A 56,901-nucleotide genomic window follows, 5' to 3' on the forward strand; every position below is an offset into this window, starting at 1 on the left:
TTGTATAAGGTGACCCAGGATTTGGTCGATTGCCTCAGGAATCATCCGCATTTCCCTTAGTTTTTCAACCACCTCTTTATGGCAACGCTCTTGGTAGGCACAATAGTTTTCCATCTTTTTGGTGGCTTCCGCAAGGGTATAACTTTTAGTGTGGTTCATATCCCAAATGTACATAAAACAAAAAAGCGACCCCATCTCTGGAGTCGCTTCTTATTAGGGTCTTATTGTTTTGCCTTCTTTGTCCTTAAAACGATATTCAAGGTACTTATAGGCATCCCTGGGTTGTATTTTAACCCATTTCTTATAGGTTTTAAACCATTTGGAACGAATGGAAGGAAATCCTTTGGTCAGGTATGCCGCAATAAATGGGTGTATATTTAATACAACTCCATTGTTTTTGCGTTCTGGTTTAAGGATTCGCTCTAAATCTGCTTGGATCTTGTCGATCAAAACAATGGGAGCTTCCACTTCGGCTCCCGAAACGTTCGGGTTTTCCTCACTGGTCTTGATATTCATTTCGGGACGTACGCGTTGTCGTGTAATTTGAACCAGGCCAAATTTACTTGGCGGCAAAATTTTGTGTTTTGCCCTGTCGTCCTTCATTTCATCCCTTAGGTGGTCAAACAACTTACGTCTGTGGTCACCTTTGGTCATATCAATAAAATCCACTACAATGATTCCTCCCATATCGCGCAGTCGTAATTGCCTTGCAATTTCCGTTGCTGCCAATAGGTTGACTTCGAGTGCGGTATCTTCTTGGTTTTTTGCCTTGTTGGAACGGTTACCACTGTTTACATCTATTACGTGTAAAGCTTCGGTATGTTCGATAACAAGGTAAGCCCCTCGGCTCATGGATGCTGTTCGGCCAAAAGAAGTCTTGATTTGACGTTCTATCCCAAATTTTTCAAAAATAGGGGCCGAACCGGTGTACAACTTTACAATGGATTCTTTTTGTGGTGCAATTTCATGCAAATAATCCTTGATTTGGTTGTAGAGTGTTTCTTCATCAACATGAATTCCGGTAAAGGAATCGTTGAATACATCCCTAAGGATGGATGATGCCCTGTTCAATTCCACCAATACTTTGGATGGATGGGGCGCTTTGTGCAATTTTTTGCACATGTTTGTCCATTTGGAAAACAAGTTCTGAAGATCTTTGTCCAGTTCTGCAACCTTTTTGCCTTCTGCTACGGTACGTATAATTACACCAAATCCTTTGGGCTTAATACTTTTTACAAGTCTGATAAGTCTGTCCTTTTCTTCTTTGCTCGCTATTTTTTGGGATACCGAGACTCTATCGGAAAAAGGTACCATGACCAAAAATCGCCCGGCTATTGAAAGTTCGGAGCTTATTCTGGGTCCCTTGGTTGATATAGGTTCTTTTACTATTTGTACCAGTAGTGACTGATTGGCCTTCAACACATCGTTGATGCTGCCATTCTTGTCAATGTCTTTTTCAAACGGAAAATTTCTAAGGGAATAATCTTTAAGCTTCCCTGTTCTAGCTTGTTTAATGAATTTCAACATGGAGGACAGTTGCGGGCCCAGGTCGTGATAGTGCAGGAACGCATCTTTTTCATAACCAACATTGACAAATGCTGCATTTAGGCCTGTAACGGGTTTTCTTATCTTGGCTAGGAAGATATCCCCTACGGAAAAGTTGTTATTGTCCTCTTCCTTGTGTAATTCTACTAATTTTCCATCTTTTAATAAGGCAAAATCGACTGCATCAGGAGTAGATCTTACGATTAATTCTCTATTCACCTGAATCGATTTTTATTTATCCCACATGAATTTTGGGATAAATGATTAAACAATATATAGTATCGGTTATTTTTCGAACCGATTGAAATTCGTTTCTTGAATCTCTATGTCAAAGAACGTGATAGGGTAAAACGAAAAAGTAGTTGAAACAACTACTTTTTCTTGTGTCGGTTAGCTCTTCTGCGCTTCTTACGCTTGTGCGTAGCTACCTTATGTCTTTTTCTTTTCTTTCCACTCGGCATATGCTCTTGCTTTAGTGTTGTTAATTATATTATTTTACTTGTACATTAGTCTTTACGCCTTCCACAAAAACTTTGGCTGGCTTGAATGCAGGAATATTGTGTGCAGGAATTTTAATGGTAGTGTTCTTAGAGATATTTCTACCGGTTTTTTCTGCTCTGGTCTTGATGATAAAGCTACCAAAACCTCTTAAATAAACATTATCACCATTCTCCAAGGATGATTTTACCTCTTCCATAAAGGATTCCACTGTCGCTTGCACATCTCCTTTTTCAATACCTAGTTTCTCCGAGATCCTAGTTACAATATCTGCTTTCGTCATTTTGTATTATTAATTTTCTAATTTTTTTCGGCTTGCAAATATAAACATTATAATTAATCTTTCCCTTTAACCCTTTAATTTTAAGTATATAAACTGATACATTTGAGCTTTATTACTTTCTTAGATGAGTTTTGCCCCTAAAATCCTGAATTGGTACTACGAACATCAGCGTAATCTCCCTTGGAGGGAAACACGTGATCCCTATAAAGTTTGGCTGTCGGAAATTATTCTGCAACAGACCCGTGTTGCCCAGGGAATGCCTTATTATTTAAGGTTTGTGGAAGCTTTTCCCACTGTTCATGATCTTGCCAACGCACCGGAGGAGCAAGTACTCAAGCTGTGGCAAGGACTGGGGTACTATTCTCGTGCACGTAATTTGCACACCACAGCCAAAATGGTGGTGACTGATTTTAAAGGTGAGTTCCCAAAGACATATAAAGAGCTAAAATCCTTAAAAGGAGTCGGCGATTATACCGCAAGCGCGATTGCATCCTTCTGTTTTGATGTGCCAGAACCTGTAGTGGACGGGAATGTGTACCGTGTTTTGTCCAGATATTTTGGCGTGGATATACCTATTAATAGTACTCAGGGTATAAAATATTTTAAAGAACTGGCCCGAGAGGTTATGGATGCTGAAAACATTAGGGATTACAATCAAGGAATAATGGAGTTCGGTGCCGTGCAATGTGCACCTAAAAAACCCTATTGTCTGTTGTGTCCGCTCCAAGAAAGTTGTGTGGCGCTCCAAAAGAACAAAGTGGACCAACTTCCTGTAAAGTTGAACAAGACCAAGGTGCGGAACCGATACTTTAATTATATGGTATTACTGGATGATGATGGCAATACCGTTTTGGAACAACGGAAAGGAAAGGGTATTTGGCAGAATCTGTACCAATTCCCATTGATTGAGTCGGGGAAAATGCTTCAGGCCGAAGAATTAATGCCCTTGATGCTTAAAAAGGATGCAATTCCGGAAACAGCTTCTTTATCCTTATATAATAAGGAACCGATTGTGCACAAACTATCTCATCAACATTTGCATACACAATTTTGGATTCTAAAAACTTCTGATATCTTGGAAGAAGGAATACCATGGGAGGGAATCCGAGATTTTCCCGTGCCAGTTTTGATAGCAGATTTTATCAAGACATTGAAAATTTAGTACTTTTGATTAATTAAGAGAGTTATGAGCGGAACATTGAACAAAGTAATGCTGATCGGGCATTTGGGAGACGAAGTGAAAATGCACTATTTTGAAGGCGGAAACTGTATAGGCAGATTCCCTTTGGCCACTAACGAAACCTATACCAATAGGCAAACTGGCGAAAGGGTGACCAATACGGATTGGCACAATATCGTGGTGCGCAATAAAGCCGCTGAAATCTGTGAAAAGTACCTAAGTAAAGGAGATAAGGTTTATGTGGAAGGCCGTTTAAAGAACAGGCAATGGCAAGGTGAGGACGGCAATATGAGATATACCACCGAGGTGCACGTGCATGACTTTACCTTTTTGTCCACCAAAAATGAAAGTATGGCCAATGCACAATCATCGGGAACATCGTCCTCCAGTTACCAAGAACCTCCCAAGGCGGAAAGTCCTGCGGCACCAATAGATGATACAGAAGAGGATGACGACCTACCATTCTAAAATAAAAGACTAAAAAGCAATATTAAATTGGATCCCGAGCCCTATTGTTTGGCATTTTATTTGACCACTTTTAGTGGAATATTCACTATAAAAATTATTGTGCTTGTACTGCTATTGGCAGGCTCAGCATTGATTTCTGCTGCAGAGGTCGCTCTTTTTGGTCTGTCCCAGACCGATGTGAACGAAATGAACGAGAACGACTCCTCGCGCAGTAAATTGATCGTGGAATTACTGGATAAGCCCCAAAAGCTGCTCGCGACCATTCTTATAACCAACAATGCCATTAATATTGGGATTGTACTTTTGTTCAGTTCCATTGGCAATACCATTTTTGAAGGAATCGACGGAACACTCAGGTTTATCTTGGAAGTAGTACTTGCAACCTTTTTGATTTTGATGTTCGGGGAAATTCTGCCAAAAATATATGCCAACCGTAATAGAGTGCAGTTCTCACATTTTATGGCCGTTCCTTTAAAAGGATTAAATTACCTGTTTTCACCGTTGAGTTCCCCAATGCGTGCTGTGACCTTGTTTATGGAGGACAAGTTGGCAAAGAAAAAATCCAATCTGAGCATCAATCACCTTTCGCAAGCACTTGAACTGGCCTCTGAAGGGGATACGACCAAGGAAGAGCAAAAAATATTGGAGGGAATTGTAACCTTTGGGAACACCGACACCAAACAGGTAATGCGCCCACGTATCGATATTTTTGCGGTGAACGAGAAAATGAAGTTCCCCGAGGTATTGGAAGAAATTAAAAAGAACGGTTATTCGAGAATTCCTGTTTTTTCCGAGAATATGGACAACGTTTTGGGCGTTCTCTATGTAAAGGACCTTTTGCCATATATAGATAGAAAGAATTTTAACTGGATGACACTTATCCGCGAACCTTATTTTGTTCCGGAAAACAAAAAGTTGGACGACCTACTGTTGGAATTTCAAGATATGAAGAACCACCTTGCCGTTGTCGTGGACGAATATGGTGGAACCTCTGGAATTGTAACCTTGGAGGACATCATCGAAGAGATTGTTGGTGATATTAGTGATGAATTCGACGATGAAGACCTGATTTTCTCAAAACTCGACGACCATAATTATGTTTTCGATGGGAAAACGGCTTTAAAGGATTTCTACAGAGTGGTTAAAATAGAAGAGGAAGATGAGTTCGAGGGACACAAGGGTGAATCCGAGACCATTGCAGGATTCGTGCTCGAAATTTCAGGGAGTTTTCCAAAAATAGGAGAGAAAGTATTGTTCAAGGATTACCAGTTTGTTGTGGAAAGCATGGACAAAAAAAGATTAAAACGCATAAAAGTAACATTGCCCCATGAAGTATAGGATATTATTTTTTGTGACTTTGGCAACGCTTTGTATTAGTTGTAAGGACGAAGTCTTGCCCAAGCCAAAGGCTATGTTGCGCTTGGATTACCCAACAGCCGAGTATATGGAAACCGGATCGGATTGTGTATATACTTTTGATAAGAACACGCTTTCTGAAATTAAGGAAAACAAGGAATGTTCCATGATCCTGGATTATCCCATGATGAACGGATCCATATACCTTACCTATAAACCGGTTCAAGGAAATTTGGATACACTGCTCATAGATGCCCAAAAGCTATCTTACGAACATGTGGTTAAGGCCGATAATATAGTGGAACAACCATTTATAAACCAAGAGGACGGCGTTTATGGAATGTTTTATGAAGTGAGTGGGAATGCCGCTTCGCAGTCACAATTTTATGTAACCGATAGTACGGATCATTTTGTAACTGGGTCTCTCTATTTTTATGCGAAACCCAATTACGACTCCATTCTTCCAGCAGCAATGTACCTGCAGAACGATATTAGAAGAATAATGGAAAGCCTGCGCTGGAATAAATAATTTATTGTACGCTGTCCTTGGCCAATAGCGCCTCAGCACGTGCAATGCTACCGTTGATTTTTTCCTTGACCACCTTCACTTTTTCTTCTTCTTCATTCAACCATTGTTGTTTCTCTTCGGAAAGTTCTTTGCCTTCCAAAATCTCATCGTGGTCGAACCTGTTTCCAAAATCTTTCATCCAGTCCATCATGGCAGTGTTGGCATCTTGAAGATCTTTCATGGCTGCTTCGTATTGCTGACCAACTTCTGTGGAATCTACCTTTGGTTTTAATTCCCCGACAAGTTTTCCAATAGTTCCCATTTTGGGCATTACCTCATCGTGAATCGCCATAACTTTTTCCATTTGGGAGTTTTCCTCCGATACTTTTTTCTCCTCTTTACAAGAGATGCCTAAAAGTAAAATGGAACAGATTAGGATAGAAAAGACTTTTTTCATGTTTATTGAAATTTTGAATTCAAATTTAACTATTTGCACAGGTAAAAATGGATGAAAATGACTAAATAATTGAAATATCACGAAAAGTGACTTTGGTCACAGAACAAAATTTCAGGTATCCTTAAATTTGGCGATTATCCCGATTAAGAAGGATTAGCGTATTGGATAAATCTTCGTATTCCATAACAAGGCAGGTTAGTTTTTCAGTGCTTTTCATTGTGTTGATAATGATAAGTAATCTGCGCTTTTCCTCTATGTACGTATACTATAGTTTGGACAGGGAAGGGTTTATAGAACAACTCTGTGAAAACAAGGATAAGCCCGAGCTTAATTGTAATGGTAAATGTATGTTGATGCAGATGCTCAGTGCGCAGGCAGAGGATGATGAGCCCATGCCCGTTATTGGTTGGGAGGAAGTACTGGTGTTTTTTATTGATATGCTAGCTTACAATCTACCTGTGGGCATGGAGGAAAACAAGGAGACCTTTCACTATGCCGAAGCGTACGATTACCGCTTTTGCGATACCCTGATAAAACCCCCGATGGTTTAAGATGTACCACCGACCGGCAATACCCATTGCCGAACACGTATAATCTTAAACATAATATCAAAATGAATAAAAGTGCAATGGCAAAACTTTGTGTTTTGCTTTTTGGGACTACGTTGTCCTATGCGCAGATTACCACTGTGCAAGATTCCCTAATAAAAAAACCGGTGCAATTGGATGAGGTATTGGTAGAAGGGAAAAAAATGTCCGATCCTGTTTTCTCTGCGTACAAAAGTGAACCGGAGAAAAAGGTTTTCCAATCCAAGAACGTGGCCGATCTTTTTAAGGGTATCAATGGATTTAATTTGATCAAACGGGGGAATTATGCCATAGACCCCTCTTTTCGTGCCTCTCAATATGAACAGCTGAACGTACAGTTCAACGGGGGAACCAAAGTAATGCATGCCTGTCCCAATAGAATGGACCCCATAACTACCCATGTTATCCCTGAAGAAATAGAACGTGTGGAAGTAGTTAAGGGTCCTTATACCTTTAGGTATGGCCCCACCTTTGGTGGAATCGTGAATTTGGTTACCCAGGAAGTTGAGAAACAGGACAAGGGATATCATGGTAAGGTAAACTTTGGAGGGGAGAACAATGGAAATGCCATAACCAGTTTTGCCAATGTAAAGTATGTCGGTGAACAGTTTGATGCCAACCTTAATTTTGGATTTCGTGATTTTGGCAATTATGAAGATGGGGACGGAAACGAGGTGCCATCTTCTTTCCGAAGTACCGATTATGGACTTCAAGTTGGGTATAATCCTACCGATGACCAACGCATTCAGTTAGGATTTAGACAATCTTTTGGAAGGGACGTACTGCATGCGGGTTTGCCCATGGATACCGAAATAGATGATAGTAATGTGCTTTCACTGGACTATAAATTGGACAATATTTCAGATGGGTTAAAAACGTTGAGCGCTAAGTTGTATCGTTCCAAAGTGGACCATGTGATGACCAACGAACTACGTCCCAGTTTTATGATGGTGGAGGCCGTTTCCGAAGTTGATGCCACTACCCTTGGCGGTAGGGTGGAGTTAGAATGGCGACCTGTAGACCAATTTAAATTGTATACCGGAATTGATGCCTTTTCTGTGGCAAGGACAGGGAATCGAAATCGTTTGGTAAAAAGAAATATGATGACAGGCGAGCCACTTCCCATGCCGATGGAATTCGAGGATGAGGTTTGGCAAGATTCCCAAATAGATGATTTTGGGGCATTTGTTGAAGGTAAATATCCTTTGAGCGATAAGTTTTTGTTGAATGTTGGTTTCAGGTATGATCTGGTAAGATCAACAATAAATGCTCCGGCAGATGATTTTGTGGCAGAATATCCAGAATTGGACTCAAGAACGGAAAACAATTTAAGTGCAACCGCATCTATAAAATATATGGTTTCTTCGAATCTTTTGCTGGAACTGGCTTATGGTAGAGGTGTTCGTTCCGCAAATATGATCGAGCGGTTCATCAACCATTTTACGGTAGGGCAGGACCCGTACGAGTATGTGGGCAATCCATTTTTGGATGCAGAGGTAAACAATCAGTTTGAGTTGGGTATTAAGGCCAATGCCAATTTTGAAGGGTATGCGATCAATCGTTTGGATTATGGTGCATCGGTATTTTACTCCTTGTACGACAACTATATTGTTGCGGTCATAGATCCTTCTTTGAACAAAAAATATATGCCAATGGTGGAGCCCACCGAGGTAAAAAGATTTATCAATCTTGATGAAGCTTATAAAACAGGGTTCGAACTTTACGGAGAGTTGGCATTTCTAAAAGATTTTGCCTTTAAAACGGAATTGTCCTATGTATACACAAAAAATCAAGATCTAGATGAATCGCTTCCGCTGACCCCTCCTTTGGTGACCAGATTCAACCTGAGCTTTGAGCAGGAAAAAATTTGGGCGAGGGCAACGTATACACTTACTTCGGAGCAGTCGGACATTGCTCCCTCTTTTGGTGAGCGGACTACGGATGGTTACGGGGTAATGGATTTAAGTTTTGGTGTTAGGCCATTTCAGCATTTAACAGTGGGTGTTGCGGCATCCAATATTTTTGACGAAACCTATAACAATCACCTTAATTTTTCCTTTGTGAACCAAGCAGATTATGGTAGGGTTCCGATCAATGATCCAGGAAGAAATCTTTCAGCTTTTATCCAATATAGCTTTTAAACAAATCAATAGCATTAAAAAAGGCGCTCATTTGAGCGCCTTTTTTTTATTCCAAGTGAAACAGGATTATTTGAAATCAGCTGCTTCCACTCCTTCGTTAACTTTAATTTCTTTTACAATGAACTCCATGTTCTGGGGTCCCATGCTCTGTATTAACTTAAACGGGAACTTAATACCGGAAACTTCCTGGTAATCACCATAACCTATGGTACTGGTGATTTGTTGCCCTTGAGCTTCCTGCGTAACAATTTCCTGCACTTTAAGTCCAGTTTCCATGTCATAGAAAGCGGTTTTGGCATCACTGATCTTTAATTTATATGCCTTTTTATCTCCTACCGGTTCAACACCTTCCAAGGTTACATCGCCTGCAGCTAAATAGTTCAGCTCTGGGAAGGCGGCGGATTCCTCTTTGATTTTGGCTATTTCTTCTGGAGAAAGGTCCTTGCGTTGCCCTTGCATTACCATATAGCCAGAATCACCATCCAATACTTGTTTTTGCATGGAATTTCCTTGGACCTTAATGTTCTGCATGAATTGGTCTTGGGTCGTTTTTTTCATCTCGAGCTCCAACTTCATTCCTTGCATTTCGGCTTCGGCCATCATAGAATAGGAATCCACGGCATCCAATTTGGACTTTCCACCGATTGCTTCAATATATTTTTCCAATACGGTGTTTGCATCCATTCCTTCCGGTACGGCTGCGTTGTAATCGGGCTTATCTGTTTTGTTGGCGTATTTGTCGTAAAAAAGAACGGGCACATCCTTGCCATTAAAGCTCACTTTTTCCAAGTTTCCTAAAACATCTGATCCCTTTCCTGTAACCACGACACGCGCATTCGAAGTTGAAAAATGCTTTTTTGCAGCATTCAAAACATCTTCCTTGGTAATGGCGTCAATTCGTTCCAAATAGGTTTCATAAAAATCTTTGGGAAGATCCTCTGTTTCAATGTTCAAGGCATACTCTGCAACTGTTTCTGGTTTTTCCAGAGCCATAACAAAACTTCCGGCGTATTTGGCCTTGGCATTCGCCAATTCCTCGTCCGATACCGGTTCTTTTGTCATTTTGTCTATCTCTTTGAGTATTTCGACCACGGAGCTATCGGTCACAGCGTTACGTACCTGGGCATAAGCGTTAAATCGCATGGGGCTAAATTTATTTGCCCTCAAACCTGAATAAGATCCGTAGGTGTACCCTTTATCTTCTCTAAGATTCTTGAACAAACGTGCTTGCGAACCTCCTCCAAGAATTCGGTTTGCCATAAGTGCATCCAAATAATCTTCGTCTTTCATTTTTAAGTGGGTAATGTTTTCCACTGCAACTTCGGATTGGACTGCATTTGGCACATCCACAAAATTAATCTGAGTGTATTGCACATCTTTTGGGTCGGAATAAGAGAATGATGGCGGTGCTGCTTTGGACCATGGGGTAAATGCTTCCGTCACTAACTCTTCAACGGTATCGAAATCTACATCACCTATAACTACCAAATATGCATTGGCGGGAACAAAATAGGAGCGGTAGAATTGTTCTACGTCTACAAGGGAGACATTGTTTACGGTCTCTTCGGTCATAAATTCACCATAAGGATGGTTTTTGCCATAAGCAAGTGCAGCCTGTACCCTATTGGAGATTGCAGAAACATCTTTTTCTTGTGATTTGATCCCGGTAATTATCTTTTCTTTTTCCTTTTCAAATTCCTCCTGAGTAAAATTGGGGTTAAGGGCGGCATCGGCCATTAATTCCAATACCCTAGGGAAATACTTGGACAGGGAACTTGCAAAAGCACTTTGTTCCCCGATATAGATATTCGCACCCAAGAAATCAACTTCCTCATAAAACTCATCTTTTGGGATGTTTTTAGATCCTTTGCCCAGCATGCTACCGGTAAGCGAGGAAACGCCTGCTTTGTCACCTTCCAAAATGGGAGGGTTGTCAATGGATAGTTGAACACGTACCCTAGGCAATTTATGGTTCTCCACCACGAGCACCTTTAAGCCATTTTTCAGTTCAAATCTTGCCGGTTCCTTTAAGTTGATTTTAGGAGCGGGGCCTGGCTCTGGTGGCGTACTTCTATCTACTTGTGCAAATGTGGCTGTCACAAATAAGGACAGCACAGCTAAAACTACATATTTTTTCATCTTAATTGGCATCTTTTTGTTCTGGCAAATACTCCAACTCCACTCGTTGGTTCACCTTCAAATATTTTTTGGCGACTTCCATGATCTCTTCTCGGGTAATAGAGCGGTAAATGTCTATTTCCGTGTTGATTAAATTGGTATCGTCTTTCAGCATGTAATTTTCGGCCAATGAATTGGCAATGCCCTCAACACTGCTGTTGGCGTTAACGAACTGGTTCTCGAACTTGTTCTGAAGTTTTTGATAATCCTTTTCGGAAATCAGTTCCATTTGGAGCTTCAATATTTCCTCGTCGATTTCCTTTTTAATGTCCTGAATGGAATTATCGCCAACGGGAAGCCCCCCTACGATATAGGAGCTGTAATCTTCGGCATCTATCGGAACAGAAAGTACTTGTAGTGCCATTTTCTTTTCATCGACCAATTTTTTGTAAAGTTTGGAGCTTTCCCCATCGCTCAAATAGGTCGATATCATATTGATCACATATGCATCTCGCTGACCTTGACCAGGCGTGCGGTATGCCAAAAGAATGGCAGGTATCTGTATGTTAGGGTCGTAATACTTAGCGAATTTGGTCTCGGTGATTGGAGCTTCCTTAATATTGGGTCTTTTGATTTCGGCACCTCTTGGAATAGGTCCAAAATAATCTTCGATCATTTTTTTGGTCTTGGCAGTATCAAAGTCGCCTGCCACAACCAAAACCCCATTGTTCGGCACATAATAGGTTTGATTGAATTTTTTGAAATCATCGAGGGTAGCACTTGCCAAATGCTCCAAGGACCCTATAACTCCCCATCGGTACGGATGTTCGGTGTACAGATTTTTAAGGATCTCGTTGAAAAATGCACCATAAGGTGAATTGTCCACACGGAGTCTCCTCTCCTCTTGTACCACTTCTTTTTGAGTGTCCACGCCGACCTGCCCAATGATCGGGTGCATCAACCTTTCGGATTCCAACCAAAGACCTACTTCCAAACTGTTGGAAGGGAAGACCTCGTAATAGTAAGTTCTGTCCAAAAAGGTGTTGGCATTGTTTCTACCGCCGTTGGCAGCGGTAATTTGATCCCATTCGCCACGTTCAATGTTTTTGGTTCCTTCGAACAACAAGTGTTCAAAGAAGTGGGCAAATCCAGTTTTGTTGGGATCTTCGTCCTTTGAGCCCACATGGTACATTACCGAAGTGGTAACTACTGGGGCGGCGTTGTCCTGATGCAGGATGACATGGAGCCCATTGTCCAGGTCGTACTCCTCAAAAACCACTTCCTGTGCGGAAATTGCGGAAATTGAGAATAGCATTGTTAATGCAGAAAACAAATGTTTTTTCATTTTAATAGTCAGTATTTAAAAATTGATGTTGCTAAGAGGTTGGTATCGATTTCTTGCTCGATGTTACGTTAAATATAGAATAATTTTCTGACGATCGAACGGCTTTATAAAAGACTTAAGATGTTAAATGTGGGATAATTCACAAACATTCAGTAAATTATACAATGAAACCAAAAAGCAATCACATGAAAAATTTAACGCTTCCCATACGGTTCGGTATAGTGACCAGCGCAGTATTGATCGCTTATTTTTTGATTTTGGCCTTAATGGGCAAGCATACTAATGTTTTCTATAGTTTGTTCAATGGGGTAATTACAGTTTTTGGGATTTACGAGACCATAAAATACACCAAGTTAAAGCAAGGCAAAGGTTTTAGCTATGGGAGTGGTTTTACCGCCGGTATCACTACAGGGTTCATAGCAACCTTGCTTTTCACCATTTTCTTTGCCCTTTATGCAACCGAACTGGACGGGGCTTTTCTGGATAAACTATCCCAAGCATGGTCCAGTGATTACAAGAATTTTCAGGGGATAGTGTTTTTTACCGTCGCCATTATGGGGTTTGCCACAACCTTGGTTTTAACATTATCTTTTATGCAACTCTTCAAAACCAGTAATAACTCAAAAAAAATAATGGGTTAAATCCATGAGGAATACTTGTGGATTAAGGATTTAGCAGTATATTTGCACCCGCTAATTTTAATAAAGCGCAATAATTTTAATCTAATTAACGAATTATGTACGCAATTGTAGAGATGGCAGGGCAGCAATTCAAAGTTGCAAAAGACCAAAAAGTGTACGTTCACCGTTTGCAAGAAGAAGAAGGTAAGAAAGTTACCTTTGATAAAGTTCTTCTTTTGGAAGATGGTGGTAACGTTACTATCGGCGCCCCAGTCATAGAAGGTGCGGCTGTTGAGGCCAAAGTTGTAAAGCACCTAAAAGGAGATAAGGTAATCGTTTTCAAAAAGAAAAGACGTAAAGGTTACCAAAAGAAAAACGGTCACAGACAATATTTGACTGAGATTGTTGTTGAAGGTATTGTAGCTAAAGGTGCTAAAAAAGCTGCTCCGGCAAAAGCCAAGGAAGAAGCAAAACCAGCTGCAGAACCTAAAGCAGAGAAAAAAGCTGCAGCTCCAAAAAAGGAAGCTCCAAAGGCAACTGAGGATTTAAGCTCCAAAACTGTAGCTGAATTGAAGGAAATGGCAAAAGCCAAGGAAATCAGCGGTTATTCTTCCATGAAGAAAGCTGAGCTTATCGAAGCATTAAGTAAATAAGACAAGAACTAAAATTTATATATCATGGCTCACAAGAAAGGTGTAGGTAGTTCAAAAAACGGTAGAGAATCAGAATCGAAACGCTTAGGTGTTAAGATTTTTGGTGGTCAGGCAGCAGTTGCTGGTAACATCATTGTTAGACAACGTGGTACCAAGCACAACCCTGGCGATAATGTATACGCAGGAAAAGACCATACCTTGCACGCCAAGGTAGATGGTATTGTTAAGTTTGAGAAAAAATCAGGTGGAAAATCTTTTGTATCCATCGAGCCTTTCCAAGCTTAAGAACCGATAATATACTTTTAAAAGGCCCCGCAATCGCGGGGCCTTTTTATTTTATGACATTTTTAATGGTTTCATAACCTATTGGTGATGTTGGAGTGAGAGTGGATGGCTTTCTTGAACTCTTGATTTTCCAACTATTAGCCATGAATAAGTTTTTTGGAATTTTATTTCTGCTTACGTTGAATATAATGTTCCCAAACGGAACCTATCCTCAACAGTCCAAGAACTTATCTGCTTCTGTAAAACCAGGGAAAACGTATCATAAGCTTCAAAGTCAATTGGAGGCTGCTAAAAGTCAGTCAAAAAATAAGGTGCTAATAGCTAAAGGCCATCTACAGCTCGGAGAATACTATCATACCCTTGGTCTTTATACCGAAGCCATAACACAATATAATTTTGCCTTGGAGCAGTTGGGTTCAAATCCCAATGAACCCTTATACATTTCCCTGAACAATAATATTGGAAAAGTATATCTCTCCCTCAATAATTTTGAGTTGGCCGAACAATACTTTGAAGAAACCAGACAGGCATCCATAAAACTTAAGGATAATAAGAACCTTGCATTGGCGTTGGGACAGTTAGGGGCGAGTCACGAAAAGCAAGGGGAATACGATGAAGCCCTTAAAGACCAAATTAAGAGCCTTGAATTGTTTCAGAAATTGGGAGATGCGTATGGGGAGGCCATGACCCATGAAAATATTGGGAGTATTTATGAAGATCTTGGTCAATTTGAGCTGGCATTCGATTATTTCAACAAAGCTTATGATTATCTCAGGGAATCCGATTCCGAAGAAGAGATTAATGTATTGAACAATATTGGTGACTCCTTTCGTAAACGTGGCGACTACGAACTTGGATTGGATTATACTTTAAAGGCTTTGGAGTTGGCCAACGAATTGAATGATCTACATCAATTGGAAAGTGCCCATAAGGATTTGTCCAAAAACTACGCTCTAATGGGCAATTTTGAGATGGCGCATCAACATTTGCTGATGGCCGAAGAATTCAATAGTGAATTGATCAAATCTCAAAACAGCGACCAATTAAATGTACTACAGACCATCTATGAGACCAATAAAAAGGAAGCTGAGATACAATTGCTAAGGGAGCAGAACAAAGTAAGCACTGCCAATCAGAACCTGCTTTGGGTGGCGCTTTTTGCCGTTGCCGTTATTTTTATCATCCTTTATGCCTACATGGGGAAAAAGCGAAAAGCAAAGCTTAAGATCCAAGAATACAAGCAAAGAATGCTCAAGGCAGAACTTGATAAAAAGGAAATAGAGGAAAAGAACTTACAAAGAGAAGTACAATTAAAGGCAGCTTCGCTATCACGGTACAGTCTTCATTTGTCCCAGAAGAACAAGATTTTGCTGGACATGTCCAATACCCTCCGCAATATGGTAGCACGTAAACATATGGATACTTCTGCCAAGATGAAGGAACTTGTTAAGGAAATAGATTTTAATCTAAAGCAGGAGCAAGAATGGGATGAGTTTATGACCTTTTTCAAGGAGATTCACCCAGAATTTATTAAAAAGCTGTCCAAGTTATCGGAGAATTCACTTTCCCCGGCCGAATTACGACTTGGTATGTTGTTGCGATTGAATCTTTCATCCAAAGAAATCGCTTCGATTTTACGTGTTACTCCGGATAGTGTTAGGGTTGCCCGTTACCGGTTGAGAAAAAAATTGCCCATTGATCAAAAAGAAGAGTTGGTAAACTTTATGATTGAACTTTAGGGCTTTAAAACTCCACCTTTTGAGAAAAGGTTATCCCAATGTAAAAAAACTGTAATTGTTGCTCTCTTGTTTCTGTCGATTTTCACTTTTGTTTCCTTTTTGTTTCCTTTTAATTCAAATCATAACGAGTTGATATACATAGTTTTGGAAAGCAATCTAACGTAAACCAAAATGAAATTGATGAACCTTAAAAAACTACTTTTTGTAACGCTATTTCTTGTTATTGGAACGGCAATCGGCCAGGCGCAAACAGGGAATATTCAAGGAACAATAACCGATGAGAACGGTATTTATGTTCCAGGTGCCAATGTGTATGTAGAATCCTTGGTAAAAGGAGCCATTTCTAATTTTGATGGAAAATTTACCCTAGTAAGTATCCCAGACGGGAATTATACTTTGAAAGTTTCTTACATGGGCTATTCCGATGTAGAGCAACAAGTCACTGTAACAGCGGGTAAAACTACTCCTGTGAACATTGTACTGGTTTCTTCCAATGTGGAGTTGGCCGAAGTACAGGTAAGTGCTTACGGTTTGAGTGGTCAATCCAAGGCACTGAACACGCAAAAAAACAACATGAACATTACCAATGTGGTGTCCACCGACCAGATTGGTAAATTTCCCGATGCCAACATTGGCGATGCCGTAAAACGTATCCCCGGTATTACAATGCAGGTAGATCAAGGCGAGGCACGTAACATTATTGTTCGTGGTCTTTCGCCTCAATTGAATTCCGTAACCTTGAACGGAAGTAGGATTCCCTCCGCAGAATCTGACAACAGAAATGTTCAGATGGACCTGATTCCTTCGGATATGATCCAGACCATTGAAGTGAACAAGGCCGTAACCCCCGATATGGATGCCGATGCATTGGGTGGATCTGTAAACTTGGTGACCAGAACGGCACCACAAGGATTTAGGATTTCCGCAACTGCCGGGTCAGGTGTCAACTTTATCACAGATAAAAGAATATTGAACGGTTCCTTTTTGATAGGTGACCGAACAAATGACGGAAAATTTGGATGGATGCTCTCCGCAACCATCAACGATAACGACTTTGGTTCAGATAATATTGAAGCGGAGTGGGACAACGAATTTGAGTACAACACGGGTGCCGAGGATGAAGAAGGGGAGCCAATATTAGAGGAGGCCGAAGTGGATCCATATACCAATGTAACAGAACAGCGGACCTATTTGGTTCAGAGGGTGAGAAGAAGTTTTTCTGCCAACTTGGATTACCAAATCAACCCAAACAACAATATCTACCTAAAAACCATGTATAACTGGCGGGACGACCGTGAAAACAGGTTTCGATTGGAGCAGGAAATATTGGATGGTGAGGATATCGAGGTAGGTGATTTTACCTTAAACAATGGCAGACTGACCCGTTTTCCGGTAGAGGTTAAAAGACAGTCCAAAGGTGGTATCGCCGGTGGTAGAAACGATAATCGAAGATTGGAAGATCAACGAATGCAAAATTACACACTTGGGGGCGACCATTTGTTTGGCTCCTTAAAGGTGGATTGGATGGCAGCCTATGCCAAAGCATCCGAAGAGCGTTTAAACGAGCGTTATGCTGAATATGAGACCGAGTATATCATAAATAACGACAACAGTAATCCCAAATATCCTATAATGACCGCTGCCAACGCCGATGACTTCAATGATTTGGGAGCATTTGAATTTGGGGAGATCACCAACGAAAACCAATATACCGAGGAAGAGGACGTCAATTTTTTCTTGAACTTTGAACTTCCGGCCGATTTGTTCGGGAATGGAGGTAGCCTAAAGTTTGGTGCAAGGGGAAGATTTAAATCAAAACTCAGGAACAACGATTTCTTTGAGTATGATTTGGAGGATTTGTACCCTACTTTGGCCGATGTGCCAGTAAAATCCTATACCGATCCAGATTATCTGCCAGGGAGTAAATATGAGGCCGGTAACTTTGCCAGTGAAGAGTGGTTGGGCTCTTTGGATTTAAACAGTTCCAATGGAGAAGCGGTACAGGATGAGTACCTGCCCGGTAATTTCGATATTAAGGAAGATGTGTGGGCCGGATATGCCATGATCAACCAAAAACTTACCAACAAATTGAGCGTTTTGGCAGGATTGAGGATTGAAAATACCAAACTGGAAACCCAAGGAAACCGCGTGCTTTACATTGAAGAGGATGAGGAAGCCGGAATTGAGGAAGGCATAGAGGTTCAAGCAGTTTCTGATGAAAACTCATATACCAATATTTTGCCCGGTGTACACTTTAAGTACGACCTAAACAATAGTACGGTACTTCGATTTGCATGGACCAACACCTTGGCCCGTCCCAATTATGAGGATATGATTCCACGGGCCGAGATTATTTTTGAGGATAGCGAAGTGGTAGTTGGTAATCCAGAGCTGGACCCGACCACATCAATGAACTTTGATTTGAATGCGGAACATTACTTTGAAAGTGTTGGGATAATTTCTGGAGGTCTGTTTTATAAAAAAATAGACGATTTTATCTACACCTTTATCACTGAGGCGCCAAATGATGCTTTTGGAGCAGGTACAGCGGGTTATGATGTGTTCCAACCTCTTAACGGGGACTCCGCTTCCATTTTTGGAGCTGAGGTCTCTTTCCAAAGACAGTTGGATTTCTTGCCAGGCTTTGCTAGAAACTTTAGTATTTATTTGAACTATACTTACTTGTCCTCAAGCGCAGATGGTATTCGTAACGAGGATGGGGATGAGCGTACCGATTTGGATTTGCCCAACACGGCTCCGAACATGTTCAATGGTTCTTTGGGCTATGCCGACAAAAGATTTAGCGCACGTTTGTCCGCTAACTTTTCCGATTCCTATATCGATGAAATTGGTGGAAATCCATTTGAAGACAGATATTATGATACTCAGTTCTTCCTGGATTTCAATGCAAGCTATGCCATCAATAAGAACTTGAGGCTTTATGCAGATGTCAACAACATTACCAATCAACCTTTGCGTTATTTCCAAGGAGTGAAGGAAAGAACACAGCAGATGGAGTTCTACGATATTCGTTTCACCTTCGGACTGAAGTACGATCTATTTAAAAAATAATTCAAATTACATAATGTCACATCGAGCGCAGTGGGGATGGTTTTTAAGGTTTGAACCACAAAGCCTGTCTCGACTATGCTCGAATTGACTTTTTATTGAAATTCATTATAATGATTAAAAGATATATTCCATTTTTTCTGGCATTGGCCATAATGTCCTGTAAACAGCAGGGGAGTACATTGCCAGCCATTGCACCAGATATTATAACAGAGAAAACCCCGAACGATACTGATGATCCCGCTATTTGGATCAACCCAGAAGATGCATCAAAAAGTATTGTGTTCGGAACCGACAAAGAATCCAACGGAGGTGTTTACGCCTTTGACCTTGAAGGAAAGATCATTGAGGAGAAATCCATCAAAAACATTAAAAGACCAAATAATGTAGATTTGGAATATGGCTTTCAGCTCAACGATTCCGTGGCTGTTGATGTGATAGCTTTCACGGAAAGGGAAAAGCAACAGATCAGATTGTTCTCCGTGCCCGATATGAAACCACTCGATGGGGGAGGTTTTCCAGTATTTGAAGATGAGACCGATGTGGAACAACGTTTGGCCATGGGAATCAGTTTGTACAAATCCCCAAAGGATTCATCTGTATATGCCATTGTAAGCAGAAAAATTGGACCGAGCGGTTCTTACTTATATCAATATAAATTTGAATCGGACAGTACAGGGGTTGCCGCCAATTTGGTTCGTAAGTTCGGAAGTTTTACCGGGGGCAAGGAAATAGAAGCTATTGCCGTGGACAACGAAATGGGCTACGTGTACTATTCCGATGAAGGGGAATGCATTAAAAAATATTATGCCGAACCAAGCATGGGCGATGAGGAATTGGCCTGCTTTGGTGGTGAATTGTTTCAAGAAGATATAGAAGGTATTGCCATTGCCAGATATCCGAATGGAGAAGGTTACATTATTGTATCGGACCAACAACGCGGACAGTTCAATATTTTTTCCAGAAAGGACAATAGTTTTATAAAGGCGGTAAATCTATCGACTCTGGAGACGGATGGTTGCGATGTAGTCACTGTACCCTTGAACAAGACCTTTGCCAATGGTCTTTTCGTGGCCATGAACGACGAAAAGAACTTCTATTTTTATGATTTGAACAAAGCACTGGACTTGCAGTAAGTCTAGAATGTAAGCTTTCGTTTTCGAGCGGTGATTTGCCAAGTATCTACTTTTTTATCGTTCTCGATTACCGAAACTTCATCATGTAGGTTTATAGTGGGGCAAATATGGTAGGGAATTCCATAAAGGACATCACCAACCTTGTATTTGTCCCATTGTTTTACTTTGATCACGCCATGTTCTTCACTTTGTGAAATAAGTTCGTAACCGTCAAGGTTTAGAAATTTGACCCTTTTATCGATTGGGTTTTCCGCAGCAACCGATTTATGTCCAAGGTCAACCGTGATAATGCCATCGGTAGGTTTGGAAATGATCCTTGTTACCAAAAGTGCAGCAGGTTTAAATTGCTGCTCCGTTAACTTTTCACCATAGCCCCAGTCCCAAAGTACGCAAGTGCCTGGACTGGTTATCCTTTTTTCTTGTAGTGCATGAGATGTAAAGGATGGCGTGCCACCACAAATCAATTCCGCTGCAGGATAATCTATCCTTAAGGCACCCAAATAAGTTTCTACATCTTTCACCCCCGACTCTATTTGTTGTTTACGGGTTTCAAAATCAACATCCCTTAAATGGCCATCATAGGCGTGTAAACCTTTCAAGGAAAGCGATTTACATATTTTTAAATAGGCAATGAGCTCATCTAGGCCGGGACCTATTTCTATACCCGATCTATTCATCCCATTGTTTACATCAATATATATATCTGCAATAATACCCTGCTCTAAAGCTTTTTGGTTCAGTAGCTCCGCACTTTCCACATTATCCACAATGGTGGAAAGTCGGGTATTTGGAAAATGCTTCACCAAACTTAGGAACCGATCAACTTTTGGGCCTACCAATTGGTGTGCTATCAAAATGGATTTCGCTCCTGCTGCAGCTGCAATTTCAGCTTCGGAAATAGTAGACGCCTTAAATCTGGTGATACCGGAAGAAAGTAAATATTCCATCACTTTTGGCATTTTATTGGTTTTAATGTGGGGCATTAAACGTTCGGTCTCACCATGGACCAAAGAAAGCATTTCTTGGACGTTATGTTTTAAATGTTCCATGTAGAGCACAATGGAAGGAGAATCTACTGTTTCAATATTTTGGATGGTAAACCAATGGTTTTTCATGTGAAAATTTTTTCGTGGAATAAAGGTAACAATCGAAAAGGGATAGTGCACAAATTTGTCAATCTCAATTCCTAGGTTGGCAACAAAGGAGCCATGAGTTAAATTCTTTTCGTAGCTTTAATAGCACTAACTATAAATCTTTATATCATGAAAAAAGCAATTATTTCTTCTTTGTTGGCCTGCTCTATTTTGTTTACCAGCTGTTTAGGTTCTTTTAGCGCTTTCAATAGTTTGAAGGATTGGAACCAAGGTCTAACAAACAGTAGGTTCTTGGACAACCTTATTTTCTGGGGGTTGAACATTGTTCCTGTGTACGGGCTGTTTTTCTTGGGGGATACCATTATCTTCAACGTAATTGAATTCTGGTCAGGATCCAATCCTATTGCGATGAAAGATGGAGAATCAGAAACACAAATGGTAGAGCACGATGGCAATACCTTTGAGATGATCGCGACCAAGAACAGAATGCAGGTGACCGTTGTGGAAGGGCCTAAAAAAGGCAAGAAGATTGATTTGGTGTACAAGCCAGATGAAAAATCTTGGAATGCAGTACGTCCGAATGGAGAAACCATTAAACTTTCTTCTTTTGAGGAAGGGTTCTATATTGTTTATATGCCAAGCGGAGAAGAAGTGAAAATCGACCCAATGAGCACTAAGGAAGAAGGATTGGCCTTGTTGCAAGAAAGCAAGAGTTGCTACTATGGCGAAGCTTTGTTGGCCGATTAATAAGAATATCATAAAAACAATAAACCCATGGTGCAAGCCATGGGTTTATTGCTTTAAAACATTTCTGTTTTTAATATCTGTAGTACTCAGGCTTGAATGGACCTTCAACCTGTACACCGATATAATCAGCTTGTTCTTGGTTCAGCTCCGTTAACTCGACGCCTAAACGGGACAAGTGCAGCTTAGCTACTTTTTCATCCAAATGCTTCGGAAGCATATACACTTCGTTGGCATATTTATCACTGTGTTTCCAAAGTTCTATCTGGGCCAAAGTTTGGTTTGTAAAGGAGTTGCTCATCACAAAACTTGGATGTCCTGTGGCGCAACCAAGATTCACCAACCTACCCTCTGCCAAAATCACTACGTCCTTGCCATCAATAGTATATTTGTCAACTTGTGGCTTAATTTCATCCTTCGTGTCGCCATAGTTTCCATTCAACCAAGCCATATCTATTTCATTGTCAAAATGCCCAATGTTACAAACAATGGCTTTGTCCTTCAAGGCTCTAAAATGCTCCTCACGGATAATGTCCTTATTTCCTGTAGTGGTAATTACAATATCTGCATTGGGCACAACGGTTTCCAATTTTTTCACTTCAAAACCGTCCATACAGGCCTGTAGTGCACAAATCGGGTCAATTTCCGTTACAGTAACAATAGCACCGGCTCCACGGAAGGATGCTGCGGTACCTTTTCCTACATCGCCATAACCTGCAACGACCACGCGTTTGCCGGCCAACATGGTATCCGTGGCCCTGCGAATGGCATCCACGGCACTTTCGCGACATCCATATTTATTATCGAACTTGGATTTGGTCACAGAATCGTTCACATTGATTGCTGGCATTGGGAGTGTTCCCTTCTTCATTCTTTCATATAAGCGGTGAACCCCAGTAGTAGTTTCTTCCGAAAGCCCTTTAACGCCTCCGGCCAACTCCGGATACTGGTCCAAAACCATATTGGTAAGGTCACCTCCATCGTCCAAGATCATGTTCAATGGCTGTCTGTCCTCTCCAAAAAATAAGGTTTGCTCAATACACCAATCAAATTCCTCTTCGGTCATTCCTTTCCATGCGTATACTGGAATGCCAGCTGCTGCTATTGCTGCCGCGGCATGATCTTGAGTGGAGAAAATATTACAAGAACTCCAGGTTACTTCTGCACCAAGTGCCACCAAGGTTTCAATTAATACGGCTGTCTGGATAGTCATGTGAAGACAACCTGCAATTCTTGCCCCTTTTAAAGGTTGTTGACTGCCATATTCTTCACGCAATGCCATAAGACCAGGCATTTCTGCTTCGGCAAGCTCAATTTCTTTCCTTCCCCAATCTGCAAGAGAGATATCTTTCACTTTATAAGGAACATACGGAATTGTCTTTGTGCTCATACTTTTTATAAATTTACTTTTGTAGCTTCGCTTAAATAGTGCACAAAGATACGAATTCACATAACTTTTGTTGATGCCCATTTACAAAACAATAACAGTTTCCCCGACCACTTCGGTTTATATCTGGAAAGTGACAGAACCAGAAGACGAACTTTCTAAGGATGTGGAGCTTACGCAGCATTGTCAAAACCGAATGGACGGTATGAAATCTGAAGATCATCGACGGGCATTTTTGAGTATTCGGCACTTATTGGCTAAGGCAGGTTATGTGGACCACGATCTGTATTATGATGATTTTGGAAAACCACATCTTAAAGATGGAAAATACATTTCCATAACCCATTCCCATAACTTTACGGGCATTATAGTTAGCGAGAGCGATGAGGTGGGTATCGATATAGAAATGCAACGGGATAAAATTTTGAGGATCGCACATAAATTTACACCGATCCAAGAGTACAAGACCTTGGCCAACACGGAGGCATTAATGCGAAAGTTGACCATAGTTTGGGGAGCCAAAGAATCCCTTTATAAAATTTATGCCCAGCAAGGATTAAGTTTTCTACGCCATATTAATGTGATCGACTTTTCTTTTGAAGATACCAGAACAGTAGCCGAAATACTGTACAAAGGAAAAAAGTCGCATTACGAAATCGAATTTTTGGAGTTTGAAGGTTTTACCTGCGTGTATGCCCTAAAAATGATGGGAGGATGATGAATCCTTTTTGTAGTTTTACGTCCTAAATCCACAATCTTCATGAAAATATCCGTTGAGCTTACCTTGTCCCCCCTTCAGGATGATTTTGAAGCACCGATCATTGCCTTTATAAAAAAGCTGCGAAATTCTGGACTTACTGTTTTGGAAAACCCGCTGAGCACCCAAGTGTTTGGGGATTACGATACGGTGATGGCGCTGCTCAACACCGAGATCAAGGAAAGTTTTGAGAATTTGGACCATGTTGTGCTGACCATGAAAGTGGTAAAATCCGACAGAAGCGAGTATGAACCCCATTTTTGATTTTTTCCTTGGCCCTTACGAGGACCGAGAACTATCCCTGATCATCCTTGAGGCCACAGCTTTTTTCTTTGGAATTGCTAGTGTTGTCTATGCCAAAAAGGAGGATATATTGGTTTATCCAACAGGCCTGGTCGCTACGGTGATAACCACATATATTTTTCTGGTAGACCACCTGTACGGGGATATGATGATGAACTTTTACTATTCCATTATGAGTATTTATGGTTGGTGGAACTGGGCTCGACGTAAGGATAATAGAGAACTTGTGGTGAACATAACCAGGACCAGTTCCAAGGAGAAATGGGTAGGTATTGGATTTTTTCTTCTGACCATGTTGGTTACTTATGGGGTATATAAAGCATTTGGTGCCGAAATAGGCCCCACCAATTATGTGGATATATTTACTTCCGGTGTGTTTTTCACCGCAATGTGGTATATGGCCAACAAAAAATTGGAAAACTGGACCCTTTGGATATTGGGTGATTTAATAACCGTACCTTTGTACGCCTATAGGGGATGGGGAATGTTCTCTTTACAGTACCTCATCTTTACAGTTCTAGCGATACAGGGATATCTAGCATGGAAGAAAAACTTGGCCAAGAGCCCACAAACCTCATAAAAGTGGTCCTTTTTGGACCGGAATCCACAGGCAAGACAACATTGTCCAAGCAACTGGCAGAACACTACGAAACAGAATGGGTGCCAGAATATGCCAGGGAATACCTCCAAGACAAATGGGATAGGGAACATAAGACCTGTGAACCCCACGATTTGGTTCCCATCGCCTATGGCCAGATGGATTTGGAGAACAAATTGGCAAAAAAAGCGAACAAAGTACTTATATGTGATACCGACCTTTTGGAAACAAAAGTCTATTCAGAAGCTTATTACAATAGTACCTGTGACCCCCTTTTGGAAAAATACGCGTTAAAAAACACATACGACCTCTATTTTTTAACCTATATAGATACCCCATGGGTGGCAGATGATCTTAGGGACAAACCCGACGAAAGAGAACGAATGTTTGCGTATTTCAAAGAAGCATTGGAGAAAAATAACAGGAAATTCATTAATTTAAGGGGAAATAAAGCGTCAAGGCTTTCCATAGCAATAGAACACATAGATAAACTTCTCCAAAAACATGATAGCATTAAGTCCTAAAGACTTGGAACAACTGGATTCCAAAGGAATTTCCAAAGAAAAAGTAGAAAATCAAATACAAACATTTAAAGAGGGCATCCCTTTTGTGCAATTGTCGCAAGCTGCGGTGGTTGGCAATGGTATTTTACGGTTCTCCGAAAAGGAACAACAAGATTTGCTTCAATATTTTGAAGACCACAGAAAGCACTTGGATCTTTTAAAATTTGTGCCTGCTTCCGGTGCTGCATCGCGAATGTTCAAAGCCATGTTCAATTTTTTGGACAGTTACGATCCATCAAAGGAAAAGTTGTCCGAATATTTGGAACGCACGGGCGATTCCGATGCCAAAAAGTTTACGGAAAACCTTTCAGACCTTCCTTTTTATGAATTGATCATGTCGCGAATCGATGGTAAAGCCTCAAACAAGGATGGGGAAGCCTATCTTTTTGTGCAGGAGATGTTATTGGAAAGCGGACTTAATTACGGATTTTTTCCAAAAGGCCTTTTGCCCTTTCATAAATATAGCTCGGGCACTGCGACCCCATTCGAAGAACATTTAAAAGAAGCCGCACTCTATGCCAAAACTATGGGGAGGGCCAATCTTCATTTTACGGTTTCCGAACAGCATGATGCGATGTTCGCCGATGAAGAAGCATTGGTGGCACCAAAGATCTCTGAGCGCACCGATACCGATTTTACTATTTCATATTCCAATCAAAAACCATCTACGGATACCATAGCTGTGGACATGGACAACAAGCCTTTCAAAAACAGCGATGGGTCTATTTTGTTCCGCCCCGGAGGACATGGTGCATTGATCGAGAATCTGAACGATCAGGATGCCGATATCATATTCATTAAAAACATTGATAATGTGGTGGTCGATAAAAATTTGGAGACCGTGTCCAATAGTAAAAAAATGTTGGCCGGTGTATTAAAGAAAGTACAGGATAAGGCATTTGCTTATGCAGAACTTTTGGACAAAGAAGGCGTTTCCATTGAAAAAGCGGATGAAATAAAGTCATTTTTGGAAACAAACCTTAATGTAAGAATGCCTGTCAATTATGATGGATTGAGCGTGGGAGAGCAGAATGCAATTTTAAAGGAAAAGATTGACCGGCCTATCAGAGTTTGTGGAATGGTAAAGAATGAGGGCGAGCCAGGTGGAGGTCCATTTTGGATAAAAGATAGTGATGGTAACATCTCACTTCAAATTATAGAGTCCGCTCAAATTGATATGGATGATAAGGAACAAGCGGCCATCCTACAAAACGCAACGCACTTTAATCCAGTTGATTTGGTGTGCGGGGTTCGAAACCATAAAGGTGAAAAGTTCAATTTATTGGAGTATGTTGACCCTAAACAAGGCTTTATCACAGGTAAAACAAAAGAAGGAAAAGAGCTGAAAGCACTCGAATTGCCAGGTCTGTGGAACGGTGCCATGGCTTTTTGGAACACAATTTTTGTAGAAGTGCCCTTGGTGACCTTTAACCCGGTAAAAACAGTGAACGATTTATTGAAGCCGACACATCAGGCATAGAAAATAAACATTTAAAGATGGGACCCGCTTCATAAAAGTTGCGGGTTTTTTTATGGCCGATTATGACCTATAAACAAAAGGTGTGTCTTAAAGATATATTCGAAAATGTTTTCGATGACATGATTAAATTTTAATAATCCTTGCGGGTTGTTTCAACTAGGTTGGTTGATTTGGTAAGAGGCCGCGCTTTTTGTGCGGCTTTCTTTTCATAGTGCTCGGAAACGTTAGGCAACAACGTAAATATGTTATATAAAATAGTCCTGTTCTTTAATCTGATTTCATTGGCCTTGGCCTTGTACATATTAATATCGTACTTGAAAAACAGAAATAATGATAAGGACATCAAAAAGCAGGATGATGCTATCTAAACACTATCCATGTATTGTCCATAATGCCAATCTGTACCATGGTCTTTTTTCCTTGTGACCATTAATTGGCAATTAAGAAAGGCTGCTTCGGCGGCCTTTCCTTTTTAGGCGAGTGTATTCCTTGGTCCTTCAGTTTTTGAAAATTTTGTTATGATAACCGGACACTACATCTTACATTTGTGGCATCTCAAAGGGGTGCTTTTTTAAAAAAGGCTGAGATTATACCCAATGAACCTGGGCGGGTAATGCTGCCAAGGGAATGCGCAAGCCGCATCTTGGAATTTCTATGTTTCTTTAGAAACAACAATCAATTATTAACAAAGAATAACAGCCCCTTTTATTCGTAACATTTTTACGAATGAAAACTTTATTCACAACATTGGCCCTTTTAGGGCTGGCACTTTCCGTAAGTGCCCAAGAAGAACAAATCGATTCCCTAGAAGGGAAAAAGGTAGTCTTGGACGAAGTATTGGTCCAAGCCGTAAGGGTTACCAAAGAATTTCCCATTACATTTTCGGATTTGGACAAAGTTGAACTTGCTCCACGTAATTTAGGGCAGGATGTACCCATATTAATGAACTTTATGCCTGCAGTGGTCACCACTTCGGATGCAGGTGCAGGTATTGGGTACACAAGTATTCGGGTTCGTGGTAGCGATGCCACCCGCGTTAATGTGACCATTAATGGAATTCCGTATAACGATGCGGAATCCCAAGGGACCTTTTGGGTGAACATGCCCGATTTTGCCTCTTCTACACAAAGTTTACAATTACAGCGTGGAGTTGGGACATCAACGAACGGAGCCGGTGCTTTTGGCGCTAGTTTGAATATGCTTACGGATGCTTTTTCAGAGGAGGCCTATGCTAGAATTTCGTCTTCCGTAGGTAGTTTTAATACCCTTCGGAACAATGTGAAGTTCAGTACTGGACTGCTAAACGATTATTTTGAGTTCTCTGGCCGACTATCAAGGGTCACCTCTGATGGTTATGTAGACAGGGCCGCTTCGGAATTGGATGGTTATTTTCTTCAAGGGGTCTATAATGATGAAAGTACCCTGGTCAAGGCTTTGCTGTTCGGTGGGCATGAGGTTACTTATCAAGCTTGGAACGGAATTACTGCTGAACAATTGGAAAATGACCGCACCTACAATTCTGCCGGAGCTTATACTGATAGTAATGGGAATGCTCAATTTTATGATAATGAGGTGGATGATTACAAGCAAGATCATTTCCAATTGCACTGGTACGAAACCTGGAATTCCGCTTGGAACACCCATTTAGCGGTGCACTATACCCGTGGTAGGGGCTTTTTTGAACAATATAGGGACGATGATGATTTCGCTACCTACGGGTTGGAGCCTATAACGGTAAATGGTGATTTGGTGGAAACTACCGATTTGATTCGCCGCCGATGGTTGGACAATGACTTTTATGGGACCATTTTTTCCGCAACCTACAGTAACGATAATTTGGAGCTCATCATGGGTGGTGGCTATAACGAATACAAAGGAGACCACTTTGGTGAGATTATTTGGGCCGAGTATGCAGGCAATACCGAAATACGGGATAGATATTACGATGATACATCTACCAAAACAGATTTCAATGTTTATACCAAAGCCAATTATAAATTGACAGATCAATGGTCCCTGTTCGGAGACCTACAATACCGAGGTGTTACATATAAGGCCAATGGGGACGATACAGGATTAGTGGACGATTCGTTCAATTTTTTCAATCCCAAAGCGGGTATAACATTCGATTTAAACAGAAACAATAATTTCTATTTCTCCTATGCCAGGGCCAATCGGGAGCCCAACCGTAATGACTATGAAAGTGGAAGTCCTAAACCAGAAAAACTCAACGATTTTGAACTGGGATGGCGATATGTCTCACCGAGCTTTCAGTTGAATACCAATGTGTACTATATGAGATATAAAGACCAATTGGTGCTAACAGGAGAATTGAACGATGTAGGTGCACCGCTTAGGTCCAACGTGGGCGATAGCTACCGCATGGGTCTGGAAATAGATGCGAATGTAAGCATATCCAAATCTTTTCGATGGAGTCCAAACCTAGCGCTGAGCGATAACCGCAATATTGATTTCTTTTTTGAAAGGGACGGAGAGCTTCAAAACCTGGGGGACACCCATATTGCCTATTCTCCACAATTGATTGCCGGTAATATTATATCATATATGCCACGTGAAGGCTTTCAAGTATCGCTATTGTCTAAGTTTGTGGGTAAGCAGTATATGGGTAATATCGATGCTGAGTCTTCTGTTTTGGATAGTTACACGCAGACGGATTTCAATGTGCAGTACACCATAAATACGAATACATTTATCAAAAGTATTGTGCTTTCAGGTTTGGTAAACAACATTTTTGATGCGGACATTGTTTCCAACGGGTATTTTTACACCTACGATGACAATTGGTCCAGTCCTGGAGCGGTAACCACTATTGAAGGAGCTGGATTCTACCCCCAAGCAGGAATTAACTTCTTGTTGGGTGCAACAATCAATTTTTAGGTAGTTGAAGCTATAAAGTGTCCGTATAAGCAGTACTTCAAAAAGGGTATTGCAACGATAACTTTGGGTAGACCAAATTATTTTAAACGGGATTCTGTATTTTAACACAATGACAGAGTCCCGTTTTCAATTTTCCGAGGAGCAGCCCCTTAGATGGGGAGTAATAGGTTGTGGCAGCGTAGCGGAAAAAAAGAGTGTGCCAGCGTATAAGGGTACCTCTGGATTTCAGGTGGAAATGGTGATGCGACGCAATGCCGAAAAGGCCAAGGATTATGCCCAAAGGCACGGTATTCCCAAATGGACCACGAATGCCGATGAGGTTATCAACAACCCCGATATTGATGCCGTCTACATAGCCACCCCGCCAGATACCCATAAGTTTTATGCATTGCAAGTGGCCGAGGCGGGCAAGCCATGCTGTGTGGAAAAGCCAATGGCGCCCAGCTATAAGGAAAGTCTAGCCATTTATAATGCATTCCAAAAAATTAATGTTCCACTTTTTATAGCCTATTATAGACGTTCGCTACCTCGTTTTTTGCAAATCAAACAATGGTTGGATGATGGAACCATTGGAAAGCTACGTCACATACATTGGCAAAAGACAAAGGCGCCAAATGAAATTGATTTGGCCAAGAAATACAATTGGCGCACCGATACGAATATTGCCAAAGGTGGTTATTTTGATGACTTGGCCAGTCATGGATTGGACCTTTTCAACTTTCTTTTAGGTGATATTGTTGAGGTGAATGGGATGGCAACCAATCAATTGGGGTTGTATTCCGCTTTTGATGCAGTTACGGCCAGTTGGATGCACGAAGGAGGCATAACCGGAACGGGTACTTGGAATTTTGGCTCATATCACCGAACGGACAAGGTAGAAATATTAGGTTCCGAAGGCAGCATTCGCTTTGCGGTTTTGGATGAGGCCCCCATTGAAATGGAAAATGCGTCCGGCCATCAAATTTTGGAAATACCCCACCCCGAACATATTCAGGAGTATCATGTTAACAACATTAAAAACCACCTGTTGGGAAATGGTGAACACCCTTCATCAGGAGAAACAGGTCTGCACACCAGCTGGGTAATGGATAAAATCTTAAACGGTCACTGATCAGTTGGAGATTATTACGGTATTTCCGCTTTGAGCAGCACTATAAAAGAGGAGGTCGTAATATCTATTCCCATCATCTGGCCGGTCCAGTAATTGTCCAGTAAACAGGCTATAGGTGTATCCATCACAACTACAAACAACATTTTGCCCATCGATTGTCATTGTAGAGCATTCATTGGGTGAATGGTTGGGGCAACTTGCTTCGAACGCATAAAAGGTGTTAAGACTTGATTTTATTACAAAAGCACCTCTTGTTCCTACGCCACTATTGCCTACATATACCGGATTTCCAATATTGTTGAGGTCGTTGTAAAGGGGCAGATTCAAATTGAGCTCGAACCGAAAACGAACTTCTTGCAGGTATGGATTTCTATTGGTTGTATCCGTGCTACAGGCTAAAATTAGCGCAAAAACAACAAGGGCCCAGAAGTGTTTCATAGTGGATAGTTTCAGTTCATTACAAGAGCAAAGTTGAACAAAAATTCTATATATTTGCGTTAAATCCTCGCAAAAACCATGCAGGTCATGGATACCGTTGAGGATTTTTTGTATTTGTAGAGGAAGAGTACGTTGGGGAAATTTTTTCATTTTCTTCAATGCCTCTTTGCATTAAAAATTAACGATATGAGCAAAGTTTCATACTATACGCCCGAAGGATTAAAGAAATTAAGGGACGAACTGAATCACTTAAAGGATGTGGAGCGCCCTAAAGCATCTCAGGCCATTGCAGAGGCAAGGGACAAAGGAGATCTTTCCGAAAATGCGGAATATGATGCAGCAAAGGAAGCACAGGGTCTTTTGGAAATGAAGATTTCTAAAATGGAAGAGACCTTGGCCAATGCCCGTTTAATAGACGAATCGCAATTGGATACATCCAAAATTTTGGTGCTTTCCACAGTTAAGTTAAAGAACCAGGCCAATGGCATGGAAATGAAGTATACCTTGGTGGCAGAGAGCGAGGCAGACCTTAAGACGGGTAAAATTTCCGTTACGTCCCCAATTGGTAAAGGATTGTTGGGAAAAGAGGTTGGCGATGTAGCTGAGATCAAGGTGCCGAACGGTACTCTAAAATTTGAAATTTTAGAGATTACAAGAGAGTAGCAGTAATTAAAATGGTTATATTTAATCCCGTCCTAGTACGGGATTTTTTATTTTAAAATAAATCAGAATGGCCAGTATATTTACTAAGATCATCAATGGGAACATTCCTTCCTATAAAATTGCGGAGGACGAAGATAATTTTGCTTTTTTGGACATTAACCCTAACGCAAAAGGACATACCCTTTGTGTGCCCAAAAAAGAGGTAGACAAGATTATGGACCTGGACGAGGAATCTTATATGAAACTAATGGCCTTCTCCAGAAAAGTTGCATTGGCCATTGAAAAGGCCGTTCCCTGTAAACGCGTAGGGATGTCCGTAATTGGTTTGGAAGTACCACATGTTCACGTGCATCTTATTCCTCTTCAAAGTATGGCGAATGCCACCTTCCAACATAAAGAAAGCTTGACCGCTGAGGAATTCGAAGCGGTTGCGGAAGCCATTAAGTCCAAACTTTAACTTTCCAGATACAGGTATATGCCGCCAGCTACGAGGCATAACATCAAAATCAGGATAATAAAAAACAGCATGGTGAACCGCACTGCTGGTCTGTCCGGTTTAACCAGTTTGTTGTAGTATTCAAAAACGCGCTCTATGTCCGGGGTCCAGTTTACCGGATAAATGATCGAATTACATTTTTTGCATTTGATCTCATTGGTTACAACGCCGGTAGTTCTGTGGTAAAGGGCATTGTACGTGTGTTTTTGATAAAAAGTAATCTTAAGTTCCTGATTAAAACATTCGGGGCAATTGTTGGTGATATCAGCTTCTTGTATTACGAGTTGTTTTTCCTTGGCCATAATTCAAATTTAAAGTGCTCGTAGGGAAATCTGCATGATAGTTCCTTCTTTACTTGACGAAAATACTTTAATTTTTCCTTTATGGTACTCTTCTACAATTCTTTTTACCAACGAAAGCCCTAAGCCCCAGCCCCTTTGTTTGGAAGTCACCCCTGGGTTAAATATGTTCTGAAAATCACTTTTAGGGATACCGTGGCCGGTGTCGGACACCAATATGTTGATGTTTTGGCCTTTTTTCTCGATTTGGATGGCGATATTTCCTTTTCCTTTCATGGCATCGATACCATTTTTCACCAAATTTTCGATACTCCAGTTGTACAATGGTGGATTCATTAATACTATGGCTTCATCTACATTGGAACTAAAAGAAAAGTGCACCAATTTGGAACTACGTTGCTTAAGGTATTCGTACGCTTTTTTGGTCTCTGCCACTATATCATGTTCCCGTAATTCGGGGATGGAACCAATTTTGGAGAATCGTTCTGTAATGGTCTCCAATCTGTTGATGTCCTTTGCGATTTCCTTGGTTACTTCCGGGCTTATGTTCTCCGCTTTCAGCAGTTCGTTCCATCCTAATAAAGATGTGAGCGGGGTCCCTATTTGATGCGCGGTTTCTTTGGCCATTCCGGCCCAAAGTTTGTTCTGTTCCGATGCCTTATTGGTCCTAAAGAAAAAGAAGATCACCGCTCCAAACAAAAATATGATCAAAAGGAGGGCCAACGGGTAATATTTCAATTTGTTCAATACTTCAGAGTTGCCATAATACAGCGTTTCCAATAACTCCTCCTCCTGAATTATTTGTATGGGCTCATTTTCATTTTGGAATTGGGCTATTTTTTTTTGAATGTAAACACTGTCGGTTATTTTGTCTTCTGGAATATTATGGGTCTTATAAGACCCTTCTTCATTTACCAATATCATCGGGGTGGATGTGTTGTTTCCCAGCACTTTAAGGGTCAGGTTTCCCAACTCTTGATCAACAGAGGATTGGATGAGCTCTAACTGGGCGGTGGCCCATATTTCCATTTTTAGTCGTTCCTCCTCCTTAAATTTTTTGAAAAAGCTATTAGTGTTCCATAAGATTAGACTCACAATGACGAATGCCGAGATCAGCATGATGATATTGGAAGTTTTCCGTTTGGTGCTAAAGTTCATTGTTGGTCAAATTCTATTTAAAGATAGGTAAATGGAAAACATGTTGATAGTTAGTTGAAATAACGGCTGCCTTTGGAATTCATTTTATGTACTTTTGAGTTTTCAACAAAAATTAACATTGCATGGAAGTTCAGGGAAGAATCAAAATGATCGATGAGACCAAAACATATGGCAACAACGGTTTCAGAAAAAGAGAGGTGGTCGTAACTACAGAAGAGCAATATCCACAACATATTTTGGTAGAATTTGTACAGGATAAGTGTGATCTGCTAAATAGTTACAGTGTTGGGCAAATGGTAAAGATCAGTATTAATCTTAGAGGTAGGGAATGGGTAAACCCCCAAGGTGAGACCAAATATTTCAATTCTATCCAAGGATGGAGGATCGAGAACCTTCAGTCCGAACCAGCTGGTGACAATATGCCTCCCGTGCCACCAATGGAAGCTTTTGAACCTGCCGACGATTACAACGAAGAAGATCACGACGACCTTCCTTTTTAAAGGACAGATTGTTTCACAAAATAGTTTTGATAATCCGGACCTTGGGTCCGGATTTTCTTGTTTTAGGGCCGATTTGTATTTTTAGAAAAAATTGACTTTGGAAAATACTCCCTTACATTTTCTGAGCCAAAGGTTGGAGTTTCCGCCTGTTGAGACTGCAAGCGAAGATGGTCTTCTTGCTGTTGGTGGCGACCTATCTCCAGAGCGGTTGTTGTTGGCCTATAAAAATGGCATATTTCCTTGGTTCAATGATGATTCATTGATATTGTGGTGGACCCCCGACCCTAGGATGGTACTTTTTCCTAATAAAATAAGAGTGTCTAAAAGTATGCGCAAAGTGATTCGTGATGGTGTGTTTACCCTAACTCAAAATACATGTTTTGAACAGGTAATGGACTACTGTGCCCAAATTGAGCGCAAGGGCCAAGATGGTACCTGGATTACTCCCGAAATGAAAAATGCCTACATCAATCTATATAAAAAAGGACATGCCAAATCTTACGAAGTTTGGGAAAACGGAGACTTAGTGGGAGGTCTGTACGGGGTGGACCTAGGACATGTATTCTGTGGAGAGAGCATGTTTAGCCTGCGGGCAAATGCCTCAAAATTTGCATTTATAAAAATGGCTCAGGAACTTGGCGAAAAGGGTTACCGAATCATAGATTGCCAGGTACATACCAATCATTTGGAAAGTTTGGGCGCAGAGTTGATTCCCCGAAAGGATTTTATAAAAATCCTACAGGGACAATTGCGCGCTGGTGAGTAAAAAAAGAATGTTCTGAGGAAAGTTGGAGGTGAAATATTCCATTCGATATTCAATACCCATCTGAAACTTGAATCCACCATACAATTGCCAGCCTATTTGTCCGGATAAGCGGGTATCGTATTGTGGGACGTTTTGTTTGGCAACACTCAAAAGATTTTCGATGCTCCCTACAAAATAAGGCTCACCAGGATCCAATTTTTCACCCATAAGTGGAAAGTCCATAGCAAATCGGTATCGAAACCTGTGGGTAGTCAAAGATTTGGTTATCCGTTGCTCGGTCCGGAATCTATGTCCATATCGAACTGCGAAGGGTTTGTTGGTAAAATTATACTGTTGAGTGATACGAAGTTCATTTTCCCTATTCTCAAAATTGTTTCTGAACCTATATTGAATTCCTAATGCAATACTTTGATTGTCCCTGATTTTTAGTTGTGAAAAATGGGCAACATCCAACTGTCTTCCTTTTAAAGTGAATTCCTCATCGGCAAAAATGTAGTTTCTGTTAGCTATGGAAAAGTTGTGGGAGTAAGATCCGGCAACATGGTAATTTATTGCAAATTGTGGTTGCCAGTACCCTGTTAGGTTTTCTTGACCTTGTACCAAGGCCATTGACAGGAATAATAGTAAAATAAAAAGCCACTTAGTAGAGGACATGGTCATAACTTGGTGGAAAAGATTTTCGGATTCGAATCAACTGCCCCTCTGAATCGAAGAGGGCTTCATATTCTTGAAAGCCATTACTTTCTTTGGCCGAAAAAACCAATTCATAGTTTAATTCGGGCAAAATCAAGTTTTGAAAGGCATTGTGCAGGGTTTTATCTGTAGGCTGTCCTTTGCGAACAGGATATTGTTGCTGTATTTTTTTTACTCTGTACTTTGAGTGATTTTCATCCAAGTAAAACGTTATGGTCTCCCACGTTTCATTCGGGATGTCCCTTTCCTTTATTTTGAACTCCACATCTTCCAGCAGACCTTTTTCATCGAATTCAACGCTGTAATGCAACCGACCTTTTTTAAACTTTACCTCGTAGCTTTTTTTGGTACTGTCCGTTTCCTGATAAAACCGAACTCGTTTGGCATCTTCCAAATAATCTTTGATCAAAAGATAGGAAGTGTTGGGAAAATCATCTTTGTCAATTCTCGACTCCCTTTCATATTTGTTTTGTGCGGAAGCGATTTGAGCAGTTCCTACCAATAAATAAAGGATATACTTAAACTTCATGGTATCTAAAACAATTTATTTCGTGATCGTTAACCATGCCGGTGGCTTGCATATGGGCATAGATTACCGTGCTGCCAACAAACTTGAAGCCACGTTTTTTCAAGTCCTTGCTTATGGCATCCGATAATTCGGTGGTAGCAGGAGCATCTTTATAGTTTTCCCATTCGTTTTTTATGGGTTCGTTGTTCACAAAGCCCCAAATGTAAGCGCTGAAACTACCAAACTCTTTTTGCACTTCCATAAACGCTTTTGCGTTGGAAATTGTAGCGTTCACTTTTAGTTTATTTCGGATGATTCCTGGATTTTGTAAGAGGTCATCAACTTTGTTTTGATCGTAGTCTGCTATCTTTTTATAGTCGAAATGGTCGAATGCCTTTCTGAAATTTTCACGTTTTCTTAATACTGTGATCCAACTTAAACCGGCCTGAAAGGTCTCCAATATGAGGAATTCGAACAAGGTTTCATCATCTTTAACAGGAACGCCCCATTCCGCGTCATGATAGGCCTCGTAAAGGGTGTCGCCCACGCACCAACCACATCTCTTTTTATCCATTGCTGTTCGTTTTTATCAAAAATAGGTGAAAATAAGAAATCGTTAACTGCAAGTTAAAGTGCTTTATTTTAATAGTAATGCTATTATTTTTGCGAGACTTTGTTTTAAAATTGGGATAGAATGGACATTTTACTGCAATCCGTAAAACTAGAAATGGATGAGAACCTCTACGTTAAGGACCCTGAATCTTCGGATTTGGGACGGAAAATCGTAGAACAAAGTATTTTGTTGATCGACGAAATTGGATTTGAATCCTTTACCTTTAAAAAATTGGGGGTTAAAATCCATTCCAACGAAAGCTCGATCTATAGATATTTTGAGAACAAACATAAACTGTTGCTTTATTTGGCTTCTTGGTATTGGGGCTGGGTGGAATACAAAATGGTTTTTTCCACCAACGCAATTTCCGATCCCGTAGAAAAATTAACGGCAGCATTGGAGGTACTGACCCAAACGGTGGAGGAAGATTCTTCTTTTTCCCATATTAACGAAGTGGTACTCAACAAAATCATCATCAACGAATATTCCAAGTCGTACTTGGTTAAGGAAATAAGTCATGATGGTGCCGAAGGGAGCTTTATAATCTGTAAAAGATTGGTTGCGAGGTTGAGTAAAATGATTTCAGCTGTGGATGCTGATTATAAGTTTCCAACTAGCTTGGCGAGCAATGTTCTGGAGGGATCCCTTCATCAGAATTTTTTAAAGACACATTTCCCAACCCTTACAAACTGTAGTGAAGAAGTAACACCTACGGCTTTTTTTACGGATCTTATTTTCCGCACACTAAATCAAAAAGTAAATGGCTAAAAAAATACTCTCTGCTTGGCAGCGGCTCACAGGTCTGCTTTCCTTGGACAAAAAGGACATTCTACAAATATTTTACTACGCAATTTTTGCGGGACTCGTTAACCTTTCCCTTCCTTTGGGAATTCAGGCCATAATCAACCTGATACAAGGCGCAAGGGTGAGTACCTCTTGGATTGTTCTAGTGGTTCTGGTGACCTTGGGTGTCGCTTTTGTAGGGGTTCTACAGCTCATGCAGATACGGATTATTGAGAATTTACAGCAAAAGATCTTTACCCGGTCGTCTTTTGAGTTTGCCTACCGATTTCCAAAAATTAAAATGAGCGAGCTCCGCTATTATTATCCACCGGAACTCGCCAACCGTTTTTTTGATACGCTGACAGTTCAAAAATCACTTTCCAAAATATTGATAGACTTTCCGGCGGCATTGTTACAGATCGTATTCGGGTTATTGTTGCTTTCGTTCTATCACCCGTTTTTCATTATTTATGGATTATTGCTGCTATTGCTTATTTACATTGTTTTCAAGTTCACGGCACAAAGGGGGTTGGACACGAGTTTGGAAGAGTCCAAAATCAAGTATAAAGTGGCACATTGGGTCCAGGAAATTGCACGTTCGATCGTGAGTTTTAAACTTTCTGGAAAAACATCCCATGCATTGGAAAAGAACGACACTTTGGTGGATGATTATCTGGAAGCCAGGGAAAGTCACTTTAGGGTACTTGTGCTGCAATTTATCCAAATGATCGGTTTTAAGGTTTTGGTCACTGCTGGATTGCTCCTTATCGGGGGGCTCTTGGTATTGGAGCAGCAAATGAACATTGGACAGTTCGTGGCAGCGGAAATCATTATTTTATTGGTGATTAGCTCTGTGGAAAAATTGATCCTGGGCCTTGAAACTTTTTATGACCTGCTGACATCCTTGGAAAAAATGGGTCAGGTGGTTGACAAGGAATTAGAACCGCAACATGGAGAAACACCTTTTAAGGATGGAGAGGGAATGACCATTGAGTTGGAAGATGTGGTGTATAAAGTGCCGGGGCTGGATAAAAAAGTATTGGACCATTTGTCATTGACAATTAAGCCGGATACGAAATTATTGATTCAAGGGAAGAGTGGATCGGGAAGGTCGACCCTCTTGCGTATGATTGCCGGTATTTTGGAGCCAGATGAGGGGAAAATCTATGTGAACAACGTAGCGCTCAAAGGCATAAAATTAAGCCAGTATCGCTCGTATCTTGGGCACGCCCTTACTGAAGAATATCCATTTGAGGGAACCCTCTTGGACAATATCACATTTGGCAATAAGGATATTCCAATGGAAGACGTGTATTGGGCACTGGAAAAGGTTAGCCTTTCGCAATTTGTCAAGGAACAGCCACAAGGTCTTAAGACCATTTTATATCCGGAAGGAAAAAAGATCCCTGATTTTATATCCAGAAAAATTGTTTTGGCCAGAAGCATAGTAACAAGACCGAAACTTATGGTTCTAAAAGATCCCCTAGAGCAGTACGACGAGGAGGAAACTGAAAGAATGATGGATTTCTTGACGGATTCATCCAACGGTTGGGCGCTGGTAGTTGTAAGTGAAAACCCAAAATGGGCCACTCGCTGCAACCAGACCATCAGAATGGAAAAAGGTAGATTGATCAACGTAAAATAAAGTTCATGCTGAATATTTCTTCAAATAACAAATTGAATGAAAAGGTAGACCTGACCGGTTATGAGGCTGGGAAAAAGGTCTTTCACAAGAGGCACTATAAGCAGTTTAACCGCTTTTTGGCTTCCTTTTCCATCATAGTTCTTTTTATGATGTTCTTACCATGGACACAGAATATTTCAGGTAGGGGCTACCTTACCACCCTTACTCCCGACCAACGTCCGCAAACCATACAATCCCCCATTCCAGGAAGGATTGAAAAGTGGTTCGTTAGAGAAGGGGACTATGTGGAAAAAGGTGATACCATTTTACATATATCCGAGGTTAAGAGTGAATATTTTGACCCAAACCTTGTTGAGCGAACCGGACAGCAGATAAAGGCCAAGTCTATGTCCGTGACATCCTATCAAGAAAAGGTGAAAGCCTTGAACCAACAAATATCGGCGCTCAACCAAGAACTTGGTTTAAAATTGGAGCAGGCCAAGAACAAATTGATGCAGTCCAAACTAAAGGTAAAGAGCGATAGCATTGATTTGGAAGCCGCCAAAACCAATATAACCATAGCCCAACGACAGTACGACCGTACCGAAAAACTCCAAGAAGAAGGGTTGAAGGCAGTGACAGACCTAGAAGGTAAGCGACTAAAATTACAGGAGACGCAGGCCAAGCTTATAAGTCAAGAGAACAAATTATTGGCGAGCAAGAACGATGTAATCAATGCCCAGGTTGAGATAAACAGGGTTCAGGCAGAGTACACTGATAAGATATCCAAGGCAAGAAGTGACCTATATACGGCGCAATCAAACCAGTTTGACTCCGAAGCGCAGGTCACCAAATTGGAAAACCAGTACACCAATTATGAGATTAGGAGCAGTATGCTCTATATAAGGGCGCCACAAAGTGGCATCATAAACAAAGCCATTAAATCAGGTATCGGTGAAACTTTTAAGGAAGGTGCCCAATTGGTCGGAATAATGCCTTCTGAATACGATATTGCAGTAGAAACCTATGTGGATCCAATCGATCTTCCATTGATCCATTTGGATGAGAAAGTCCGAATCCAGTTCGATGGATGGCCAGCTATCGTGTTCAGTGGATGGCCGAATGTTTCCTACGGTACTTTTGGGGGCAAAGTGGTCGCCATTGAGACATTTATAAGTCCAAACGGGAAATACCGGGTGCTTCTTGCTCCGGATGAAGAAGAAGCTCCATGGCCCAAGGATATTCGAGTAGGTTCAGGTGCAAGCACAATGGCACTTTTGGAAGATGTTCCTATTTGGTACGAGCTATGGAGGCAACTAAATGGATTCCCACCCAATTATTATCAACCTCAAAACACAAGCGCAGATGCTACAAAGAAATAGAAGATTACTTTTATTTTGTACCCTCTTTTTCTTTTCCATAAGCTTCTTTTATGCCCAGCAAGATTCTCTCGTGCTCGGTTTTAAGGAGTATTTGGGCTATGTGAAAAAATATCACCCAATAGCCAAACAGGCCCAGTTGAATATAGCTATAGGTCAGGCTAATTTAATGAAAGCAAGGGGAGGGTTCGATCCCAAGGTAGAGGTGGATTACGATACAAAGGAGTTCTCCGGAACCGAATATTGGGACCGATTGAACGCCACCTTTAAGATTCCAACATGGTTCGGTATTGAACTCAAGGGCAATTTTCAGCAAAACGAAGGATATTACCTCAACCCTGATGAAACCTTGCCCGAAGACGGTCTGTACAGTGCAGGGGTCTCCATGTCCGTTTTACAAGGGTTTTGGATAAACGAGCGTATGGCAACCCTTAAAAAGGCTAAATTGTTCAGGGAGCAGACCAAAGCAGATCAAGACCTGCAAGTCAACCAAGTTCTCTACAATGCTTCACTGGCCTATTTTGATTGGTTGAAGGCTTATAGGGATGCAGAGGTGTACAAGGATTTCTTGGAAAATGCAGAAGTTAGGTTCCAAGGAATCAAGGAGAGTGCTTTGGCAGGCGATATTGCCATGATCGATACTGTAGAAGCAAAAATTGCTGTTAGGAACAGGGACTTGGGTTACCAGCAAGCTAAGGTCAAGTTGATGAAAAAATCATTGGAGCTCAGTAACTTTTTGTGGATCGAAGATGTGCCCGTAGAGCTTCAACCCGGTATTAGCCCTATTTTGGAGCCCGAGATGGATATCAATTCAACGTTGGAAATTGATGGTGTGCCCTTGGATAGTTTTAATCTGGAATCACATCCGAAACTTATGTCCCTAGATTATAAAATTGAAGGACTGGCCGTTGACAAAAGGCTTAAGGCCAATAAATTATTGCCAAAGCTTAAAGCGGAATATAATTTTGTTACGGAGACACCGGAATTAATGAATTCCTTTGTTACGGAGAATTATAAAGCTGGATTGAGCTTTCAGATGCCCATTTTTTTACGGAAAGAAAGGGGGGATTTAAAATTGGCCAAGTTTAAACTCAGGGATGCCGAATATGAGCGTGACAATGCACAGGTGGAAATTGAGAACAAGGTCATTGCCATTTATAACGAATTGGACTCTTTCAACGAACAAAACCAACTGATAACGGACATTGTAAAAGATTATACGACCATGTTGGAAGCCGAGGAAAGAAAGTTCAGTTTTGGGGAAAGTTCACTGTTCTTGATCAATTCACGGGAAAGTAAGCTTATTGATGCTTACCTAAAACAGAACGAAATGCAGAACAAATTTTTCTACACCAAGGCAATGCTGTTCAAGAGTTTGGCCATAAACCCGAAAAGCTTGTAAGGAATACGTTGTAAAAACAACCAATGACAAAAGTCACCCAATAGGTAGAATGCCGAGGGTATTTTTGCAAAAACATTTTTTATGGAAGTATTGGAAAGTAATAGATTGGAAATAGTTAAGGATTATATCTCAAAAGGAATGGAATATCCGAGATATCGTGAATTGGTTTCTCAATTGGCGAAAACGGGCAGAACAACCGGAAATCTGCAATCTGAAGCTATGATCAACTATACCAAACTTGGCGATCGTAGAATGGCTCGTTGGGACAAAACATTTAAAATTTCTGAAGATGACCAACAAAAGCTATCCCAATTAAAAGGGAATCTGGTGTTTTTGGCCCTGACCGAGAGCTGGTGTGGCGATGCGGCAGCTAGCCTACCAATTATCAATAAAATAGCGGAAGCAAACCCCAATATTGACTTTAAGGCTGTTTTGAGAGATGAAAGTCTCGATTTAATGGATGCATTTCTGACCAATGGAGCAAGGTCAATTCCCAAAGTGATAGTTTTTGATACCGACAATGATGAAATTGTAGGAGAGTGGGGTCCCAGGCCAAGCATAGCTACTCAAATGGTGGAGGATTGCAAAAGAGAACATGGTAAGCTCACCGATGAGTTTAAACAAGAACTTCAGGTCTGGTACAATAAAAACAAAGGTGAAAATATTCTAGAGGATATCTTGGAATTACTTGCTTTGGAATAGATAAGTGATCGTTCCAATTTGTGACGCCTTGGAATCTGGGCTAAAACGTGCTTTCAGGGCATAGGCAATCGCGTTGTCCACCAAACAACCGTTGTCGGTTCCAGAACTTTTATCATTAAAGTTGGCTTCCGTTACATAACCATTGTCATCCACGGAAATATTCACAACAACTTTTCCTCCTTCAATACAGGTATAAATCGGTGGGGGTAGGTAGTATGCGTTTCTGTCCACCAAAGAATAGGAAATGGAAGTTCGCCTATCTTTTAGGTAATCGGTAAACTCTTCTTTTTGGGCATCACGTTCCCCTAATTTTTCCTTTTTCTCATCACGTTGGGCTCGCAATTGTTTCAATTGCTCTTCAAAACCTGAGTTATCTGCATATTCTCCCGTCTCACTGCTTAAGGCCCTTTCTTCCATGAGCTCTTCCAATGTTTTTAAGGGTTCGGGGTTTCCCACACTTGGTTTTGCTGTTTGGTTTACGGCCATGTGGCTTTTAATGGGGTCATTGGCTGCCTGCATTTCTTCCAAGCGTTCTTCCTCCTCCTCAATAAGTTTTTCTATGTCCTCATCGGCCAGGCTCATTTCAATAACATACTCATCCTCTTTTATGCCTCCTAAGTGAATATTGAAAAGCAATAAAATCACTATGGACATAGAGAACAAAGTGATCAAAAGTGATAACTGGCTCTTATTTAAGTTCATGGTTCTACTATAACCGCTTTTTTGTAAAATTATTTTATCCCAACCCTCTAGGTTGAAGCGTTTACTTCAAGGTTTTCCTTGAAAACATTGGGGCTTGTAGCATTATTTACGTTGAAATCACCTATTTTGGTTCTTCTGAGCTTGGTAAGGTGGGCCCCAGAACCCAAAACTTGACCAAAATCGTGTGCCAAGGAACGGATGTAGGTCCCTTTACTACAAACCACCCTAAAATCCACTTCGGGAAGTTCGATTCTGGTAATTTCAAATTCCAAGATTTCTATTTTCCTCGATTTTATGTCCACTTGTTTCCCTTCCCGGGCAAGTTCATATAATCGCTTGCCATCCTTTTTTAAGGCTGAAAAAATAGGGGGCACTTGATCAATCTCTCCCAAGAATTGTTTCGTAGCTTCTTGAATTGATTGTGTTGTAATATGCTCTGTGGAAAAGGTCTCGTTCACTTCGGTCTCCAAATCGTAGGAAGGTGTAGTGGCTCCTAGTGTGAAGGTGCCCGTGTATTCTTTTACCTGTCCTTGAAGCTCTGGAATTTTTTTAGTGAACTTTCCCGTACAGATAATCAACAGACCTGTAGCCAAAGGGTCCAATGTTCCTGCATGACCGATTTTTATCTTTTTGAGACCAAATTTTTTACGAATGGCCCATTTCAAAGCATTCACTGCTTGGAAGGAGCTCCACTCCAGTGGTTTATCGATCAATAAGATTTGACCGTTTAAAAAATCTTCTTTGGTGTTCAAAAACTTGGGGTTTTGGGCAAATATACTGATCTATCCCCAAATGCTCCACGCGAGTGCGATAAGGCCCACAATCAAACAGTAAATCGCAAAATAAGTAAGCTTGCTTTGGCGTACCAGTTTGATCATCCAAGTACAGGCGGCAAGGCCGGCAATAAAAGCAGCTACAAATCCTGCTCCCATGGCTACAGCTTGGTCGCCATGAAAGGTAAGGTCTCCGCCCATCACATCTTTGGCAACTTTGCCCAAGATTAGGGGAACCACCATCAAAAAGGAAAAACGTGCCGATTTTGTCTTGTCAACTCCTAAAAGTACGGCAGCCGAAATAGTTGCCCCACTTCGGGAAATGCCGGGTAGAATAGCTACGGCCTGTGCCATTCCAATGGCAAAAGCACTTCGAAAGGATACATTTTTATCGGTGGTCTTGGCCAAATCTGCCAAATACAGCAAAAATGCCGTTATGACCAACATGATACCAACGATGACGATGGCACCATCAAAAAACACTTCGATAAAGTCATTCAAAAACAGTCCCACCAAAGCAGCAGGAATCATGGAAATGATAATTTTTAATGAAAACTGGGTTTCCTCGTTCCATTTAAATTGAAACAGGCCCTTCAATATCTCAAAAACATCTTTTCGGAAGACTACCAAAGTACTTAATGCAGTTGCAAAATGAAGTACTACGGTAAACAACAAACTTTCTTCGGGAACGGCCTGTGCTCCCAAAATAGCTTTTCCCAATTCTAAATGACCGCTGGAGGAAACAGGTAAAAATTCGGTCAATCCTTGAATGATTCCAAGGATGATAGCATCGATCAATTCCAATTATTCCTTGTTTTTCTTGTTAGGATTTAGCAATATGGCGTATACCTGAATCCCTAGACCGATAAGAATCAAGGTCGGTGCAAGGCGGATTCTTCTAAAATTGTATATCTCGGGATTGAATACTTCGGGGTCGTCGCTTCCACCACCGCTCATCAAAATAAATCCGAGGGCTATGAAGGCGATACCTATAAACAAGAAGAGATAGTTTTTCTTTTGGAAAACAAACTCCTTGGTAGGTTTTTGACCGTTGTTGTTTTTCTTGCTCATGCTGCAAATTTAGTAATAAAGATCGTCCGTCCTTAGATTTAAAAAGCGTTGGGTCGCAAAATGGGTGCTGGCCCACGAAATGATAACGCCCAAACCAAATACACTAACGAACAAAATGATGAGTACGATATAATCTTGCAAAAGATTCAGTTCAGGAAAATTTTTGTCTATATAGTACACCAATACGCCAAGTCCGATCAAAGCAATCACAGCTCCGACCATGCCCAGTTTAATGTTCGTCCAAATAAAAGGTCTTCGGATAAAGGTTTTGGTCGCTCCCACCATCTGCATGGTCTTGATGATGAATCGTTTGGAATAAATGGACAGTCGGATGGAGCTGTTGATCAGCAAAACCGCGATGACCGTAAAAATGGCGCTGGCCACCAATATCCACAAACTGATTTTCCGTGCATTGTTGTTCAATAAAGAAATCAAAGGCTTGTCATAACTCACTTCGTCCACGTAGGCCTTGGCTGCCAAGTCTTCCGCTATCTCATCAATTTGTTGGGGGGAGACAAAATCAGCCTTCAAATTCACATCGATGGAATTTTTCAAGGGATTGTATCCCAAAAATTCTTCAAAATTTTCACCAATATCCTCGCTGTATTGCTCGGCGGCATCTTCTTTGGAAATATATTCGGCCGACTTGGTGTATTCGGCAAGGGCCAAGCTTTTTTGCAATTGATCTATTTCCACAGGCTTTGCACTGTCCTTCAAAAACACAGAAATGGTGATTTGCTCCTTGAAGTGATCCGCCAATTTTTTGGTATTGAGCACCAAAAGGCCCAAAACACCTAAAAGAAAGAGGACCAGGGCAATGCTCAAAGCCACGGAAAAGTAAGAGGAAATCAGTTTTCGACGCTGATATCGTTCAATATATTGGCTCATATAGTAGAATCAGTACGTAAAAATAGAAAAGTAAATTGTATTTAGGGGATTAAACCTATTTTTGCACACGAAATTGAACAAGATTAACAATGAATTACGATTTCCGCGAGATTGAGGCCAAATGGCAGAAGTATTGGGCAGAAAATGAAACTTTTAAGGCATCCAACGATTCCGATAAACCTAAATTTTATGCATTGTCGATGTTTCCTTACCCATCAGGGGCAGGGTTGCACGTAGGACACCCGCTGGGTTACATTGCCACGGACATCTATTCGCGTTATAAAAGACATAAAGGATTCAATGTGTTGCACCCCATGGGTTACGATTCCTTCGGATTGCCTGCGGAGCAATATGCGATTCAAACAGGGCAACACCCGGCCATTACCACAGAAAACAACATCAACCGGTACCGTGAGCAGTTAGATCAACTAGGTTTTTCTTTTGATTGGAGCCGCGAAGTGCGTACATCCAACCCACAATATTACAAATGGACACAATGGATTTTTATTCAATTGTTCAATGCATGGTACAATAAGAAATCCGATAAAGCGGAAAACATTTCCAGTTTGATTTCCATTTTTGAGAAAGAAGGAAATGCCAATATTGAAGCCGCTTGTGATGATGATACACCAAGTTTTGATGCTGCAACTTGGAATGCGTATTCAGAAAAGGAAAAACAAGAGATCCTTTTAAAATATAGATTGACCTATTTAGCGGATACCGAAGTGAACTGGTGTCCTGCCTTGGGAACCGTTTTGGCCAATGATGAAATCGTGAACGGTGTTTCCGAGCGTGGAGGTCATCCCGTGGTTCGTAAAAAAATGACGCAATGGAGTATGCGTATTACCGCATATGCCCAACGTTTGTTGGACGGATTGAACAAAATTGATTGGCCACAGCCATTAAAAGATTCCCAGACCAACTGGATTGGGCGTTCTGTTGGAGCCTCAGTTACTTTTGATGTCATTTCGAACGAAAGTGAGAAATCTCAAGATACCATTGAGGTTTTCACCACCCGCCCCGATACCATTTTTGGAGTAAGTTTTATGACTTTGGCCCCAGAACACGAGTTGGTGGCCAAAATCACTACCCCAGAACAAAAGACCGAGGTTGATGCTTACGTGGAAGCTACGGCAAAGCGTTCCGAACGTGACCGTATGGCCGATGTAAAAACCATTTCAGGGGTGTTTACGGGAGCTTATGCAGAGCATCCATTCACCAAGGAACCAATTCCTATTTGGATTGGCGATTACGTTTTAGCTAGTTATGGAACGGGAGCGGTAATGGCCGTGCCCTGTGGCGACCAACGTGATTATGACTTTGCAAAACATTACAATATAGATATCCCAAATATTTTTGAAGGGGTCGATATTTCCGAAGAAGCATTTGCTGATAAGGAAACTACGGTAATCACCAATTCTGATTTTCTAAATGGACTTTCGTATAAGGATGCGATGAAAAAAATTATTGCTGAGTTGGAAAAGATGGGACATGGCGAGGGAAAAGTGAATTACCGTTTGCGCGATGCGGTTTTTAGCCGTCAGCGTTATTGGGGAGAACCCTTCCCTGTATATTATGTGGATGGTATGCCGCAAATGATCGATTTGGAGCATTTGCCCTTGCAATTACCCGAAGTGGAAAAATATCTCCCTACCGAAACAGGTGAGCCGCCATTGGGCAATGCCACCGAGTGGGCATGGGACGTAAAACAATGTACAGTGGTCAATAATCAATTAATTGATCATAAAACTGTATTCCCTCTAGAATTAAATACCATGCCGGGTTGGGCAGGAAGTTCCCAATACTTTAATAGGTATATGGATCCACGCAACGATGACGCTATTTTTTCTCCCGAAGCCATCAACTATTGGCAAGATGTGGACTTATATATTGGAGGTAGCGAACACGCTACGGGACACTTGTTGTATTCCCGTTTTTGGCAGAAGTTTATGTTTGATATGGGGTATGTGCCCAAAGACGAGTTTGCCCAAAAGTTGATCAACCAAGGGATGATCACCGGGACGAGCGCATTTGTGTATCGAGAGCTGGATTCTAATAAGGTGTATTCAAAAGGTTTGATTGAAGGTAGGAATGTTGTTCCTATCCATGCCGATGTTTCTTTGGTAAATGCATCGGATGAATTGGATGTGGAGGCTTTCAAACAATGGCAACCGGAATATAAGGACGCCGAGTTCATTCTTGAAGATGGGAAATACATTGTAGGCCGAGAAGTGGAAAAAATGTCCAAATCCAAATACAATGTCGTTAACCCTGATGCCATTTGTGAGGAGTACGGAGCGGATTCCCTTCGTTTGTATGAAATGTTCCTCGGGCCACTGGAGCAATCCAAGCCTTGGAACACGGCAGGTATTACCGGTGTACACTCTTTCCTGAAGAAACTTTGGAAGTTGTATTTGACTATTGAGGATAAGGAGCCAACTGCCGATAATCTAAAAACCTTGCACAAGACCATTAAAAAGGTAGAGGAAGACATCGAGAACTTCTCGTTCAATACTTCGGTCTCCACCTTTATGATCTGTGTCAACGAGTTGACATCACAAAAGTGTACCAGCAAAGCTGTTTTGGAACCCTTGGCAATTTTGGTGTCGCCCTATGCGCCGCACATTGCCGAAGAGCTTTGGAGTCGTTTGGGCAATACAGCTTCTATTGCTGAAGCGCCTTTCCCTAAGTTTGAGGAAAAGTACTTGGTGGAGAGCAGTAAGGAGTATCCGATATCGTTTAATGGGAAAATGCGCTTCAAATTGGAGTTGCCCTTGGATATGAGCAAGGAAGATATCGAGGCTGCAGTTTTGTCTCACGAAAAAACAAAAGAGCAATTACAGGGACGTGACCCAAAAAAGGTAATCGTAGTGCCTGGAAAGATTGTGAATATCGTTGGATAGTCTGATTAATCTGTTTTTGCTGTCATTCCGAACTCGATTCGGAATCTCATCAGTATTTTATGAGAAGCTGAAACTAGATCAGGTTGACGAAAATGTTGCCTTACGATAAAATCAATACGAATTTTACAGAAATACCCTCAAAAAAGCATGCCAAACGGCATGCTTTTCGTTTTAAATGACATTGACCCCTAAAAAAAAGGGGGTGTATCATATAAAAAATTAAAAAATATACTTTAACCCCTTAAAAAAAGGGGCTTAAATGTTAAAAAATTGTTATTTGGTCTTTTTACCCCTGTTTTTTATCGAGTATTTGTGTTTTAATTTGATTTTTTTACTCAACTTTGGCCCCAGAAACCATTAAAAACAACATTATGACTGTTGGGATACCTAAAGAAATCAAGAACAACGAGAGCCGGGTAGGCATGACGCCAGCCGGGGTATTTGAATTGGTAAAGAACAACCACACCGTATATGTGCAATCTGGAGCGGGAGAAGGAAGTGGTTTTTTCAATCAGGATTACCAACAGGCCGGAGCTACTATTTTAGATACTATAGGCCAAGTATATGCCATGAGCGATATGATCGTAAAGGTAAAAGAGCCCATCGCAGAAGAATATAGTTTAATTCAGGAAGGACAGATTGTGTTTACATACTTCCATTTTGCATCTAGCGAAGCTTTGACCAAGGCCATGATCAAGAGCAAGGCAATCTGTATAGCTTATGAAACGGTGGAAGATGAGGATGGAACATTGCCTCTGCTTACACCTATGTCCGAAGTTGCCGGTAGAATGGCCATACAACAAGGTGCCAAGTATTTGGAAAAGCCTGTTAAAGGAAAAGGAGTGCTGTTGGGAGGAGTTCCGGGGGTGTCACCAGGACGTGTTTTGGTTCTTGGAGCGGGTACTGTTGGTATTCAGGCTGCTAAAATGGCAGCAGGATTGGGTGCTCAAGTAACCATTTTGGATGTGAACATGAAGCGTCTAAGATATGTGAACGACATTATGCCAAGCCATGTAGTCACTGGTTTTTCGAACGAATTCAATATCAGAAAACATATAAAAACAAATGATTTAATTATCGGTGGAGTCCTGTTGAAAGGAGCAAAGGCCCCTAACCTGATTACTAGGGACATGCTCAAGGAGATGCATCCAGGAACCGTTATAGTAGATGTAGCGGTGGATCAAGGCGGATGTGTGGAAACCACCAAACCAACAACCCATGAGGATCCCATCTATATTATAGATGATGTGGTCCATTACTGTGTAGCCAATATGCCAGGGGCAGTGCCTTATACTTCTACTGTTGCCTTGACGAATGTAACACTGCCCTATGTGCTAAAATTGGCAAACCTGGGTTGGAGAAGTGCTTGTAAAATGGATAAATCCTTGGAAAAAGGGTTGAATGTAGTCGAGGGGGAAATTGTTTACAAGGAAATAGCAGAAACCTTCCACTTGGAACCTGTGTTGGCATAAATCACTAACATTTTGACAGAAATTGAGCCCTGCCATTATTTGGCGGGGTTTTTGCTTTTATGTGGTATATTTATATTCATATAAAAGAGGAACAACTATGATGACATATTATATATTGATCGGGGGAATTGCCCTGGTCAGCTGGTTGGTGAGCAATCAATTAAAAAGCAAATTCAAAAAATATTCCAAGGTCCATCTAAGAAATGGAATGAGCGGTGCAGAGATAGCACAGAAAATGTTGGATGACCATGGGATCAGGGATGTAAAGGTAATTTCCACTCCTGGAATGCTAACAGACCACTATAACCCCAAAAACAAAACGGTGAACCTAAGTGAAGGGGTGTATAACCAACGTAATGCATCTGCGGCAGCGGTAGCTGCGCACGAATGCGGACACGCGGTACAGCATGCACAGGCCTATGAATGGTTGACCATGCGCTCCCAATTGGTTCCGATAGTAAGTGTTACTTCTGGAATGTCTACCTGGGTAGTATTTGGAGGTATTATGTTAATGGCCGCTACTGGAGTAGCCGGAGGCATTGGGTTCTATATCGCTGTTGCTGGATTGATTATGATGGGCTTTGCGACCTTGTTCAGTTTTATTACCCTACCTGTGGAATATGATGCAAGTAAAAGAGCATTGGTATGGCTAAAACAAAAGAACATGGTGACCCAAGAAGAATATTCCGGTGCAGAAGATGCACTGAAATGGGCCGCAAGGACCTATTTGGTGGCAGCTTTGGGTGCACTGGCATCACTGCTGTATTGGGCACTCCAAGTATTTGGTGGCAGAGATTAAAAATAACATAAAGTACTACAATAAAAAAGGGCCCGAAAAGGCCCTTTTTATATATATAAGCTTGATTATTTAATCAATCCAATTGGCAACTTGGTTGTCGATCATTTGTAGACCAACGCCTTCTGTGCCGGTAACTTCGATCATATCCAGAATGTCCCTGATTGTATTTTCTTCTTCAACTTGTTCCATTACAAACCAGTCAAGGAATCTTTCTGTGGCGATATCACCCATTTCACGAGCTTTCTTTACAATATTGTGAATAGATTGTGTCACTTTGACTTCGTGTTCCAAAGTAGATTCGAACACATCCACAATAGAAGAATAGTCGTGATTGATATCGGTAACTTCAGGTGAGATCGGATTACCTCCCGTATCTACCAAGAAATTAAAAATTTTCATCATGTGCTCACGTTCTTCCTCGGCCTGTTTAAAGAAAAACTTAGCACTGGTAAAAAAGCCGTTTTGCTCGCACCAAGATGCCATGGCTAAATAGGTGGCAGAGGCATGGGCTTCCATTTTTATTTGTCCGTTGAGCAGGTCCATGGATTCCACTTTAATGCTCATACTTTGTCTTGCAATATCTTTCATGGTATAAATCTCTAGTGTGATTGTACCATAAAGTTACTGAATTTTCTTGTCTCCTTAAAGGTTTATACAGTATTAAAAAGGTGCTCGAGGGTTGTTTGAACTAACTGTAAAGGTTATACGATAGCAACTGTTTTGGCTGAAATTCCTATTTCCATAAAGCCGTGGTCCACCAATTTTTTAAGGTCTAGAATTTCTAGGGTATTCAGAACGAACAAGTGTTCTTTGTTGCAGAGCATGAGTACTTCAAATCCATGTGAGTTCAAATCACTGTCAAAATGATTCTCTATTGCTATGCTCATCAATTTATGGCGAAGGGACAATAGCTGGCATAAAGACATACGAACGGTTTTCTGTCCAAAATCGATATAGAAACAACGCTCGTTGTTAGCTTGGTAAAGGGTGTAATATGTGGATTGAAATACTACATTCATGGGGTCAAATGTAATATTTATTTAGATTCAATACAAATATCAAATTTGTATTTGGCGATCAATTTGTTGGTTCAATGAGATAAATGTTTCGGTACGGGAAACTCCTTCGATTTGTTGTATTTTTTTATTGAGCACTTGCATTAAATGTTCGTTGTCCCTGCATAAAACTTTAATAAGTATGGACCAATTTCCTGTGGTGTAGTGGCATTCCAAAACTTCGGGGATTCGCTCCAATTGTTTTACAGCTCTTGGGTTGGCCATTGCCTTATCCAGATAAATTCCAATATAGGCCATAGTGGAATAGCCTAAGACTTTTGGATTGATCACAAATTTGGAACCGGAAATCAACCCGGAACTTTCCAGTTTCCGGAGCCTTTGGTGAATTGCCGCTCCAGAAATACCAATATTCCTTGCGATTTCTAGAATGGGCTTTCTGGCATCTTCCATCAGGTACCTTAGAATTTTTTTGTCGATACCATCAATCTTAACAGAATTGTTATTGTTTTTCACAACTTCGATTTTGATTTGAAGCTAAAGATATTGAAAATATGAGATAGGTTAACTGGCAACCGAATCCGGATTGTACCCCAAATAAGGAACTTCATACTCCTTAAATTGAATACCGTAGTTTTTTAATTCTTCCAAAATGGGTTTATAAACCTCTTTATTTATGGGGATTTGAACACCTGGCGTGGAAATCTTGCCGTTTAGAATTTGCAGGGTAGCCATGGCGACCGGCAATCCTACCGTTTTGGACATTGCAGTGTGGATTCTATTTTCTCCAATAACCACCATATTGGCATCAATTTGCTTCTTTTCACCATTTAGTTCGTAGCCAAATTTATGGTACATCACGATCATGTCCTTTTCATCCTCTTCCAATGTCCAGCTATCTTCCAGAATATATTGAAGTATTTGTGCGGGAGTTGCATTTTTTAGAGGGATCTTTTTGGTGGCATCAAAGAGATTAAGCTCCAAAAGTTTGCCCCAACGAATATCATCTTGATCAATTTTAAGATAGTGCCTCAGTTTCAGTTCCACTGAATCCGTGGGTGAATAGGGCAGAAATAGATTCACGAACTCCCGATAGGACATGCCTTCGGAGTTTTCGATGGTATAACTGTCGTCCGTCATTCCAAGGATAACGAACATTTGCCATGCTTTGGAAAAGCCAACTCTTCTCATAGTTCCTCTATACAGGGTCAGGGCATTTTCCAAGCCGTAAGCTTGCCTGTATTTTAAAGAATCCCTGTTGGCATATACTTCAAAAGTGCCATAGTTTTCAACTTCGACAAATTCCGTTCTCCTAAAAAGTTTTTGATATGGAATATACTTGTATGTTCCTTCTTGGATAAACTTTGCAGTGCCCCCTTGACCTGCCAATACCACATTTCTTGGGTTCCACGTAAATTTGTAGTTCCACAGGTTGGTATCGCTCTCAGGTGCTACCAATCCACCGGTAAAGGATTCAAAGAGCAACATTTTACCGCCGGCATCTCTTATCCGATCGATCACTTCCATGGCGCTCATATGATCGATTCCCGGGTCCAAGCCTATTTCGTTCATAAAAACCAGCCCCTTTTTCTTTACCTGTGGATCCAGTTCTTTCAGCTCATCGCTTATGTAAGAGGCGGTGATAAAATGCTTATCGAACGCAATACAATCCCTGGCCACATTAATGTGCAAACGTGCTGGGAGCATGGATACAACGATGGAAGCTTCGGAGATAGCTTTTTTTCTATCAGTTTCATTAAAAATATCCAAAGGGAAAACTTTACAATTTTTGTGATTGGAAAATTTATCGGGAATGTTTTCTGGATGTAGATCTCCAATCTTTAGATGAATTTTCTCCTCATCGGATTTTTTTAAGAAATAGTCTAGAAGATATGAGGTGGATTTACCTGCTCCAATAACTAAAATAGTGCGGACCATGTGTTTTGTTTAATTTTGATACAATCGGACACTAAGGTATTAAAATGTTATATCTATAAAAAAATAGCGTGTTAAAGTTATGAACAGAACAATTTTATTGATTGGAACCGTAATAGGAATGTTGGCGATTGTTTTAGGGGCATTCGGGGCACATGGTTTGGAAAAATTAGTTGATATGGAGGCAGTGGATACTTTTGAAACTGGAGTCAGATATCAAATGTATCATGCCTTTTTTCTTTTATTTTTAGGAATGTGGGGAGGAATGGAAGCAAAGACAAAAAGAACTGTATTTATTCTTGTACTTACAGGTGTAGTTCTGTTTTCGTTTTCTATTTATTTGCTGGCATTGAACAGTTTAACTTCTTTCGATTTTAAGATTATTGGATTTTTAACACCTATAGGAGGGGTATTCATGATCTTGGGGTGGATATTTTTGGGATATCACATTTTAACCCAAAAAGAGCCCAATTAAGCTAGTTTTAAAAGGACAAAAAGTGAATATTTTCTAGCTTTGTACCAACTTTTAAAACAAAACTATGAGGGATTCTGCTTCAGTTACGAAATCGATTTCGTTAAAGTCTTATGGGATTGACCATGATAATGTGAACTATCAACTTTCACCAGATGAACTTCACGAGATCACGATAGAAAAAGGAATGGGGAAAGAGGCTTCTTCGGGAGCACTTGCTGTAAACACAGGCGAATTTACAGGGAGGTCACCGATGGACCGTTTTATTGTGAAGGATGAGATCACTTCCGAAAAGGTCTGGTGGGGCGATATCAATATTCCTTTTGACAGTGACAAGTTCGATGAGCTCTACAAAAAGGTAATTGGATACCTGAACCAAAAGGAACTCTACGTACGGGATGCATATGCATGTGCCGAACCTGAATATAAACTGAACATCCGGGTAATCAATGAGTATCCATGGTCAAACATGTTCGCTTACAATATGTTTCTACGTCCAACTGAGGATGAACTGGAAGGTTTTGATCCAGAATGGACGGTGGTAAATGCACCAGGCTTTATGGCGGACCCAAAAGTTGACGGAACAAGACAGCACAACTTTGCCATTCTCAACTTTAGCAGAAAAATAGCCCTTATTGGTGGGACCGGTTACACAGGAGAAATCAAAAAAGGCATTTTCTCCGCACTTAACTTTATTTTGCCCGTTTATAAAAATACCCTTCCTATGCACTGTTCCGCCAATGTTGGTGAAGCTGGCGATACTGCTATCTTCTTCGGGCTTTCAGGTACAGGAAAAACTACATTGTCCACAGACCCCAATAGAAAGTTGATCGGAGACGATGAGCATGGTTGGACATCAAAGAACACCGTCTTTAATTTTGAAGGTGGGTGTTATGCCAAGGTTATAGATCTGTCACAAGAAAAGGAACCTGAGATATATGGAGCCATCAAAAAGGGAGCTATTCTAGAAAACGTGGTAATGGATAATAAAGGTGTAGTGGATTTTTCGGACACCTCCATTACTCAGAATACAAGGGTGAGCTATCCCATTTATCATATAGACAATATTCAGCAACCATCTATCGGTGAAAACGTAAAGAACATCTTTTTTCTAACGGCGGACGCCTTTGGTGTTTTGCCCCCTATATCTAAATTGACACCCGCCCAAGCGGCCTATCATTTTATTTCGGGTTATACGGCCAAAGTTGCGGGAACAGAAGCAGGGGTGGTAGAGCCACAACCTTCCTTCTCTGCGTGTTTTGGTGCTCCTTTTATGCCATTGCACCCTACAAAGTATGCGGAAATGCTCAGTAGAAAGATGAAAGAGTCCGGTGTGGATGTTTGGTTGGTGAATACCGGATGGACCGGAGGACCTTATGGGGTTGGTACCCGTATGAAATTGGAGTACACCCGTGCCATGATCAGTGCAGCCCTAAATGGTGAACTCGGATTATACAATTATGAAAAGTACCATATCCATTCTGTTTTTGGAGTGGCACAACCGAGAGAGTGTCCTGGAGTACCGACCAAAGTACTCAGCCCAAGGGCAACTTGGAACAATGATGAGGCTTATTACAAAACGGCCTTTAAGCTTACCAATGCTTTTAGGGAGAATTTCAAAAAATTTGAATCGTACGCCAGTGAGGAAATCCGAAGGGGAGGCCCACAACGGTATGCGTTCTAAAAAATAAAAGCCCCGTTCAACGGGGCTTTTTTATTTCTTGATTCCAGATGTTTTCTATTTGTTTACACTGGTAATATACTTTTGTAATGCCATGGTCATGGATGGTGTTTCTGGCGTTGGAGCCTGAATATCTATCCTTAGTCCCGCACTTGTTGCAGCTTTAACGGTGCTGTTGCCAAAAACGGCGATCCTTGTATCGTTCTGTTCAAAATCCGGAAAGTTTTTCATCAAGGATTCTATGC

The 56,901-nt window shown here is 41.0% G+C and carries 59 protein-coding genes (2 of these 59 only partly in view); 34 read left to right on the forward strand and 25 right to left on the reverse strand.

Annotation, left to right across the window (positions count from 1 at the left end; genetic code table 11):
* The 3 genes from PY091_RS08140 to PY091_RS08150 all read right to left on the reverse strand — a co-directional run.
* Nucleotides 1-159, reverse strand: the beginning of a protein-coding gene (locus PY091_RS08140; RefSeq protein WP_275649210.1) for a regulatory protein RecX. It extends 315 nt beyond the left edge of the window; only the first 159 of its 474 coding nucleotides appear in the window; its start codon is at nt 157-159; its stop codon lies beyond the left edge, outside the window.
* Nucleotides 160-213: 54 nt separating this feature from the next.
* The gene (locus PY091_RS08145) at nt 214-1,764 is read right to left on the reverse strand and encodes a ribonuclease E/G (RefSeq protein ID WP_275649211.1); all 1,551 of its coding nucleotides are present in this window, start codon (nt 1,762-1,764) and stop codon (nt 214-216) included.
* 271 nt (nt 1,765-2,035) lie between these two features.
* On the reverse strand, nt 2,036-2,326 hold the full coding sequence (locus PY091_RS08150; RefSeq protein ID WP_014032385.1) for an HU family DNA-binding protein: 291 nt from the start codon (nt 2,324-2,326) through the stop codon (nt 2,036-2,038).
* Nucleotides 2,327-2,450: 124 nt separating this feature from the next.
* On the opposite strand from PY091_RS08150, the gene mutY reads away from it, so the two are divergent.
* The 4 genes from mutY to gldD are packed head-to-tail and all read left to right on the forward strand — an operon-like array spanning nt 2,451 to nt 5,859.
* A complete protein-coding gene (mutY, locus tag PY091_RS08155; RefSeq protein ID WP_275649212.1) occupies nt 2,451-3,488 on the forward strand; it encodes an A/G-specific adenine glycosylase in 1,038 nt (345 codons plus the stop codon).
* A gap of 24 nt (nt 3,489-3,512) precedes the next feature.
* Nucleotides 3,513-3,974 carry a single-stranded DNA-binding protein gene (locus PY091_RS08160; protein ID WP_275649213.1) on the forward strand — a complete coding sequence of 154 codons (462 nt, stop codon included), beginning with the start codon at nt 3,513-3,515 and terminating at the stop codon, nt 3,972-3,974.
* 27 nt (nt 3,975-4,001) lie between these two features.
* Nucleotides 4,002-5,312 carry a gliding motility-associated protein GldE gene (locus PY091_RS08165; RefSeq protein WP_275649214.1) on the forward strand — a complete coding sequence of 437 codons (1,311 nt, stop codon included), beginning with the start codon at nt 4,002-4,004 and terminating at the stop codon, nt 5,310-5,312.
* The gene (gene gldD, locus PY091_RS08170) at nt 5,302-5,859 is read left to right on the forward strand and encodes a gliding motility lipoprotein GldD (RefSeq protein ID WP_275649215.1); all 558 of its coding nucleotides are present in this window, start codon (nt 5,302-5,304) and stop codon (nt 5,857-5,859) included. The genes PY091_RS08165 and gldD overlap by 11 nt, the downstream gene beginning before the upstream one ends.
* Nucleotide 5,860: 1 nt before the next feature.
* On the opposite strand, the gene PY091_RS08175 is transcribed toward gldD, so the two are convergent.
* Entirely contained in the window at nt 5,861-6,295 is a 435-nt protein-coding gene (locus PY091_RS08175) for a hypothetical protein (RefSeq protein ID WP_275649216.1), read from the reverse strand.
* Nucleotides 6,296-6,549: 254 nt separating this feature from the next.
* Here PY091_RS08175 and PY091_RS08180 point away from each other — a divergent pair, with 254 nt between their 5' ends.
* Together PY091_RS08180 and PY091_RS08185 are read left to right on the forward strand one after the other, a co-directional pair.
* Entirely contained in the window at nt 6,550-6,846 is a 297-nt protein-coding gene (locus tag PY091_RS08180; RefSeq protein ID WP_275649217.1) for a hypothetical protein, read from the forward strand.
* 62 nt (nt 6,847-6,908) lie between these two features.
* Nucleotides 6,909-9,023, forward strand: coding sequence for a TonB-dependent receptor domain-containing protein (locus tag PY091_RS08185; RefSeq protein WP_275649218.1), 2,115 nt, complete (start codon nt 6,909-6,911; stop codon nt 9,021-9,023).
* A 66-nt stretch (nt 9,024-9,089) separates the two neighbouring features.
* Here the strand turns inward: PY091_RS08185 and PY091_RS08190 are convergent, their stop codons facing one another.
* Both PY091_RS08190 and PY091_RS08195 read right to left on the reverse strand, forming a co-directional pair.
* The gene (locus tag PY091_RS08190; RefSeq protein ID WP_275649219.1) at nt 9,090-11,162 is read right to left on the reverse strand and encodes a M16 family metallopeptidase; all 2,073 of its coding nucleotides are present in this window, start codon (nt 11,160-11,162) and stop codon (nt 9,090-9,092) included.
* A gap of 1 nt (nt 11,163) precedes the next feature.
* Nucleotides 11,164-12,486: a M16 family metallopeptidase gene (locus tag PY091_RS08195; RefSeq protein WP_275649220.1), complete on the reverse strand. Its 1,323-nt coding sequence runs from the start codon at nt 12,484-12,486 to the stop codon at nt 11,164-11,166.
* A 185-nt stretch (nt 12,487-12,671) separates the two neighbouring features.
* Between PY091_RS08195 and PY091_RS08200 the strand changes: the two genes are divergently transcribed.
* The 6 genes from PY091_RS08200 (at nt 12,672) to PY091_RS08225 (ending at nt 19,988) form a co-directional block, all read left to right on the forward strand.
* The gene (locus PY091_RS08200) at nt 12,672-13,127 is read left to right on the forward strand and encodes a DUF4199 domain-containing protein (RefSeq protein WP_275649221.1); all 456 of its coding nucleotides are present in this window, start codon (nt 12,672-12,674) and stop codon (nt 13,125-13,127) included.
* Between the two features lie 95 nt (nt 13,128-13,222).
* Entirely contained in the window at nt 13,223-13,759 is a 537-nt protein-coding gene (gene rplU / locus PY091_RS08205; protein ID WP_275649222.1) for a 50S ribosomal protein L21, read from the forward strand.
* A gap of 24 nt (nt 13,760-13,783) precedes the next feature.
* Complete coding sequence (gene rpmA / locus PY091_RS08210) at nt 13,784-14,044, forward strand: 50S ribosomal protein L27 (protein WP_224836214.1); 261 nt, start codon at nt 13,784-13,786, stop codon at nt 14,042-14,044.
* 143 nt (nt 14,045-14,187) lie between these two features.
* Nucleotides 14,188-15,783 (forward strand): tetratricopeptide repeat protein, encoded by a 1,596-nt coding sequence (locus PY091_RS08215; protein WP_275649223.1) that lies wholly within the window; start codon nt 14,188-14,190, stop codon nt 15,781-15,783.
* Nucleotides 15,784-15,954: 171 nt separating this feature from the next.
* Nucleotides 15,955-18,855 (forward strand): TonB-dependent receptor, encoded by a 2,901-nt coding sequence (locus tag PY091_RS08220; RefSeq protein ID WP_417956884.1) that lies wholly within the window; start codon nt 15,955-15,957, stop codon nt 18,853-18,855.
* Between the two features lie 110 nt (nt 18,856-18,965).
* A complete protein-coding gene (locus tag PY091_RS08225) occupies nt 18,966-19,988 on the forward strand; it encodes a phytase (RefSeq protein WP_275649225.1) in 1,023 nt (340 codons plus the stop codon).
* A 2-nt stretch (nt 19,989-19,990) separates the two neighbouring features.
* Here PY091_RS08225 and PY091_RS08230 read toward each other — a convergent pair whose 3' ends face one another.
* A complete protein-coding gene (locus tag PY091_RS08230) occupies nt 19,991-21,103 on the reverse strand; it encodes a D-TA family PLP-dependent enzyme (RefSeq protein ID WP_275649226.1) in 1,113 nt (370 codons plus the stop codon).
* 147 nt (nt 21,104-21,250) lie between these two features.
* Between PY091_RS08230 and PY091_RS08235 the strand changes: the two genes are divergently transcribed.
* Nucleotides 21,251-21,829 (forward strand): DUF3332 domain-containing protein, encoded by a 579-nt coding sequence (locus PY091_RS08235; protein WP_275649227.1) that lies wholly within the window; start codon nt 21,251-21,253, stop codon nt 21,827-21,829.
* Nucleotides 21,830-21,899: 70 nt separating this feature from the next.
* Here the strand turns inward: PY091_RS08235 and ahcY are convergent, their stop codons facing one another.
* Complete coding sequence (gene ahcY / locus PY091_RS08240) at nt 21,900-23,216, reverse strand: adenosylhomocysteinase (RefSeq protein ID WP_275649228.1); 1,317 nt, start codon at nt 23,214-23,216, stop codon at nt 21,900-21,902.
* 73 nt (nt 23,217-23,289) lie between these two features.
* Here ahcY and PY091_RS08245 point away from each other — a divergent pair, with 73 nt between their 5' ends.
* Genes PY091_RS08245 through PY091_RS08265 form a run of 5 tightly spaced genes read left to right on the forward strand, consistent with a single transcriptional unit; the run spans nt 23,290 to nt 26,914 of the window.
* Nucleotides 23,290-23,931 carry a 4'-phosphopantetheinyl transferase family protein gene (locus PY091_RS08245; RefSeq protein ID WP_275649229.1) on the forward strand — a complete coding sequence of 214 codons (642 nt, stop codon included), beginning with the start codon at nt 23,290-23,292 and terminating at the stop codon, nt 23,929-23,931.
* A 42-nt stretch (nt 23,932-23,973) separates the two neighbouring features.
* Nucleotides 23,974-24,234 carry a YkoF family thiamine/hydroxymethylpyrimidine-binding protein gene (locus PY091_RS08250; RefSeq protein WP_275649230.1) on the forward strand — a complete coding sequence of 87 codons (261 nt, stop codon included), beginning with the start codon at nt 23,974-23,976 and terminating at the stop codon, nt 24,232-24,234.
* A complete protein-coding gene (gene pnuC / locus PY091_RS08255) occupies nt 24,218-24,853 on the forward strand; it encodes a nicotinamide riboside transporter PnuC (protein ID WP_275649231.1) in 636 nt (211 codons plus the stop codon). Before PY091_RS08250 ends, pnuC begins: the two co-directional genes overlap by 17 nt.
* Nucleotides 24,814-25,395, forward strand: a complete 582-nt coding sequence (locus PY091_RS08260; protein WP_275649232.1) for an ATP-binding protein — start codon at nt 24,814-24,816, stop codon at nt 25,393-25,395. Before pnuC ends, PY091_RS08260 begins: the two co-directional genes overlap by 40 nt.
* Nucleotides 25,376-26,914: a DUF4301 family protein gene (locus tag PY091_RS08265; RefSeq protein ID WP_275649233.1), complete on the forward strand. Its 1,539-nt coding sequence runs from the start codon at nt 25,376-25,378 to the stop codon at nt 26,912-26,914. Before PY091_RS08260 ends, PY091_RS08265 begins: the two co-directional genes overlap by 20 nt.
* A gap of 130 nt (nt 26,915-27,044) precedes the next feature.
* On the opposite strand, the gene PY091_RS08270 is transcribed toward PY091_RS08265, so the two are convergent.
* On the reverse strand, nt 27,045-27,257 hold the full coding sequence (locus tag PY091_RS08270) for a hypothetical protein (RefSeq protein ID WP_275649234.1): 213 nt from the start codon (nt 27,255-27,257) through the stop codon (nt 27,045-27,047).
* 383 nt (nt 27,258-27,640) lie between these two features.
* Between PY091_RS08270 and PY091_RS08275 the strand changes: the two genes are divergently transcribed.
* Together PY091_RS08275 and PY091_RS08280 are read left to right on the forward strand one after the other, a co-directional pair.
* Nucleotides 27,641-29,812: a TonB-dependent receptor gene (locus PY091_RS08275; protein ID WP_275649235.1), complete on the forward strand. Its 2,172-nt coding sequence runs from the start codon at nt 27,641-27,643 to the stop codon at nt 29,810-29,812.
* A 109-nt stretch (nt 29,813-29,921) separates the two neighbouring features.
* Entirely contained in the window at nt 29,922-30,923 is a 1,002-nt protein-coding gene (locus PY091_RS08280) for a Gfo/Idh/MocA family protein (protein WP_275649236.1), read from the forward strand.
* On the opposite strand, the gene PY091_RS08285 is transcribed toward PY091_RS08280, so the two are convergent.
* Nucleotides 30,924-31,361, reverse strand: coding sequence for a Rieske (2Fe-2S) protein (locus PY091_RS08285; protein WP_275649237.1), 438 nt, complete (start codon nt 31,359-31,361; stop codon nt 30,924-30,926).
* Between the two features lie 186 nt (nt 31,362-31,547).
* Between PY091_RS08285 and greA the strand changes: the two genes are divergently transcribed.
* Nucleotides 31,548-32,024 (forward strand): transcription elongation factor GreA, encoded by a 477-nt coding sequence (gene greA / locus PY091_RS08290; RefSeq protein ID WP_275614385.1) that lies wholly within the window; start codon nt 31,548-31,550, stop codon nt 32,022-32,024.
* A gap of 67 nt (nt 32,025-32,091) precedes the next feature.
* The gene (locus tag PY091_RS08295; RefSeq protein WP_275649238.1) at nt 32,092-32,481 is read left to right on the forward strand and encodes an HIT family protein; all 390 of its coding nucleotides are present in this window, start codon (nt 32,092-32,094) and stop codon (nt 32,479-32,481) included.
* Here the strand turns inward: PY091_RS08295 and PY091_RS08300 are convergent.
* Together PY091_RS08300 and PY091_RS08305 are read right to left on the reverse strand one after the other, a co-directional pair.
* Nucleotides 32,478-32,822 carry a hypothetical protein gene (locus tag PY091_RS08300; protein WP_275649239.1) on the reverse strand — a complete coding sequence of 115 codons (345 nt, stop codon included), beginning with the start codon at nt 32,820-32,822 and terminating at the stop codon, nt 32,478-32,480. The genes PY091_RS08295 and PY091_RS08300 overlap by 4 nt on opposite strands.
* 9 nt (nt 32,823-32,831) lie before the next feature.
* A complete protein-coding gene (locus PY091_RS08305; protein ID WP_275649240.1) occupies nt 32,832-33,977 on the reverse strand; it encodes a sensor histidine kinase in 1,146 nt (381 codons plus the stop codon).
* Nucleotides 33,978-34,099: 122 nt separating this feature from the next.
* Between PY091_RS08305 and PY091_RS08310 the strand changes: the two genes are divergently transcribed.
* Nucleotides 34,100-34,477, forward strand: a complete 378-nt coding sequence (locus PY091_RS08310) for a DUF3127 domain-containing protein (protein ID WP_275649241.1) — start codon at nt 34,100-34,102, stop codon at nt 34,475-34,477.
* Nucleotides 34,478-34,568: 91 nt separating this feature from the next.
* Nucleotides 34,569-35,243, forward strand: a complete 675-nt coding sequence (gene aat, locus PY091_RS08315) for a leucyl/phenylalanyl-tRNA--protein transferase (protein WP_275649242.1) — start codon at nt 34,569-34,571, stop codon at nt 35,241-35,243.
* On the opposite strand, the gene PY091_RS08320 is transcribed toward aat, so the two are convergent.
* From PY091_RS08320 to PY091_RS08330, 3 genes are read right to left on the reverse strand one after another with little or no spacing between them, the layout of a single operon-like run.
* On the reverse strand, nt 35,214-35,852 hold the full coding sequence (locus PY091_RS08320) for a DUF2490 domain-containing protein (protein ID WP_275649243.1): 639 nt from the start codon (nt 35,850-35,852) through the stop codon (nt 35,214-35,216). The two genes, aat and PY091_RS08320, sit on opposite strands and share 30 nt — an antisense overlap.
* Nucleotides 35,853-35,883: 31 nt before the next feature.
* Nucleotides 35,884-36,465, reverse strand: coding sequence for a hypothetical protein (locus PY091_RS08325; protein ID WP_275649244.1), 582 nt, complete (start codon nt 36,463-36,465; stop codon nt 35,884-35,886).
* Complete coding sequence (locus PY091_RS08330; protein WP_275649245.1) at nt 36,455-37,018, reverse strand: DNA-3-methyladenine glycosylase I; 564 nt, start codon at nt 37,016-37,018, stop codon at nt 36,455-36,457. Before PY091_RS08330 ends, PY091_RS08325 begins: the two co-directional genes overlap by 11 nt.
* A 120-nt stretch (nt 37,019-37,138) precedes the next feature.
* Between PY091_RS08330 and PY091_RS08335 the strand changes: the two genes are divergently transcribed.
* From PY091_RS08335 to PY091_RS08355, 5 genes are all read left to right on the forward strand, one after another.
* Nucleotides 37,139-37,825 carry a TetR/AcrR family transcriptional regulator gene (locus PY091_RS08335; RefSeq protein ID WP_275649246.1) on the forward strand — a complete coding sequence of 229 codons (687 nt, stop codon included), beginning with the start codon at nt 37,139-37,141 and terminating at the stop codon, nt 37,823-37,825.
* On the forward strand, nt 37,818-39,485 hold the full coding sequence (locus PY091_RS08340) for a peptidase domain-containing ABC transporter (protein WP_275649247.1): 1,668 nt from the start codon (nt 37,818-37,820) through the stop codon (nt 39,483-39,485). The genes PY091_RS08335 and PY091_RS08340 overlap by 8 nt, the downstream gene beginning before the upstream one ends.
* A gap of 5 nt (nt 39,486-39,490) precedes the next feature.
* Nucleotides 39,491-40,846, forward strand: coding sequence for an HlyD family secretion protein (locus PY091_RS08345; protein ID WP_275649248.1), 1,356 nt, complete (start codon nt 39,491-39,493; stop codon nt 40,844-40,846).
* On the forward strand, nt 40,830-42,245 hold the full coding sequence (locus PY091_RS08350; RefSeq protein WP_275649249.1) for a TolC family protein: 1,416 nt from the start codon (nt 40,830-40,832) through the stop codon (nt 42,243-42,245). Before PY091_RS08345 ends, PY091_RS08350 begins: the two co-directional genes overlap by 17 nt.
* An 81-nt stretch (nt 42,246-42,326) precedes the next feature.
* The gene (locus PY091_RS08355; protein WP_275649250.1) at nt 42,327-42,947 is read left to right on the forward strand and encodes a thioredoxin family protein; all 621 of its coding nucleotides are present in this window, start codon (nt 42,327-42,329) and stop codon (nt 42,945-42,947) included.
* On the opposite strand, the gene PY091_RS08360 is transcribed toward PY091_RS08355, so the two are convergent.
* Genes PY091_RS08360 through PY091_RS08380 form a run of 5 tightly spaced genes read right to left on the reverse strand, consistent with a single transcriptional unit; the run spans nt 42,930 to nt 46,381 of the window.
* Nucleotides 42,930-43,649: a hypothetical protein gene (locus tag PY091_RS08360; RefSeq protein ID WP_275649251.1), complete on the reverse strand. Its 720-nt coding sequence runs from the start codon at nt 43,647-43,649 to the stop codon at nt 42,930-42,932. The two genes, PY091_RS08355 and PY091_RS08360, sit on opposite strands and share 18 nt — an antisense overlap.
* Nucleotides 43,650-43,696: 47 nt before the next feature.
* Nucleotides 43,697-44,401, reverse strand: a complete 705-nt coding sequence (truB, locus tag PY091_RS08365; protein WP_275649252.1) for a tRNA pseudouridine(55) synthase TruB — start codon at nt 44,399-44,401, stop codon at nt 43,697-43,699.
* Between the two features lie 30 nt (nt 44,402-44,431).
* Nucleotides 44,432-45,226 carry an undecaprenyl-diphosphate phosphatase gene (locus PY091_RS08370; protein WP_275649253.1) on the reverse strand — a complete coding sequence of 265 codons (795 nt, stop codon included), beginning with the start codon at nt 45,224-45,226 and terminating at the stop codon, nt 44,432-44,434.
* Entirely contained in the window at nt 45,227-45,493 is a 267-nt protein-coding gene (locus PY091_RS08375; RefSeq protein WP_224836246.1) for a DUF3098 domain-containing protein, read from the reverse strand.
* Between the two features lie 9 nt (nt 45,494-45,502).
* A complete protein-coding gene (locus PY091_RS08380; RefSeq protein ID WP_275649254.1) occupies nt 45,503-46,381 on the reverse strand; it encodes a cell division protein FtsX in 879 nt (292 codons plus the stop codon).
* A gap of 89 nt (nt 46,382-46,470) precedes the next feature.
* Between PY091_RS08380 and leuS the strand changes: the two genes are divergently transcribed.
* From leuS to PY091_RS08395, 3 genes are all read left to right on the forward strand, one after another.
* Complete coding sequence (gene leuS, locus PY091_RS08385) at nt 46,471-49,284, forward strand: leucine--tRNA ligase (protein WP_275649255.1); 2,814 nt, start codon at nt 46,471-46,473, stop codon at nt 49,282-49,284.
* A 371-nt stretch (nt 49,285-49,655) separates the two neighbouring features.
* Nucleotides 49,656-50,756: an alanine dehydrogenase gene (gene ald, locus PY091_RS08390; RefSeq protein WP_275649256.1), complete on the forward strand. Its 1,101-nt coding sequence runs from the start codon at nt 49,656-49,658 to the stop codon at nt 50,754-50,756.
* 97 nt (nt 50,757-50,853) lie between these two features.
* Nucleotides 50,854-51,555, forward strand: a complete 702-nt coding sequence (locus PY091_RS08395; protein ID WP_275649257.1) for a zinc metallopeptidase — start codon at nt 50,854-50,856, stop codon at nt 51,553-51,555.
* 69 nt (nt 51,556-51,624) lie between these two features.
* Here the strand turns inward: PY091_RS08395 and PY091_RS08400 are convergent, their stop codons facing one another.
* The 4 genes from PY091_RS08400 to PY091_RS08415 form a co-directional block, all read right to left on the reverse strand.
* Nucleotides 51,625-52,143, reverse strand: coding sequence for a ferritin (locus PY091_RS08400; protein WP_275649258.1), 519 nt, complete (start codon nt 52,141-52,143; stop codon nt 51,625-51,627).
* A gap of 113 nt (nt 52,144-52,256) precedes the next feature.
* Nucleotides 52,257-52,574, reverse strand: a complete 318-nt coding sequence (locus PY091_RS08405; protein ID WP_275649259.1) for a hypothetical protein — start codon at nt 52,572-52,574, stop codon at nt 52,257-52,259.
* 39 nt (nt 52,575-52,613) lie between these two features.
* On the reverse strand, nt 52,614-53,084 hold the full coding sequence (locus PY091_RS08410) for an Lrp/AsnC ligand binding domain-containing protein (protein WP_275649260.1): 471 nt from the start codon (nt 53,082-53,084) through the stop codon (nt 52,614-52,616).
* 48 nt (nt 53,085-53,132) lie between these two features.
* Nucleotides 53,133-54,506, reverse strand: coding sequence for a saccharopine dehydrogenase family protein (locus tag PY091_RS08415; RefSeq protein WP_275649261.1), 1,374 nt, complete (start codon nt 54,504-54,506; stop codon nt 53,133-53,135).
* A 79-nt stretch (nt 54,507-54,585) separates the two neighbouring features.
* Between PY091_RS08415 and PY091_RS08420 the strand changes: the two genes are divergently transcribed.
* Together PY091_RS08420 and pckA are read left to right on the forward strand one after the other, a co-directional pair.
* On the forward strand, nt 54,586-54,978 hold the full coding sequence (locus PY091_RS08420; protein ID WP_275649262.1) for a DUF423 domain-containing protein: 393 nt from the start codon (nt 54,586-54,588) through the stop codon (nt 54,976-54,978).
* A gap of 64 nt (nt 54,979-55,042) precedes the next feature.
* On the forward strand, nt 55,043-56,659 hold the full coding sequence (gene pckA, locus PY091_RS08425; RefSeq protein WP_275649263.1) for a phosphoenolpyruvate carboxykinase (ATP): 1,617 nt from the start codon (nt 55,043-55,045) through the stop codon (nt 56,657-56,659).
* Between the two features lie 54 nt (nt 56,660-56,713).
* Here pckA and PY091_RS08430 read toward each other — a convergent pair whose 3' ends face one another.
* Nucleotides 56,714-56,901, reverse strand: partial view of a uroporphyrinogen-III synthase gene (locus PY091_RS08430; protein ID WP_220113288.1) — the final stretch only. Its footprint extends 556 nt past the window's final position; 188 of the gene's 744 nt are visible here — the last part of the coding sequence; the start codon falls outside the window, past its right edge — the gene reads right to left on this strand; it ends in the stop codon at nt 56,714-56,716.

It is taken from the genome of Flagellimonas okinawensis, assembly GCF_029194005.1.
In the GTDB taxonomy this organism is placed as follows: Bacteria; Bacteroidota; Bacteroidia; order Flavobacteriales; family Flavobacteriaceae; genus Flagellimonas; species Flagellimonas okinawensis.

What these genes read in the sequence shown, in the direction of transcription:
- PY091_RS08265 (WP_275649233.1), top strand. Translation starts at nt 25,376, where the DNA reads ATGATAGCATTAAGTCCTAAAGACTTGGAACAACTGGATTCCAAAGGA.
- PY091_RS08395 (WP_275649257.1), top strand. Translation starts at nt 50,854, where the DNA reads ATGATGACATATTATATATTGATCGGGGGAATTGCCCTGGTCAGCTGG.
- gldD (WP_275649215.1), top strand. Translation starts at nt 5,302, where the DNA reads ATGAAGTATAGGATATTATTTTTTGTGACTTTGGCAACGCTTTGTATT.
- PY091_RS08195 (WP_275649220.1), bottom strand. Translation starts at nt 12,486, where the DNA reads ATGAAAAAACATTTGTTTTCTGCATTAACAATGCTATTCTCAATTTCC.
- PY091_RS08400 (WP_275649258.1), bottom strand. Translation starts at nt 52,143, where the DNA reads ATGAAAGATATTGCAAGACAAAGTATGAGCATTAAAGTGGAATCCATG.
- PY091_RS08295 (WP_275649238.1), top strand. Translation starts at nt 32,092, where the DNA reads ATGGCCAGTATATTTACTAAGATCATCAATGGGAACATTCCTTCCTAT.
- PY091_RS08275 (WP_275649235.1), top strand. Translation starts at nt 27,641, where the DNA reads ATGAAAACTTTATTCACAACATTGGCCCTTTTAGGGCTGGCACTTTCC.
- leuS (WP_275649255.1), top strand. Translation starts at nt 46,471, where the DNA reads ATGAATTACGATTTCCGCGAGATTGAGGCCAAATGGCAGAAGTATTGG.
- PY091_RS08215 (WP_275649223.1), top strand. Translation starts at nt 14,188, where the DNA reads ATGAATAAGTTTTTTGGAATTTTATTTCTGCTTACGTTGAATATAATG.
- PY091_RS08185 (WP_275649218.1), top strand. Translation starts at nt 6,909, where the DNA reads ATGAATAAAAGTGCAATGGCAAAACTTTGTGTTTTGCTTTTTGGGACT.
- PY091_RS08250 (WP_275649230.1), top strand. Translation starts at nt 23,974, where the DNA reads ATGAAAATATCCGTTGAGCTTACCTTGTCCCCCCTTCAGGATGATTTT.
- PY091_RS08360 (WP_275649251.1), bottom strand. Translation starts at nt 43,649, where the DNA reads ATGAACTTAAATAAGAGCCAGTTATCACTTTTGATCACTTTGTTCTCT.
- ald (WP_275649256.1), top strand. Translation starts at nt 49,656, where the DNA reads ATGACTGTTGGGATACCTAAAGAAATCAAGAACAACGAGAGCCGGGTA.
- PY091_RS08270 (WP_275649234.1), bottom strand. Translation starts at nt 27,257, where the DNA reads ATGTCCTTATCATTATTTCTGTTTTTCAAGTACGATATTAATATGTAC.
- PY091_RS08305 (WP_275649240.1), bottom strand. Translation starts at nt 33,977, where the DNA reads ATGAACTTTAGCACCAAACGGAAAACTTCCAATATCATCATGCTGATC.
- PY091_RS08335 (WP_275649246.1), top strand. Translation starts at nt 37,139, where the DNA reads ATGGACATTTTACTGCAATCCGTAAAACTAGAAATGGATGAGAACCTC.
- ahcY (WP_275649228.1), bottom strand. Translation starts at nt 23,216, where the DNA reads ATGAGCACAAAGACAATTCCGTATGTTCCTTATAAAGTGAAAGATATC.
- PY091_RS08230 (WP_275649226.1), bottom strand. Translation starts at nt 21,103, where the DNA reads ATGAAAAACCATTGGTTTACCATCCAAAATATTGAAACAGTAGATTCT.
- PY091_RS08220 (WP_417956884.1), top strand. Translation starts at nt 15,955, where the DNA reads ATGAAATTGATGAACCTTAAAAAACTACTTTTTGTAACGCTATTTCTT.
- PY091_RS08340 (WP_275649247.1), top strand. Translation starts at nt 37,818, where the DNA reads ATGGCTAAAAAAATACTCTCTGCTTGGCAGCGGCTCACAGGTCTGCTT.
- pnuC (WP_275649231.1), top strand. Translation starts at nt 24,218, where the DNA reads ATGAACCCCATTTTTGATTTTTTCCTTGGCCCTTACGAGGACCGAGAA.
- PY091_RS08415 (WP_275649261.1), bottom strand. Translation starts at nt 54,506, where the DNA reads ATGGTCCGCACTATTTTAGTTATTGGAGCAGGTAAATCCACCTCATAT.
- PY091_RS08150 (WP_014032385.1), bottom strand. Translation starts at nt 2,326, where the DNA reads ATGACGAAAGCAGATATTGTAACTAGGATCTCGGAGAAACTAGGTATT.
- PY091_RS08225 (WP_275649225.1), top strand. Translation starts at nt 18,966, where the DNA reads ATGATTAAAAGATATATTCCATTTTTTCTGGCATTGGCCATAATGTCC.
- PY091_RS08190 (WP_275649219.1), bottom strand. Translation starts at nt 11,162, where the DNA reads ATGAAAAAATATGTAGTTTTAGCTGTGCTGTCCTTATTTGTGACAGCC.
- PY091_RS08285 (WP_275649237.1), bottom strand. Translation starts at nt 31,361, where the DNA reads ATGAAACACTTCTGGGCCCTTGTTGTTTTTGCGCTAATTTTAGCCTGT.
- PY091_RS08200 (WP_275649221.1), top strand. Translation starts at nt 12,672, where the DNA reads ATGAAAAATTTAACGCTTCCCATACGGTTCGGTATAGTGACCAGCGCA.
- greA (WP_275614385.1), top strand. Translation starts at nt 31,548, where the DNA reads ATGAGCAAAGTTTCATACTATACGCCCGAAGGATTAAAGAAATTAAGG.
- pckA (WP_275649263.1), top strand. Translation starts at nt 55,043, where the DNA reads ATGAGGGATTCTGCTTCAGTTACGAAATCGATTTCGTTAAAGTCTTAT.
- PY091_RS08420 (WP_275649262.1), top strand. Translation starts at nt 54,586, where the DNA reads ATGAACAGAACAATTTTATTGATTGGAACCGTAATAGGAATGTTGGCG.
- PY091_RS08375 (WP_224836246.1), bottom strand. Translation starts at nt 45,493, where the DNA reads ATGAGCAAGAAAAACAACAACGGTCAAAAACCTACCAAGGAGTTTGTT.
- PY091_RS08350 (WP_275649249.1), top strand. Translation starts at nt 40,830, where the DNA reads ATGCTACAAAGAAATAGAAGATTACTTTTATTTTGTACCCTCTTTTTC.
- PY091_RS08180 (WP_275649217.1), top strand. Translation starts at nt 6,550, where the DNA reads ATGTACGTATACTATAGTTTGGACAGGGAAGGGTTTATAGAACAACTC.
- PY091_RS08260 (WP_275649232.1), top strand. Translation starts at nt 24,814, where the DNA reads ATGGAAGAAAAACTTGGCCAAGAGCCCACAAACCTCATAAAAGTGGTC.
- PY091_RS08345 (WP_275649248.1), top strand. Translation starts at nt 39,491, where the DNA reads ATGCTGAATATTTCTTCAAATAACAAATTGAATGAAAAGGTAGACCTG.
- PY091_RS08405 (WP_275649259.1), bottom strand. Translation starts at nt 52,574, where the DNA reads ATGAATGTAGTATTTCAATCCACATATTACACCCTTTACCAAGCTAAC.
- PY091_RS08310 (WP_275649241.1), top strand. Translation starts at nt 34,100, where the DNA reads ATGGAAGTTCAGGGAAGAATCAAAATGATCGATGAGACCAAAACATAT.
- PY091_RS08245 (WP_275649229.1), top strand. Translation starts at nt 23,290, where the DNA reads ATGCCCATTTACAAAACAATAACAGTTTCCCCGACCACTTCGGTTTAT.
- PY091_RS08325 (WP_275649244.1), bottom strand. Translation starts at nt 36,465, where the DNA reads ATGAAGTTTAAGTATATCCTTTATTTATTGGTAGGAACTGCTCAAATC.
- PY091_RS08355 (WP_275649250.1), top strand. Translation starts at nt 42,327, where the DNA reads ATGGAAGTATTGGAAAGTAATAGATTGGAAATAGTTAAGGATTATATC.
- rplU (WP_275649222.1), top strand. Translation starts at nt 13,223, where the DNA reads ATGTACGCAATTGTAGAGATGGCAGGGCAGCAATTCAAAGTTGCAAAA.
- PY091_RS08300 (WP_275649239.1), bottom strand. Translation starts at nt 32,822, where the DNA reads ATGGCCAAGGAAAAACAACTCGTAATACAAGAAGCTGATATCACCAAC.
- PY091_RS08380 (WP_275649254.1), bottom strand. Translation starts at nt 46,381, where the DNA reads ATGAGCCAATATATTGAACGATATCAGCGTCGAAAACTGATTTCCTCT.
- PY091_RS08175 (WP_275649216.1), bottom strand. Translation starts at nt 6,295, where the DNA reads ATGAAAAAAGTCTTTTCTATCCTAATCTGTTCCATTTTACTTTTAGGC.
- PY091_RS08320 (WP_275649243.1), bottom strand. Translation starts at nt 35,852, where the DNA reads ATGGCCTTGGTACAAGGTCAAGAAAACCTAACAGGGTACTGGCAACCA.
- PY091_RS08330 (WP_275649245.1), bottom strand. Translation starts at nt 37,018, where the DNA reads ATGGATAAAAAGAGATGTGGTTGGTGCGTGGGCGACACCCTTTACGAG.
- rpmA (WP_224836214.1), top strand. Translation starts at nt 13,784, where the DNA reads ATGGCTCACAAGAAAGGTGTAGGTAGTTCAAAAAACGGTAGAGAATCA.
- PY091_RS08280 (WP_275649236.1), top strand. Translation starts at nt 29,922, where the DNA reads ATGACAGAGTCCCGTTTTCAATTTTCCGAGGAGCAGCCCCTTAGATGG.
- mutY (WP_275649212.1), top strand. Translation starts at nt 2,451, where the DNA reads ATGAGTTTTGCCCCTAAAATCCTGAATTGGTACTACGAACATCAGCGT.
- PY091_RS08235 (WP_275649227.1), top strand. Translation starts at nt 21,251, where the DNA reads ATGAAAAAAGCAATTATTTCTTCTTTGTTGGCCTGCTCTATTTTGTTT.
- PY091_RS08160 (WP_275649213.1), top strand. Translation starts at nt 3,513, where the DNA reads ATGAGCGGAACATTGAACAAAGTAATGCTGATCGGGCATTTGGGAGAC.